This window comes from Allobosea sp. LjRoot9 (assembly GCF_964252745.1).
In the GTDB taxonomy this organism is placed as follows: Bacteria; Pseudomonadota; Alphaproteobacteria; order Rhizobiales; family Beijerinckiaceae; genus Allobosea.
Genome location: NZ_CAXUPC020000009.1, coordinates 1 through 56,762, shown reverse-complemented (window position 1 = coordinate 56,762; position 56,762 = coordinate 1). Strand labels below are relative to the sequence as shown.

At 65.8% G+C, this 56,762-nt stretch carries 49 protein-coding genes (1 of these 49 running past the window's edge); 27 read left to right on the top strand and 22 right to left on the bottom strand.

What is annotated here, in order from left to right:
• The 9 genes from ACSQ3P_RS25820 to ACSQ3P_RS25780 all read right to left on the bottom strand — a co-directional run.
• A protein-coding gene (locus ACSQ3P_RS25820; RefSeq protein ID WP_436168326.1) for a bifunctional sugar phosphate isomerase/epimerase/4-hydroxyphenylpyruvate dioxygenase family protein crosses the window boundary here: on the bottom strand, positions 1–1,002 show its 5' portion. It extends 876 nt beyond the left edge of the window; only the first 1,002 of its 1,878 coding nucleotides appear in the window; its start codon is at positions 1,000–1,002; its stop codon lies beyond the left edge, outside the window.
• On the bottom strand, positions 999–2,060 hold the full coding sequence (locus ACSQ3P_RS25815; protein WP_436168325.1) for a Gfo/Idh/MocA family protein: 1,062 nt from the start codon (positions 2,058–2,060) through the stop codon (positions 999–1,001). The genes ACSQ3P_RS25820 and ACSQ3P_RS25815 overlap by 4 nt, the downstream gene beginning before the upstream one ends.
• Positions 2,057–2,794, bottom strand: a complete 738-nt coding sequence (locus tag ACSQ3P_RS25810; RefSeq protein WP_436168324.1) for an ABC transporter ATP-binding protein — start codon at positions 2,792–2,794, stop codon at positions 2,057–2,059. The genes ACSQ3P_RS25815 and ACSQ3P_RS25810 overlap by 4 nt, the downstream gene beginning before the upstream one ends.
• A gap of 10 nt (positions 2,795–2,804) precedes the next feature.
• Positions 2,805–3,566, bottom strand: coding sequence for an ABC transporter ATP-binding protein (locus tag ACSQ3P_RS25805; protein WP_311909641.1), 762 nt, complete (start codon positions 3,564–3,566; stop codon positions 2,805–2,807).
• Positions 3,566–4,591 (bottom strand): branched-chain amino acid ABC transporter permease, encoded by a 1,026-nt coding sequence (locus tag ACSQ3P_RS25800; RefSeq protein WP_436168323.1) that lies wholly within the window; start codon positions 4,589–4,591, stop codon positions 3,566–3,568. The genes ACSQ3P_RS25805 and ACSQ3P_RS25800 overlap by 1 nt, the downstream gene beginning before the upstream one ends.
• Positions 4,588–5,466 (bottom strand): branched-chain amino acid ABC transporter permease, encoded by an 879-nt coding sequence (locus ACSQ3P_RS25795; protein ID WP_436168322.1) that lies wholly within the window; start codon positions 5,464–5,466, stop codon positions 4,588–4,590. Before ACSQ3P_RS25795 ends, ACSQ3P_RS25800 begins: the two co-directional genes overlap by 4 nt.
• A 162-nt stretch (positions 5,467–5,628) precedes the next feature.
• Positions 5,629–6,765, bottom strand: a complete 1,137-nt coding sequence (locus ACSQ3P_RS25790) for an ABC transporter substrate-binding protein (RefSeq protein WP_436168321.1) — start codon at positions 6,763–6,765, stop codon at positions 5,629–5,631.
• A gap of 146 nt (positions 6,766–6,911) precedes the next feature.
• Positions 6,912–7,826, bottom strand: coding sequence for a shikimate dehydrogenase (locus ACSQ3P_RS25785; protein ID WP_436168320.1), 915 nt, complete (start codon positions 7,824–7,826; stop codon positions 6,912–6,914).
• 100 nt (positions 7,827–7,926) lie between these two features.
• Entirely contained in the window at positions 7,927–8,871 is a 945-nt protein-coding gene (locus ACSQ3P_RS25780; protein ID WP_436168319.1) for a LysR family transcriptional regulator, read from the bottom strand.
• A gap of 301 nt (positions 8,872–9,172) precedes the next feature.
• Between ACSQ3P_RS25780 and ACSQ3P_RS25775 the strand changes: the two genes are divergently transcribed.
• The 13 genes from ACSQ3P_RS25775 to dhaK all read left to right on the top strand — a co-directional run bounded on the left by ACSQ3P_RS25775 (position 9,173) and on the right by dhaK (position 21,004).
• Entirely contained in the window at positions 9,173–10,525 is a 1,353-nt protein-coding gene (locus ACSQ3P_RS25775) for a hypothetical protein (RefSeq protein WP_436168318.1), read from the top strand.
• A gap of 414 nt (positions 10,526–10,939) precedes the next feature.
• Positions 10,940–12,247, top strand: a complete 1,308-nt coding sequence (locus ACSQ3P_RS25770; RefSeq protein ID WP_436168458.1) for an ABC transporter substrate-binding protein — start codon at positions 10,940–10,942, stop codon at positions 12,245–12,247.
• Between the two features lie 133 nt (positions 12,248–12,380).
• Positions 12,381–13,301 (top strand): carbohydrate ABC transporter permease, encoded by a 921-nt coding sequence (locus ACSQ3P_RS25765; RefSeq protein WP_436168457.1) that lies wholly within the window; start codon positions 12,381–12,383, stop codon positions 13,299–13,301.
• Positions 13,298–14,266 carry a carbohydrate ABC transporter permease gene (locus ACSQ3P_RS25760; protein ID WP_436168317.1) on the top strand — a complete coding sequence of 323 codons (969 nt, stop codon included), beginning with the start codon at positions 13,298–13,300 and terminating at the stop codon, positions 14,264–14,266. Before ACSQ3P_RS25765 ends, ACSQ3P_RS25760 begins: the two co-directional genes overlap by 4 nt.
• A complete protein-coding gene (locus tag ACSQ3P_RS25755; protein ID WP_069690680.1) occupies positions 14,263–14,487 on the top strand; it encodes a hypothetical protein in 225 nt (74 codons plus the stop codon). The genes ACSQ3P_RS25760 and ACSQ3P_RS25755 overlap by 4 nt, the downstream gene beginning before the upstream one ends.
• A 3-nt stretch (positions 14,488–14,490) precedes the next feature.
• The gene (locus ACSQ3P_RS25750; protein WP_436168316.1) at positions 14,491–15,612 is read left to right on the top strand and encodes an ABC transporter ATP-binding protein; all 1,122 of its coding nucleotides are present in this window, start codon (positions 14,491–14,493) and stop codon (positions 15,610–15,612) included.
• Positions 15,605–16,618, top strand: coding sequence for an ABC transporter ATP-binding protein (locus tag ACSQ3P_RS25745; protein WP_436168315.1), 1,014 nt, complete (start codon positions 15,605–15,607; stop codon positions 16,616–16,618). The genes ACSQ3P_RS25750 and ACSQ3P_RS25745 overlap by 8 nt, the downstream gene beginning before the upstream one ends.
• A 3-nt stretch (positions 16,619–16,621) precedes the next feature.
• On the top strand, positions 16,622–17,224 hold the full coding sequence (gene dhaL / locus ACSQ3P_RS25740; RefSeq protein ID WP_436168314.1) for a dihydroxyacetone kinase subunit DhaL: 603 nt from the start codon (positions 16,622–16,624) through the stop codon (positions 17,222–17,224).
• Positions 17,225–17,228: 4 nt separating this feature from the next.
• On the top strand, positions 17,229–17,627 hold the full coding sequence (gene dhaM / locus ACSQ3P_RS25735) for a dihydroxyacetone kinase phosphoryl donor subunit DhaM (RefSeq protein WP_436168313.1): 399 nt from the start codon (positions 17,229–17,231) through the stop codon (positions 17,625–17,627).
• A 52-nt stretch (positions 17,628–17,679) separates the two neighbouring features.
• Positions 17,680–17,958 (top strand): HPr family phosphocarrier protein, encoded by a 279-nt coding sequence (locus ACSQ3P_RS25730; RefSeq protein ID WP_092164442.1) that lies wholly within the window; start codon positions 17,680–17,682, stop codon positions 17,956–17,958.
• 6 nt (positions 17,959–17,964) lie between these two features.
• Entirely contained in the window at positions 17,965–19,569 is a 1,605-nt protein-coding gene (gene ptsP, locus ACSQ3P_RS25725) for a phosphoenolpyruvate--protein phosphotransferase (RefSeq protein ID WP_436168312.1), read from the top strand.
• On the top strand, positions 19,566–20,000 hold the full coding sequence (locus ACSQ3P_RS25720; protein WP_436168311.1) for a hypothetical protein: 435 nt from the start codon (positions 19,566–19,568) through the stop codon (positions 19,998–20,000). Before ptsP ends, ACSQ3P_RS25720 begins: the two co-directional genes overlap by 4 nt.
• Positions 20,001–20,017: 17 nt before the next feature.
• Complete coding sequence (gene dhaK, locus ACSQ3P_RS25715; protein WP_436168310.1) at positions 20,018–21,004, top strand: dihydroxyacetone kinase subunit DhaK; 987 nt, start codon at positions 20,018–20,020, stop codon at positions 21,002–21,004.
• Positions 21,005–21,205: 201 nt separating this feature from the next.
• Here the strand turns inward: dhaK and ACSQ3P_RS25710 are convergent, their stop codons facing one another.
• From ACSQ3P_RS25710 to ACSQ3P_RS25670, 9 genes are all read right to left on the bottom strand, one after another.
• Positions 21,206–22,183 carry a Csu type fimbrial protein gene (locus ACSQ3P_RS25710; protein ID WP_436168309.1) on the bottom strand — a complete coding sequence of 326 codons (978 nt, stop codon included), beginning with the start codon at positions 22,181–22,183 and terminating at the stop codon, positions 21,206–21,208.
• On the bottom strand, positions 22,174–24,603 hold the full coding sequence (locus ACSQ3P_RS25705) for a fimbria/pilus outer membrane usher protein (protein ID WP_436168456.1): 2,430 nt from the start codon (positions 24,601–24,603) through the stop codon (positions 22,174–22,176). Before ACSQ3P_RS25705 ends, ACSQ3P_RS25710 begins: the two co-directional genes overlap by 10 nt.
• A gap of 10 nt (positions 24,604–24,613) precedes the next feature.
• On the bottom strand, positions 24,614–25,333 hold the full coding sequence (locus ACSQ3P_RS25700; protein WP_436168308.1) for a fimbrial biogenesis chaperone: 720 nt from the start codon (positions 25,331–25,333) through the stop codon (positions 24,614–24,616).
• 132 nt (positions 25,334–25,465) lie between these two features.
• Entirely contained in the window at positions 25,466–25,951 is a 486-nt protein-coding gene (locus tag ACSQ3P_RS25695; RefSeq protein ID WP_436168307.1) for a Csu type fimbrial protein, read from the bottom strand.
• A 264-nt stretch (positions 25,952–26,215) separates the two neighbouring features.
• Positions 26,216–26,656 (bottom strand): hypothetical protein, encoded by a 441-nt coding sequence (locus ACSQ3P_RS25690; protein ID WP_436168306.1) that lies wholly within the window; start codon positions 26,654–26,656, stop codon positions 26,216–26,218.
• A 202-nt stretch (positions 26,657–26,858) separates the two neighbouring features.
• On the bottom strand, positions 26,859–28,298 hold the full coding sequence (locus ACSQ3P_RS25685; protein WP_436168305.1) for a protein kinase domain-containing protein: 1,440 nt from the start codon (positions 28,296–28,298) through the stop codon (positions 26,859–26,861).
• Positions 28,299–28,312: 14 nt separating this feature from the next.
• A complete protein-coding gene (locus tag ACSQ3P_RS25680) occupies positions 28,313–29,053 on the bottom strand; it encodes a metallophosphoesterase family protein (protein WP_436168304.1) in 741 nt (246 codons plus the stop codon).
• A gap of 119 nt (positions 29,054–29,172) precedes the next feature.
• Positions 29,173–29,838 (bottom strand): GntR family transcriptional regulator, encoded by a 666-nt coding sequence (locus tag ACSQ3P_RS25675; RefSeq protein WP_310151468.1) that lies wholly within the window; start codon positions 29,836–29,838, stop codon positions 29,173–29,175.
• Positions 29,835–31,319 (bottom strand): flagellar biosynthesis protein FlgA, encoded by a 1,485-nt coding sequence (locus ACSQ3P_RS25670; RefSeq protein ID WP_436168303.1) that lies wholly within the window; start codon positions 31,317–31,319, stop codon positions 29,835–29,837. The genes ACSQ3P_RS25675 and ACSQ3P_RS25670 overlap by 4 nt, the downstream gene beginning before the upstream one ends.
• Before the next feature lie 158 nt (positions 31,320–31,477).
• Here ACSQ3P_RS25670 and ACSQ3P_RS25665 point away from each other — a divergent pair, with 158 nt between their 5' ends.
• The 5 genes from ACSQ3P_RS25665 to ACSQ3P_RS25645 all read left to right on the top strand — a co-directional run bounded on the left by ACSQ3P_RS25665 (position 31,478) and on the right by ACSQ3P_RS25645 (position 36,381).
• Complete coding sequence (locus tag ACSQ3P_RS25665; protein ID WP_436168302.1) at positions 31,478–32,515, top strand: 4-hydroxythreonine-4-phosphate dehydrogenase PdxA; 1,038 nt, start codon at positions 31,478–31,480, stop codon at positions 32,513–32,515.
• 105 nt (positions 32,516–32,620) lie between these two features.
• Complete coding sequence (locus ACSQ3P_RS25660) at positions 32,621–33,616, top strand: Bug family tripartite tricarboxylate transporter substrate binding protein (protein WP_436168301.1); 996 nt, start codon at positions 32,621–32,623, stop codon at positions 33,614–33,616.
• Positions 33,617–33,776: 160 nt separating this feature from the next.
• A complete protein-coding gene (locus ACSQ3P_RS25655) occupies positions 33,777–34,265 on the top strand; it encodes a tripartite tricarboxylate transporter TctB family protein (RefSeq protein WP_436168300.1) in 489 nt (162 codons plus the stop codon).
• A gap of 32 nt (positions 34,266–34,297) precedes the next feature.
• Entirely contained in the window at positions 34,298–35,809 is a 1,512-nt protein-coding gene (locus ACSQ3P_RS25650; RefSeq protein WP_436168299.1) for a tripartite tricarboxylate transporter permease, read from the top strand.
• 35 nt (positions 35,810–35,844) lie between these two features.
• Positions 35,845–36,381: an O-acetyl-ADP-ribose deacetylase gene (locus ACSQ3P_RS25645; RefSeq protein WP_436168298.1), complete on the top strand. Its 537-nt coding sequence runs from the start codon at positions 35,845–35,847 to the stop codon at positions 36,379–36,381.
• A 140-nt stretch (positions 36,382–36,521) separates the two neighbouring features.
• Here the strand turns inward: ACSQ3P_RS25645 and ACSQ3P_RS25640 are convergent, their stop codons facing one another.
• The gene (locus tag ACSQ3P_RS25640) at positions 36,522–36,656 is read right to left on the bottom strand and encodes a hypothetical protein (RefSeq protein WP_280141698.1); all 135 of its coding nucleotides are present in this window, start codon (positions 36,654–36,656) and stop codon (positions 36,522–36,524) included.
• Between the two features lie 261 nt (positions 36,657–36,917).
• A complete protein-coding gene (locus tag ACSQ3P_RS25635) occupies positions 36,918–37,271 on the bottom strand; it encodes a VOC family protein (protein ID WP_436168297.1) in 354 nt (117 codons plus the stop codon).
• A gap of 208 nt (positions 37,272–37,479) precedes the next feature.
• On the opposite strand from ACSQ3P_RS25635, the gene ACSQ3P_RS25630 reads away from it, so the two are divergent.
• The 6 genes from ACSQ3P_RS25630 (at position 37,480) to ACSQ3P_RS25605 (ending at position 50,677) form a co-directional block, all read left to right on the top strand.
• On the top strand, positions 37,480–38,232 hold the full coding sequence (locus tag ACSQ3P_RS25630) for a fumarylacetoacetate hydrolase family protein (protein WP_436168296.1): 753 nt from the start codon (positions 37,480–37,482) through the stop codon (positions 38,230–38,232).
• Between the two features lie 134 nt (positions 38,233–38,366).
• On the top strand, positions 38,367–40,376 hold the full coding sequence (locus tag ACSQ3P_RS25625; RefSeq protein WP_436168295.1) for an autotransporter assembly complex protein TamA: 2,010 nt from the start codon (positions 38,367–38,369) through the stop codon (positions 40,374–40,376).
• Positions 40,376–44,692, top strand: a complete 4,317-nt coding sequence (locus ACSQ3P_RS25620; protein ID WP_436168294.1) for a translocation/assembly module TamB domain-containing protein — start codon at positions 40,376–40,378, stop codon at positions 44,690–44,692. Before ACSQ3P_RS25625 ends, ACSQ3P_RS25620 begins: the two co-directional genes overlap by 1 nt.
• Before the next feature lie 592 nt (positions 44,693–45,284).
• Complete coding sequence (locus ACSQ3P_RS25615) at positions 45,285–46,685, top strand: porin (protein ID WP_436168293.1); 1,401 nt, start codon at positions 45,285–45,287, stop codon at positions 46,683–46,685.
• A 461-nt stretch (positions 46,686–47,146) separates the two neighbouring features.
• Positions 47,147–49,489, top strand: a complete 2,343-nt coding sequence (locus tag ACSQ3P_RS25610; RefSeq protein ID WP_436168292.1) for an OmpA family protein — start codon at positions 47,147–47,149, stop codon at positions 49,487–49,489.
• A 15-nt stretch (positions 49,490–49,504) separates the two neighbouring features.
• The gene (locus ACSQ3P_RS25605) at positions 49,505–50,677 is read left to right on the top strand and encodes a hypothetical protein (protein ID WP_436168291.1); all 1,173 of its coding nucleotides are present in this window, start codon (positions 49,505–49,507) and stop codon (positions 50,675–50,677) included.
• Positions 50,678–50,684: 7 nt separating this feature from the next.
• On the opposite strand, the gene ACSQ3P_RS25600 is transcribed toward ACSQ3P_RS25605, so the two are convergent.
• Positions 50,685–51,578 carry an alpha/beta fold hydrolase gene (locus tag ACSQ3P_RS25600; RefSeq protein ID WP_436168290.1) on the bottom strand — a complete coding sequence of 298 codons (894 nt, stop codon included), beginning with the start codon at positions 51,576–51,578 and terminating at the stop codon, positions 50,685–50,687.
• 146 nt (positions 51,579–51,724) lie between these two features.
• On the opposite strand from ACSQ3P_RS25600, the gene ACSQ3P_RS25595 reads away from it, so the two are divergent.
• Complete coding sequence (locus ACSQ3P_RS25595) at positions 51,725–52,441, top strand: class I SAM-dependent methyltransferase (protein ID WP_436168289.1); 717 nt, start codon at positions 51,725–51,727, stop codon at positions 52,439–52,441.
• 375 nt (positions 52,442–52,816) lie between these two features.
• On the opposite strand, the gene ACSQ3P_RS25590 is transcribed toward ACSQ3P_RS25595, so the two are convergent.
• On the bottom strand, positions 52,817–54,928 hold the full coding sequence (locus ACSQ3P_RS25590; RefSeq protein ID WP_436168288.1) for a lytic transglycosylase domain-containing protein: 2,112 nt from the start codon (positions 54,926–54,928) through the stop codon (positions 52,817–52,819).
• Between the two features lie 170 nt (positions 54,929–55,098).
• Here ACSQ3P_RS25590 and dapA point away from each other — a divergent pair, with 170 nt between their 5' ends.
• Both dapA and smpB read left to right on the top strand, forming a co-directional pair.
• Positions 55,099–55,992, top strand: coding sequence for a 4-hydroxy-tetrahydrodipicolinate synthase (gene dapA, locus ACSQ3P_RS25585; RefSeq protein ID WP_436168287.1), 894 nt, complete (start codon positions 55,099–55,101; stop codon positions 55,990–55,992).
• Positions 55,993–56,163: 171 nt separating this feature from the next.
• A complete protein-coding gene (gene smpB, locus ACSQ3P_RS25580; protein ID WP_092164489.1) occupies positions 56,164–56,637 on the top strand; it encodes an SsrA-binding protein SmpB in 474 nt (157 codons plus the stop codon).
• The last annotated feature ends 125 nt before the right edge of the window (positions 56,638–56,762 follow it).

Below are 56,762 nucleotides of genomic sequence, written 5' to 3'. Positions count from 1 at the left end.
GTCCTTCTCGGTGTTGAGCACGAGGTTGATGCCGCCCTGGCTCCAGCGCGTCACCATCTTGCTGCGATGCGTGCCGGTCTGCTGGAAGCCGAGCGCCTTGAACAAAGCCGCGAGATCGGCGGCCGTATCCTCGTCCAGCGCGAATTCGAGGAACTCGACGCCCTCGACATGCGCGCGCGGCGGCAAATGCGGCGCGGTCTGGTCGGCCAGCGCGATCAGCGAGCGCATGCCGTCGGTCGCGAGCCGGCGGGCCGAGCCCGCTCGGAACTGGTCGTTGAAGATCTCATGCGAGAGCGGCCCGGAATAGCCCGTCGCCTCGACCGCTTTGACGAAATCGGCGACGGCAAGGTCGCCCTGGCCGGGGAAGCAGCGAAAATGCCGGCTCCAGCTCAGCACATCCATGTCGAGCTTGGGCGCATCGGCGAGCTGGACGAGGAAGATGCGGTCGCCGGGGATCGAGGCGATCGGCTCCACCGGCGATTTGCGCGCCAGCGTGTGGAAGGAATCGAGAATCAGCCCGATGCGCGCGTGATCGGCCCGGCGTACGATCTCCCAGGCGTCGCGATAGTCGTTGACGTGGCGGCCCCAGGCCAGCGCCTCGAAGCCGACGCGCACGCCGAATTTCGCCGCGAGCTCGCCGAGTTCACGCAGATCGGTCGCCGCCCGGTCGATGCCGCCGAGCGATTGCGGCGAGACATTCGAGCAGATCAGCATCAGCTCGGCGCCGAGCTCGTTCATGATCGCGAATTTGCGCTCGGCTCGGGCGAAGGTCCGCGCCCGCAGCGGCTCGGGCATGCCCTCGAAATCGCGGAAGGGCTGGAAGGCCGAGATCGTCAGGCCGAGATCGGCGATCATCTTGCCGACATCGCGCGGGCTGCCGTCGAAGGTCAGGAAATCGTTCTCGAAGACCTCGACCGCGTCGAACCCGGCCGCGGCGATGGCCTGTAGTTTCTCCGTGAGATCGCCGCTGAGCGAGACGGTCGCGATCGAGGTCGGGTTCATGCCGCTTGCGCCCTTGCCTGGTGGTCGATGGTGACGAGACGTCCACGCCGCGCAGCCTCACTGATGGCCTCGACGACCGCAAGCGTGCGGGCGGCGTCAGCGGCGCTGGTGATGGGCTGCTCCGTGCGCCGGATCACGGCGCAGAAATGGCGGAGCTGCTCGGCCAGGGGCTCGACGGGCGCGACCGCGCGGCTTTCCCTAAGCAGCGGCTCCCACCAGCCCTGCTTGCCCTCATAGCGCCAGAGCTCGAGCTTCGGTAGCGACAACGAGCCCTCGCTGCCGGCGATCAGGTAGCAATGCCCGTCGCGCTGAGGATAGGCCTTGTTCTCGCCAGATGAGAGCTCCCAGCTCCAGGGTGCGGGCGTGGCGTCGGAGACTGTCGCCGTGCCGAGCGCGCCATTGGTGAAGCGGAAGGTGAGGACGGCGGTGTCCTCGACTGCAAAGCCGCGCGTAGCGTTCGAATTCATGGCCTGCACCGCGTCGATCTCGCCGCAGATGAAGCGCAGATTGTCGATGTCGTGGATCAGGTTGATCAGCACCGGGCCGCCCCCGGCTTCGCGCCGCCAGGCGACGTCGAAATAATCGTCGGGCTTGCGGATCAGGAACAGCGAGTTGATCGCCACCAGCCGGCCGATGCCGCCGTCCTGCACGATCCTGCGCGCCGCCTTGACGATCGGGTTATGGCGGCGGTGATGGCCGGCGAGGACCGGTATGCCGGTGCGGGCCTGCGCCTCGACCAGCTTCTGCGCTGAAGCCACGCTCTCGGCCAGCGGCTTTTCGACCAGAACCGGAACGCCGGCTTCCAGGCAGGCGAGCGCGCCCGGCACATGCAAGGCGTTGGGCGTGGCGATGATCGCGCCATCGGGCGTCATCGCCGCCAGCATCGCTTCGGGCGAGGCAAACCAGGGCATGCCGCGCTCGGCCGCGAGCGCCCGGGCCTCGTCTGTCGGATCGCAGATCGCGGCGCAGGCGCAGTCCGGGGATGTGTCGAGTCGATGCAGATGCGCCCGGCCGATGAGACCGGCGCCGATGAGCGCGATGTTCAGCTTGACGTTCACGCCGCCTCCGTCATCACGCCGCCGAGGAAGAGCTGGCCGACGCGCGGATCGGCCAGGATTTCGGCCGCCGGTCCCTGCATGCGGGTCTGCCCGAGTTCGAGCACCAGCCCCTCATCGGAGATCTCCAGCGCCGAGCGGGCGTTCTGCTCGACCATCAGGATCGTCACGCCCTTGGCGCGCAGGTCCTTCAGAATGCCGAAAGTCTCCTGCACCAGCATCGGCGAGAGGCCGATCGAGGGTTCGTCGATCAGCACCAGCTTGGGGTCGAGCAGGAGGCCGCGCACGATCTCGAGCTGCTTCTGCTCGCCGCCCGAGAGTGTCGAGGCCTGGTTGTCGGCCTTGCGCCGCAAGGCCGGAAAGCGGTCGAGTGCGGCCTCCAGGCGCTTGGGCATGTCGGTGATATCGGAGCCGGCGGCGACGGCGCCGAGCTCGATATTGTGGCGCACCGAGAGCTCGGGGAAGATGTTGCGTCCCTGCGGCACATAGCAGATGCCGGCTTCCAGCAGCTTGCGCTGGTTCCAGTTGGTGATGTCGGCCCCCTCCAGCCGGATCTGGCCTTCGCGCACCTTGAGCAGGCCGAAGATCGCCTTGAACACGGTCGATTTGCCGGCTCCGTTGGGGCCGATCACGGTGGTGATCGCGGCGCGCGGGATCTTGAAGGTCGTGCCGTTCAGGATGGTCATGGCGCCATAGCCGCCGACCACGCCGTCGAGTTCGAGGATGGGTGTGCTCATGACGCTCTCCTCAATGCCCCAGATAGGCTTCGATGACCGCCGGATTGGCTCTGACCTGCGCCGGCGTGCCCTCGGCCAGCACCTTGCCTTCGGCCAGCACGATCACCCGCGAGCACAGCGACATCACGAAATCCATGTTGTGCTCGATCACCACGAAGGTTGCGCCCTGTTCGGCGTTGATGGCGCGCAGCCGCTCCTTGAGATCTCCCAGCATGGTCAGGTTGACGCCGCCGGCCGGCTCGTCGAGCAGCACGAGGCGCGGGCCGGCCATGAAGGCCATTGCCGCGTCGAGCAGCTTCTGCTGGCCGTAGGACAGCCCGCCTGCCTTCTCGTCGATGAGATGGCCGAGCTTGAAGAAGCTGATCATCTGGTCGGCCTTCTTGGACAGCCCCGCATCGCGCGCCCCGAAGAAGCGCGACAGCATCGAGCCCTCATGCTCCTGGCCGGCGAGGATCAGGTTCTCGCGCACCGAGAGCTCGGGGAAGACCTGCAGCAGCTGGAAGGTGCGGCTGACGCCGCGCCGGTTGAGCTCGGAGGGACGCAGATTGGTGACGTCCCGGCCGTCGAGCTTGACCGAGCCTTCGCTCGGCTCGAGCTGGCCGAGGATGCAGTTGAACAGGGTCGACTTGCCGCAGCCATTGGGGCCGATGATGCCGAGGATCTCGCCCTCATTCACAGAGAAGGAGACCCCGTTGACGGCCTTGATGCCGCCGAAGGCCTTGTGCAGGTTGGTGACTTCCAGAACCTTGTTGGCTTCGAGAACCTGGGCCATCAGCGCGCTCCCGCCTTGCCGCTAAGCTTCGCCCAGCCGCGCTCCAGCAGCCCGCTCACCCCTTGCGGGCAGGCGATCAGCAGCAGCATGACGATGGCCGCGAAGATGATGAGATAGAGCGAGCCGGCGAAGCGCAGCCATTCCGGCAGCACGACGCCGAGCAGCGCGCCGATGAAGGGCCCGAGCAGGTAGCCGGCGCCGCCCGCGACCACCATCAGCAGCAGGAAGAAGCTCTGCGACAGCGAGAAGGGCGAGGGGTCGATGAACTCGACCAGCGGCGCGTAGAGCGCACCGGCAAAGCCCGCATAGGCCGAGCCGATGGCGAAGGCGAGCAGCGTGTACATACGCGTGTCGACGCCAAGGCTTGCCGCCCGGATCGGGTTCTCGCGCAGGGCGGTGAAGGCGCGGCCCCAGGGGCTGCGGATCATCCACCACAGCACGACCGCGAGGATGAAGGTGACGACGACGACGAAGCGGTGGAATTCGAGCGCGCCGAACAGCTTGATGCCGAAGAACTCCGGCCGGTTGATGTTGGAGATGCCGAAGACGCCGCCGGTGAGCCATTGCTCGTTGCGCATGATCAGCCAGATCAGCGTTGAGAAGGCGAGCGTGACGAAGGCGAGGTAATGCGCCTTGACCCTCAATGCGGGAAAGCCGAGCACGAGGCCGACAGCGAAGGTCAGCAGCCCCGACAGCGCGAAGGCGGCATACCAGGAGACGCCGTATTTCGTGGTCAGGATCGCCGTCGTGTAGGCCCCTAACCCCATGAAGGCGGCCTGTGCCAGCGATTTGAGGCCGGCATAGCCCAAAGTCAGGTTCAGGCCCATCACCGCGACGCTCATCACCAGCCAGAGCGAGAGCACATAGGTGCCGTAGCGGCCCATGCCGACCGGGGCGAACCAGAGGATCACGGCGCCCGCTATCAGCGTAAGCAGCGAGCCGTCGACGAAGGCGGGCAGGGAGAGGCGGCTGCGCTGCGGCAGGCTCTCATGCTGCAGGCTCTCATGGGTTGCGGGCGCGGTCATACGCGGCGCTCCTCTTTGCGGCCCATCAGGCCTTCCGGCTTGAGCAGGATGACGACGACGAGCAGGACGAGCGGCACGGCGAGCCGGTACTGCGTCGAGATGTAGGCGGCGGCCATGCTGTCGACGATGCCGACGATCAAACCGCCGACGAGCGCGCCGCGGACCTGGTTGAAGCCGCCGACGATCGCCGCGATGAAGGCGAACAGGCCGATGACCTCGCCATTGGAGAACTTCGCCAGATAGATCGGCGAGATCAGCACCGAGGCGACGACGGCAAGCGCGGCGTTGATGACGAAGGTCAGGAGCACCATGCGCTCCACGGGGATGCCGAGAATGCGCGCGACCGTCGGGTTCTGCGCCGTCGCCTGCATCTGGCGGCCGAGGCGGGTTCCGCCGACGAACCATTGCAGCGCCCAGATCACCGCGAAGGCGACCGCGATGATCGCCAGATGCTGCAGCGAGATCGAGGCGCCGAAGACCGAGATGGTTTGCGAGGGCACGAAGGAGGGGAAGTTCTGCGCCTCGGCCGAAAAGCCGTCCTTGGCGCCTTCCTTCATGATGATCGACAGCGCCATGGTGGCGATCGCGAGCGGCAGCACGCCATGCTTGATCATCGGATCGACCACGGTGAGCTTGAAGCCGACGCCGAAGACCAGAAGGAAGGCGGCGATGCCGATCAGCGCACCAAGCCAGATCGGCGCGCCCAGCAGCTTGATTGCGAGCAGGACAAGCACGGCCGGCAGCATGACGAATTCGCCCTGGGCGAAGTTGATCGTCTGCGAGGTCTGCCAGACCAGCGTGAAGCCGATGGCAGCGAGCGCATAGATCGCGCCCGTTGCGATGCCGGCGATGAGATAGGCGATGAATTCGGCCATGGCGGTCTCGCTCTTCCGATGAGCGTTGCGTGTACTAGAGGGTGCGCGTCATCCCGGACGTAGCGAAGCGGAGATCCGGGATCCATGCAGCCGTGACGCCCTTCGATGGATCCCGGGTCGAGCGCTGCTCGCCCGGGATGACGTCGAGGGTGGAATAGCCGCTTACGGCTTAAGCTTCGGCAAGGTGGCGGTGATCACCTGCTTGCCGTTGATCACCTCGGCGAGGAAGCTTTCGCGGTCGAGGTCGCCATTCTGCTCGATCGTGGTCTCCATCAGGATCCCGGGCTCCTCGGAGGGCTTGATCGTCGCGCCGCGCAGCGTGTCGGCGACGCCCTTCTTGTCGAACTTCTTCTGCTTCTCGGTCGCCCATTTGACCATGTAGACGGCCATATAGCCCTTCAGGCCGTTATGGTCGGGGGTGTAGTTGAATTTGGCGATGAACTTCTTGCCGAACTCCTGGAAGGCCGGGATCGGCGCCTCGATCGAGAGCCCGACATGGCCCTTGACGCCGTTGGCGGCATCACCCGCGAGCTCGATCACCTTGGCGCCGAGCAAGGTGGTCTCGCCGATCAGCGGCTTGGTGATGCCCTGCTGCTCGGCAGCGCGCAGGAAGCGGGCGCTCTCCTCTTCGTTGAGATAGACGAAGACGGCGTCGGCATTGGCGTTCTTGATCTTGATCGCGTCGGCGGCGAAATCGGCCTGGCCCTGCTCGGTGGCGACATCGGCGGCGACCTTGATGCCGGCCTTTTCAAGCTCGGGGATGATCGCGTCGCGCCCGCCCTTGCCGAAATCGTTATTGACCCAGACGACGGCGACGGAGCCTGCCTTGACGGTGTTCTTCAGGTAATTGGCGATCTTGGGCATCGCGGCCGTCTGGCTGAGCGAGGTTCGGAACAGGTACTGGTTGCCCTGCTTGGTCAGGCCGGCCGCTTCGCCGCCGACGATCTGGGCGATTTCGGCGCGCTGGGCGATCTGCATGGAGGCGCCGATCGGGCCGGAGAAGACCGGGCCGAGCACCGCATAAGTGCCTTCGTCGATGGCGCGCTGCACGGCGGCCCGGGTGTTCCCAGGATTGCTCTGCGTGTCGTAATGCACGATCTCGATCTGCTTGCCGAGAATGCCGCCCTTGGCGTTGATCTCGGCGACGGCAAGGTCGATGCCGCTCTTCCAGTTGGTGCCCGAGGTCGCGCCCGGGCCCGAGAGCTCGACGACGTCGACGAGCTTGACCTTGTCCTGCGCCAGGGCCGGGACCGAAAGGCCCGCCGTCAGCGCTGCTGCGATGATCCAATGCGATATCATGGGTATTTCCTCCACGTTCTTAGCTTCGTTTCTTGGCTTCGTTTCTTGTCTCGCCCGGTTCCTCCGGGTCGTCTTCAGGCTGCGCGGTGGGTGGCCTCCTGCGCCGCTAGAGCCGGATGATTCCATCTGAAATCTGAATCCGTCTCTCATCCAAGAGTGAGAGCAGGATCAATGCGAAAAACCGGTTCCCACTTTTTCGCATCCTGCTCTACGGCTTCGTCGAAGGCCTGGGCGATCGCGCTATGCGATGGCGCCTGGCCCGTAAACAGCGCGAAGGCGTCGATGGCCTGGTTGATGCTGAGCTCGCGCCCCGTCATCACCGTCGCGCCGGCGCTTTGAGCGGCTTTCAGCAGCGGTGTCCAGAGCGGATGATAGACCGCGTCCGCAACCCATTGAGATCTGTCGATGAGCCCGGCGGGGACGGGCGTGTCGCGGTTCGGCAGCATGCCGATCGGCGTGCCGTTGACGATGCCCGCCGCACCGCTGACGGCGGCCTCCACGCTGGTTGCGATCTCGACGGCTGCGCGCCGGCCAAGCTGCGTCGCCAGAGCCTCGGACTTGGCCGGGTCGAGATCGAACAGGCGCAATGTCTTGACGCCGCAGGAGGCGAGCGCGAAGCCGATGGCCTTGCCGACACCGCCGGTTCCGATGATCGCGACGGGCGCGTCGCCATCCCTGCGCTCAAGCGCGCGATAGGCCGTGGCGAAGCCGCTGGCGTCGGTGTTGTAGCCCGTGAGCAGGCCGTCCCGCACGACCACCGTGTTGACTGCGCCCATGGCGGCGGCCTCGGGCGCAAGCGCGTCGAGCAGCGGGATGACCGCTTCCTTATAGGGGAAAGTGATGTTGAGGCCGGAAAAGCCGAGCCGGCGTACGCCGTCCAGGATCACCGCGAGATCGGCCGCTTTGGCGCCTGCGATGTCGATGAGGTGGTAATGCAGCTCGAAGCCGGCGGCACCAGCCGCAGCCTCGTGCATCGCGGGCGCGGCGGAATGCGCGATCGGCGAGCCGATCAGCCCGAGCAGCACGCGCTTCGTGCGGTTGGCTATGGGAAAAGCCGGCATATCCGTCCCTCGCGGCTCGCTCGTCATCTCAGCGGGCGTTGCCAAGCGTCACATAGCCCGATTTGACGGGATAACGCGATAACCAATCCATCGCCATTACCTAACCTGATGTTATTTTCGGCAGGGGCGATTGGGCGGCCGATTGCGCGCGCGGCGTCACCACCGCGTTCATCTCCTCGCGCAGCAGCGCCACGAAAGTTTCGGCATAGAGCGAGGGCGCCTTGTCGTTCTTCACAGCGACATAGGTCTGGAACCGCGTCGGCTCGGCGATCGGGATCGTGGTGATGCCCTGCATCGAGCCATGCGCCACGGTGAACTGGTCGATCACCGCGATGCCGAGGCCGGCGCGCACCAGCGAGCACACCGTCGTGCCGAAGCGCGCCTTGATGACCATGTCATAGGCCAGCCCCTGCTGCTTGAAGATCTCGGCCATGACCCGGCCATAGGGGTCGTTTGGGTCGATGCCGATCAAGGGGTGCTGCACGATCTCGGCGGCGGAGATCGACGTCCGGCCGGCGAGTGCATGTCCGTTTGGCACGATGCAGAGCAATTCGCCCTGGCTCAATGGCACGAAATCGATGCCGGGATGGTCGAGCTTGTAGCTCATCGCCGCGATCTCGCCCTTGCCGAGCAGGAGATAGTCGAGCGCCTCCTCGATCTTCAGGATGTTGATGTCGAGCCTGAGATCGGGATGCTTGCGCCGCAGCCGCTCGATCGCGCGCGGCACCATGACATGGCAGATGCTCGGCACCGAGCCGATCCGGAGCTCGATGCCGCCGCCGCGCTCGATCCGCGCAAGCGTGTAATGCAGGTCGTCGACCTTCTTATAGACGCCGTTGATCTGCTCGAAGATGTCGTTGGCCTCGGGCGTCGGCACATAGCGCCCATGCCGGCGCTCGAACAGCTTGAGCCTGAGCGTGCGCTCGGTGTGCTTCATCAAGCGGCTGATGCCGGGCGCCGAGACATTGAGGAGTTTTGCCGCGCCCGAGATCGTGCCGGTGATCATGATGGCGCGGATCACCTCGATCTGGCGCAAGGTCAGCATGGCGTGGCGTTTCCCTCGGGGCGTTGTTTTGTCGCAGCGGAGGCGAGGTCGGCTACACTGTCAAGCGGGCGGCGAAGGCCGTCTGCGCCGGTGCGAGGTGACGATGGCTTCGAGCACTCGGGCGGACACGGCGTTTGATGCGCTGCGAGATCAAGCTGGCGGACGATCGCGTTGCGCTTCAATTGTAGGCGTCGTGGTAACGAGGCGTCGTTGTTATCGATGACACCTGTCATTACGATGCGGCAGGCTGCTCGGGATGGGGTTATCCTATTGGTCAGCTCGCTCTGCGAAGGAGGTTTTCATGCCACTTCGAGGTCGCGTCGGACGGCATGTCAGCACCGGCGCCAACTGCCAGAACTGGAAGAGCGACCAGGAGGTCGTGATCGCCCTGCTGAACCGTATCCCGATCGCCGATGGCGGAACCTGGGGAGCCTTGGGCGGACGTATCATCGGCGGGTTCGCTAGCGACGCGCTGTACCAGGCTATCCTGAGCTTCGAGAAACGATATCCCCAGGTCAGGCAGACGGGCTTTGTCGAACCGAACGGGCCGGTGTTGACGCAATTGGAGGGGTTGGCATCGCGTCCGCCACCCGCACCGCCCAAAAAGCCCGGACAATGGGACGCGATCACGACCAGATCCGTGTCGAAATCGTTGAATGCCGGTTTGGACGGCGACATGACGCTCAGCCATTCCGATGTCGTCAACATCATTCGCAGCACGCTCAGCGATGGCGTTATCACGCCCGATGAGATCAACGACCTTGCGACGATCCTGGCCGTCGCGAAGAGCCTGCAGCAGCGTTCCAAGACAATGCTGACGACGCTCGTCAATGCGATCCGCAAGACGGCGGCCGGCAAGGGACCCTACAGGCTGGACACGGATCGGCAACTCTTTGCGGCCGGCATGGTCTGCGATTTTCTCGAACGCCCGGGATCGAGCCGCTTTCCCTCTCTGGATCGATACGAGGTCGGCGTCGGCCTGCTGATGCGGATCGCCAATCCGGGCTTGATCAAGCAGGACCAGGCCAGCCTGTGCGGACCGGCCGCGCTGCTGTTCAGCGAAGCGGCCGACAACCCCGGCGCTTATGCCCGTTTCGCCATCGACCTCTACGAGAAGGGGCGGGCAAAGCTCAACCGGCTGGAGATCGCACCGGACGCGGACGTGCGGAACTATCGGCCGCCGTCGACGATGGATCACGTCGACTGGATGACCATGGCCAGCATCCGCGATTCCGAGAACTGGTTCTTGGACTATGACAACGCCGACAAGGAATTCGCCGGCATCACCTTGCCCGGCGAACTGGCGGATTGGTTCCGGCGCGCCGGCTATTCCAAGGTCGAGCAGGACGCCAACATCGTCGCCAGCATGGGCCTCAGCGAAATCGACGATGCCAATCGGCTGTATGCGGACGGCTACCGCATTTGCCTCTTCATCGGCGCGAACATCCTGAGCGAGAAGGACCAGTCGAAAAGCTCGACCACCGCCGAGCATTGGGCCGTTCAGCGGTCGCTGATCGATCGGTCGAACGGCACGGTCAAGCTCAAGGTCTTCACCTGGGGCGATGGCGAGTATCAGATCCCGCACGGCAGCAAGACGCTGCCGGTCGGCGATTTCCTTGGCAATTTCTACGGTTACGTCGCGGGAAAACCATAGCGCGACATCGTCCGTTCGCTGTTTGCGAGCATCCGCCTCTCAAAGCTCGTCGGCGGCGCGCAGCCTGGTCGATTCCATATGCCGACCGCGGACGATCTCGGCTTGGTCACGCGGCTCTAGCCTGATCATATTCAAGCAGTCGCTAAACTTGTGCGGCGCGGCATAAGTTGCTGCGTTGCGGTGTTTTATCCGCGTTCTGCGGCGCTTGACATGTTTAGTGAACTGGTATTCGCTAAACAAATCGCTGAACTTGGACGGCTCGTTCCGAGGCGGCGTGAGGAAACGTCCCGCGTCGGCCGTGCCCCTTCATTTGGCTGTGCCCTTCGCGGTCGCGCAGGTTCACCCGTCACCCCAATGACGGCTGGTGACGGCATGCCAAGGGAGGCCAAAAACATGAACATGATCAGAACATGGATGCTTGCCGCGACCATAGCCGGGAGCACGGCACTGGCTGCGACTGCAGCGCAGGCGCAAGGCAAATCATTGACTTTGTGCTGGGCGGCCTGGGACCCGGCGAATGCGCTGGTGGAACTCTCCAAGGACTTCACCGCCAAGACCAATATCGCCATGAAGTTCGAGTTCGTGCCCTGGCCGAACTTCGCCGACCGCATGCTCAACGAGCTCAATTCGAAGGGCAAGCTCTGCGATCTGATCATCGGCGACTCGCAATGGATCGGCGGCTCGGCCGAGAACAAGCATTATGTGAAGCTGAACGACTTCTTCGCCAAGGAAGGCATCAAGATCGACGACTTCATGCCGGCGACCGTCGCCGGCTACGCCGAATGGCCCAAGGGCACGCCGAACTACTGGGCGCTGCCGGCGATGGGAGACGCGCTCGGCTGGACCTATCGCAAGGACTGGTTCGCCAAGCCGGCGCTGCAGGCCGAATTCAAGGCCAAGTACAATCGCGATCTCGCCGCGCCCAAGACGCAGACCGAGCTGAAGCAGATCGCCGAGTTCTTCCAGGGCCGCGACGTCGACGGCAAGAAGGTCTATGGCGCGGCGATCTTCACCGAGCGCGGCTCGGAAGGCATCACCATGGGCGTCGCCAACGCGCTCTATCCCTTCGGCTTCAAATATCAGGACCCGAAGAAGCCCTACGCCATGGCCGGCTTCGTCAACTCCGACGACGCGGTGAAGGGCCTGGAGTTCTACAAGTCTCTGTACAAGTGCTGCACCCCGCCGGGTTACTCCAACGCCTATATGCAGGAGGGGCTCGACGCCTTCAAATCCGGGCAGGCGGCCCTGCAGATGAACTGGTTCGCGTTCTTCCCCGGCCTGTTCAAGGATCCCAATGTCGGCGGCGACAAGATCGGCTTCTTCGTCAATCCGGCCGAGAAGGAGACGGGTTCGCAACTCGGCGGGCAGGGCCTTTCGGTGGTGTCGTACTCGGCCAACCAGGCCGAGGCGCTCGCCTATATCAAATGGTTCGCCTCGCTCGACGTGCAGAAGAAATGGTGGGAGCTCGGCGGCTATACCTGCCACAAGGGCGTGCTGAACGATCCCGGCTTCGCCAAGTCCGCGCCCTTCGCCGCCGACTTCCTCGTCGCCATGGGGCAGGTCGTCGATTTCTGGGCTGAACCCTCCTACGCGCAGCTGATGCAGGCGGAGCAGGCGCGCATCCACGACTACGTGGTCGCCGACAAGGGCACGGCCAAGCAGGCGCTCGACCTGCTGATCCAGGACTGGACGAAGGTCTTCAAGGAAGACGGCAAGTTCTGAGGCGGGACTGCCCACGACACAAGCCAAGGGCTGCGCCTTCTCCTGAAGGCGCAGCCAGCCCCCGGTTTTGCCTGCAAACGGTGCTTGAGCCATGAATGCGAGCGACATCAGCGGTATCAGGAGCGCCAAGGCGATGCGCGCGCCCTCTGTCCCGATAGCCCATCAGGTCCGCGGTCTCTCGGACAGGACCATCGCCTGGTTGTTCATCGCGCCGACGATGATCCTGCTGCTCGCGATCAATCTGTTTCCGCTGATCTGGACGATCCAGCTCTCCTTCACCAATTACCGCGCCAACCGCCCGTTCGCGCCGCTGCGCAATGTCGGGATCGAGCATTACCAGACCATCCTGTCCGACCCTGAAATCTGGCAGCGCATGCAGGCCACCGCGCATTTCGTCTTCTGGACGATCCTGCTGCAGACCGTCATCGGCTTCGCGCTGGCTTATCTGATCGATCGCAAGTTCCGGGGCCACGGCTTCTGGACCACGCTGATCCTGATCCCGATGATGCTGTCGCCGGCCGTGGTCGGCAATTTCTGGACCTTCCTGTACCAGCCGCAGATCGGCCTGTTCAATTACGTCGTCTCGTTCTTCTCCGGGCTTGCGCCGTCCTCCTTCCAGATGCTCGGCGATGTCACCTTGAGCCCCTGGGCGATCATCATCGTCGATACCTGGATGTGGACGCCTTATGTGATGCTGATCTGCCTTGCCGGCCTGCGTTCGATCCCGGACTACATCTACGAGGCGGCCGAGGTCGACCGGGCCAGCAACTGGCGGCAGTTCATCTCGATCACGCTGCCGATGTGCCTGCCCTTCATCATGCTGGCGGTGCTGTTCCGCGGCATCGAGAACTTCAAGATGTTCGACATGGTCAACCTCCTGACCTCGGGAGGGCCGGGCTCGACCACCGAACTCGCCTCCATCACGCTCAAGCGCGCCGCCTTCGAGGCCTGGCGCACCGGCTATTCCTCGGCCTTTGCGATCATTCTGTTCGTCACTGTGTTCGGGCTGGCGAACATCTATGTGAAGGCACTGAACAAGGTGAAGGCACGATGAGCGGCGCCCTTTCCACCGCCCATTCCGTCGTCGCGCCCAGCGGCCGGGTCAAGCTGCTCGCCGGCGCGATCGTGGTCCTCTACGCGCTGGTGGCGCTCGTGCCGCTGATCTGGATCGGCCTGACCAGCATCAAGACGCCGCCGGACTCGATCTCCTACCCGCCGAAGGTCGTGCCCTTCCTGCACTTCGAGCCTTCGATCGAAGGCTATTGCAATCTGTTCAACTCCCGCTCGCGCCAGACGGCGGATTATCTCGCCTCGCTCCCGCCGGCGAATTCTGCCTGCGAAGCGATCACGCGCTCGCGCAGCATGGTGGTGGTCGGCCCGTCCAATTATGTGCCGCGCTTCGTCAATTCGCTGATCATCGCCTTCGGCTCGACCCTGCTCTCGGTGGGCCTGGGCACCTGCGCGGCCTATGCCTTCTCGCGCTTCAAGGTGCCTTTGAAGGACGATCTGCTGTTCTTCATCCTGTCGACGCGGATGATGCCGCCCATCGCGGTCGCGATCCCGATCTTCCTGATGTACCGCGAGCTCGGCCTCTCCGACACGCGGCTCGGGATGATCCTGCTCTACACCTCGGTCAACGTCTCCCTGGCGGTCTGGCTGCTCAAGGGCTTCATCGACGAGATCCCGCGCGAATACGAGGAGGCGGCGATGATCGACGGCTATACCCGGCTGCAGGCCTTCCGCAAGGTCGTGCTGCCTCAGGCCACGACCGGCATCGTCGCGACCGCGATCTTCTGTCTGATCTTCGCCTGGAATGAATATGCCTTCGCGGTGCTGCTGACCTCCGGCACGGCCCAGACCGCGCCGCCCTTCATCCCGATCATCATCGGCGAGGGCGGGCAGGACTGGCCGGCAGTCGCGGCCGGGACGACGCTGTTCCTGATCCCGATCCTGGTTTTCACGGTGCTGCTGCGCAAGCACCTGCTGCGCGGCATCACTTTTGGGGCGGTGCGCAAATGAATCTGCACGCAACTCATCCCCGGGAGCCTGAACCTGCGCCGGCATCGCGCTGGCCCAAGCCGCTGCGGCGCGGGCCGATGGAGACGCTGGCGACAGTACTGATCGCGGCCGGCGTGCTGATGCTGCTGCAACCCTTCTCGCTGACGCTCTACGGCTATTCCTTCGTCACCACGCTCATCGGCGTGGTGATGTTCACCTTCGTCACCAAGTTCCCGGAGTAAGCCATGGCCGAAATCCGGGTCGACAATCTGGTGAAACGGTTCGGCGCTTTCACGGCGGTGCGGGATACGAGCTTCACGGTCGAGAATGGCGATTTCTTCTGCCTGCTCGGGCCGTCGGGCTGCGGCAAGACGACGACGCTGCGCATGGTCGCCGGGCTCGAACTGCCCTCGTCGGGCAGCATCAGGCTCGACGGCGAGGAGGTCACGTTCAAGCGGGCGCGCGAACGCGACATCGCCATGGTGTTCCAGCTCTTCGCGCTCTACCCGCATATGAACGTGCGCAAGAACATCTCCTTCCCGCTGGTCTCGATGGGCGTGCCGAAGGCCGAGACGAGGCGACGGGTGGAGGAGGCCGCGCGAACCTTGCGCATCGAGCATCTCTTGGACAAGCCGGTCTCGGGGCTCTCCGGCGGTGACCGGCAGCGGGTTGCTCTCGGGCGCGCCATCGTACGCGAGCCGAAGGCCTTCATGATGGACGAGCCGCTCGGCGCGCTCGATGCCGAGTTCCGCCATTTGATGTGTGGCGAGCTGCGCGCGCTGCACGACCGGCTGAAGGCGACGACCGTCTATGTCACCCACGATCAGCTCGAGGCCATGTCGATGGCCGATAAGATCGCGGTCATGAATGACGGCGTGATCGAGCAGCTCGGCTCGCCACAGGAGATATACGACCGGCCGAACTCGATGTTCGTCGGGGATTTCATCGGCTCGCCCGCAATGAACTTCATCCATTTTGAGGGAACGGCAACGGCAGGTTCGACTGCGGTCACGATCGACGCCGCCGCGATCGCTCTGCCCGAGCTGCGCGAGAGCCGTGCATCCGGGCCGCTGGCGCTGGGCGTTCGGCCCGAACAGGTCGTCATCGGCGATCCGGATCGTCCGGGCGGCGCCATTCCCGCCGAAATCTTCGGCGCCGAATATCTCGGCACGACCCAGATCGTCACGCTCGCCACGCCCCGCGGCATGCTCAAGGCGCGTCTGCCTGCCCATGTTCGGGCGGCGGCCGGCGACCGGGTCAGCCTTTCGTTCAGGCCGGAGCGGCTCTCGCTGTTCGATGCCGCGACGGGCAAGGCGATCCGCTCCGTGCTGCATGACGCGGTCACGACGAGGCGCGCCCATGGCTGAGATCACGCTGGCGCAGGTCTCCAAGAGGTTCGGCCCGGTGACGGCCGTGGCCGATCTGTCGCTCACCATCGCCGATGGCGAGTTCATCGTGCTGCTGGGACCGACGGGCGCGGGCAAGACGACGACCTTGCGCCTCGTGGCCGGGCTGGAGACCCCGGATGCGGGCCGGGTCTTCATCGGCGGCGTCGATGTCACGGGCCTGCCGCCCGCGGCCCGCGACGTCACCTTCGTGTTCCAGCAATATTCGCTCTATCCGCATCTCAGCGTCTTCGACAATCTCGCCTTCCCCCTGCGCTCGCCGACGCGGCGCACTCCGGAAGACGAGGTCCGGCGCGCTGTGCGCGAGGTGGCGCGGCTGCTCAGGATCGAGGACAAGCTGGGCAGCCGCGCGACGCAGTTGTCCGGCGGCCAGATGCAGCGCGTCGCGATCGGTCGTGCGCTGGTGCGCCGCCCGGCCGTCTACCTGATGGATGAACCGCTCTCCTCGCTCGACGCCAAGCTGCGCTCGGAACTCCGCATCGAGCTGAAGCGCATCCAGCAGGATCTCGGCGCGACCATGCTCTACGTCACGCATGATCAGACCGAGGCGATGACGCTGGCCTCGCGCATCGGCGTGATCAACCAGGGCCGGCTCGTGCAGATCGGCACGCCGCGCAGCATTTACGAAGATCCGGCCGACATCTATGTCGCCACCCGCCTCGGCAGTCCCGGCATCAACCTGCTGCCACGCGCGCTCTTCCCCGCACTGGAGGCGCCGACCGCCACGGCCACCATCGGCGTGCGTACGGAACATCTCGCCATTGCCAAGGCGAACAACGGCGCGGTGACAGGCAAGGTAAACTGGATCGAGCGGCTCGGCGACCAGAACCATCTGCATATCGACGTGAACCAGCAGCAGATCGTCAGCCTGGTCGATCCGGATGAAGGGCTCGATGTCGGCGACGAGGTGGCCGTGACCCTGCGCAAGCCCCTGTTCTTCGCCGCCGACGGCCAGCGGGTGAGGTGAACCATGGATGAGGCGCTGAAGAAAAAGCTGATCGAGGCGATGGCCGGGACGGTCGTGGCGCATGCCGACGAATTGACGGCGCTCGATCAGGCGATCGGCGACGGCGATCACGGCCTGAACATGAAGCGCGGTTTCGAGGCCGTGCTGGCGGAAGCCGACGCGATCGCAGCCAAGCCACTGCCCGACGCCCTGAAGACGATCGGCACGACGCTGGTCATGAAGGTCGGCGGCGCATCGGGGCCGCTCTACGGCACGCTGTTCATGGCGCTCGGCAAGGAGTTGCCGCCGGAGCCGACGATCGCGGATCTGGCGCGGGCGCTGGCTGCCGCAATCGAGGCGGTGAAGGCGCGGGGCAAGTCCGAACTCGGCCAGAAAACCATGCTCGATGTGCTCGGCCCTCTGCAGGCTGCGCTTGCCGAGGGCGGCGCCGATCTCGCCTCGCGCCTGCCGGCGGTCGCAAGCGGAGCGGCCGAGGCGACTGTGCCGCTCAAGGCCATTCGCGGACGCGCCTCGTTTCTGGGCGATCGCTCGATCGGCCACATGGACCCGGGCGCGCGCTCGTCAGCGCTCCTGGCTACGGCAATCTGCAACGCCATCGGAGCCTGAAAGCATGCCAGCCAGCAAAAATGTCGGCATCGTCATCGTGTCGCACTCGGCCAAGGTGGCAGAAGGCGCGGCCGATATGGTTCGCCAGATGGTCGGCGACAATGTTCCGCTCGCCTCGGTGGGAGGCAATGCCGAGGGCGGGCTCGGCACGGATGTCGCCGCCATCATGGCGGCGATCGACAAGGCGTGGTCGGAAGCCGGCGTCGCCATCCTGGTCGATCTCGGCGGAGCCGAGACCAATAGCGAGATGGCGGTGGAAATGATGCCGGAAGAGCGGCGCGAACGCATCGTCATCTGTAATGCACCGATCGTCGAAGGCGCGGTGATGGCTGCCACTGAAGCCTCGGGCGGCTCGCCGCTGGCGGTGGTGCAGGCGACTGCCGAGGAACTGATGTCGGCATGAACCATGTCGGTATGAACGCTGCGTCGGCCAAAGCAACGAAGGGAATCTCGGCATGCAGGAGGTGACGGCCAGTGTCCTGCTCACCAACAAGGTCGGGCTCCATGCCCGGCCCTCGGTGAAGCTGACCCAGACCGCCAAGCGCTTCGGCTCACGCATCGAGGTGGCCACCAGCGCGGCTGGTCCATGGACCGACGCCAAGAGCCCGGTGAAAATCATGCGGGTCAAGGCGTCACAGGGCGAGATGCTGCATTTCAAGGCCAGCGGCGAGGATGCACCGGCCGCGCTGGCCGCGTTGGTCGAGATCGTCGCCCGCAAGTTCGACGAGGAGTGAGCGGTGATGGAACGGCGTCTACCTGGCCTTGCCGCCTCCAGCGGGCTCGCCTTCGGGCCGGCCGTGACGTTTCGGGCGGTCGGAGAGATGCGGCGCGCGAAGGGGACCGTCGCGAGTGAAAAGCAGGCGCTGGCGGACGCAGTCGCCGCCTCCCTGCAGGCTGTCACGGCTCTGGCCGGGAGCCTCGAAGGCGAGGCCGCCGACATCGTCGGCTTTCAGGTGGCGCTGCTCGAGGATGACGCCCTGACCGAGAGCGCCTATGCCGCGATCGACCGCGGCATGCCCGCGGACATGGCGTGGCGACAGGCCATGGCGGAGGAGATCGCCGGATATGAAATCTCCGACGATTTGTATTTCCGGGCCCGTTCGGCCGATCTCGCCGACATCTGCGACCGCGTGCTGCGCCATCTCTTCGGCCTGCCGGAACTGACGCAGGCGCCTGCCGGCGCCGTCATCGTGGGAGAGGACCTGCCGCCATCGGCCTTCCTCGGTATCGACTGGTCGCAGGGCGGCGGGATCGTGCTCGGCTCGGGGAGCCCGTCCAGCCATGTCGCCATGCTGGCGCGCGGGCGCGGCGTGCCGATGGTGGTCGGCATCGGCACGGAATGGCAGGCTGTCTCCGGCACCGTGATCGTCGACGGGCTGGAAGGGCTCGTGCTGACCGGCCCGTCCAACGAGAGTATCGAGCGGGCGAGACGGCAGGCAGACGAGCTCGAACGCTTGCGGAGCGAAGCGGAGGCCCGCAGGGACGAGCCGGCGCTGACCCGCGACGGAACCCGCATCGCCGTGATGATCAATGTCGCCGGCATGGCCGATCTCGCCGGTCTGGCTGCCGAGGCCTGCGATGGCATCGGCCTGACGCGCACCGAATTCCTCGTCGAACACGCGCTGTGTGACGAGGCGCGTCAGTTCGAGACTTATGCCGGGTTGCTGCGCTGGGCCGCCGGCCGGCCGGTCACGATCCGCACCCTCGATGCCGGCGGCGACAAGCCGATTTCCGGCTACACCATCGCTGGCGAGGCCAATCCCTTCCTGGGCCTGCGCGGCATCAGGCTGTCGCTGCGCCATCCCGAGATCTTCCGCGTGCAGCTACGGGCGCTGGCTCGCGCGGCGGTCCTGGGTCCGCTCAAGATCATGCTGCCCATGGTGACGATGGCGCAGGAACTGGAGCAGGCGCAGGCTCTGCTCGACGCCGTCCTGGCCGAACTCGCGGCCGAAGGCGTGGCTCATTCCCGCCCTGCGCTCGGCATCATGGTCGAGGTGCCAGCCGCTGCCATGGCGATTGCAGGCTTCGACGCCGCCTTCTTCTCAATCGGCTCCAACGACCTGACGCAATACGCCACGGCGGCCGCTCGCGACGGCTCGGAGGTCGCGACCTATGCCGATGTCCTGCATCCCGGCGTGCTCGCCATGATCGCCCATGTCGCCAGGCATGGTGCCGAGGTCGGTCGCGAGGTCAGTCTCTGCGGCGATGCCGGTGGCGATCCGCGCGCCATCGCGCCGTTGCTGCGGGCAGGCGTCCGGGCCGTGTCGGTCTCTCCCGGTTTGCTGGCGCAGGCAAAGGAGGCGATCCGCGACGTCGACCTGTCCGGGCGGGAGCCGAGTGCATGACCAGCCCTGAGACGATCCCGGCCGACACATCGCCGCTGGCCACCTACAAGGCGATCCTGCGCGCGGTCATCGAAAACCGCCCCTCCGGCACCAGGCAGCGCCTTGCTGAAGCCATCGGCAAGAACCGCAGCTTCATTTCGCAGATCATCAACCCCGCCTATGCCACGCCCGTGCCGGTCCAGCATCTGGAGACGATCTTCCATGTCTGCCATTTCGCGCCGCCGGAACGGCAGGCCTTCCTGAGCGCCTATCAGGCCGCGCATCCGGGGCGCCTGGAAGTGGTCGATGCCGAACGGCCCATGCGCCGGCTGGTGATTGAATTGCCGGATTTCGGCAGCCCTGACCTGAATGCGCGCGCCGACCACATCGTGCTGGGGGTCGCGCGCGGCCTGATCTCGCTCATTGCGACCAATGACGATGAAGAAGCCTAAACACTGGGGGGAAGCCCATGAAGAAGCTGATCAATGCCGTCGACAGCATCCTGTCGGAGAGCCTTCAGGGACTGGAAGCCATTCATGGTGATATCCTCGTCCTCGGTGAAGACGAGAAATTCGTCCGACGCAAGGCGCTGACGGACGGCAAGGTGGCGCTGATCTCCGGTGGTGGTTCCGGCCATGAGCCACTTCACGCCGGCTTTGTCGGGCTCGGCATGCTCGATGCCGCCTGCCCGGGGCAGGTCTTCACCTCGCCGACGCCTGACCAGATGCTGGCCGCGTTGACGGCCGTCGAGACCGGCGCCGGCTCGCTCTTCATCGTCAAGAACTACGAAGGCGATGTCATGAACTTCGAGATGGCGGCCGAGATGGCCGAGGGGAAAATCGCGACGGTCGTCACCGATGACGACGTGGCCGTGCCAAAATCGACCTGGTCGACCGGCCGACGCGGCGTCGCCGGCACGATGATTGTCGAGAAGATGGTGGGCGCGGCAGCCGAGCAGCGCCGCGACCTGAATGCGTTGAAGGCACTCGGCGACGAGGTCAATCGGCGCACCCGCTCGATGGGCGTGGCGCTGAGTTCCTGCACCGTGCCTGCGGCCGGCAAGCCGACCTTCACGCTGGGCGAGGACGAGATGGAGATCGGCGTCGGTATCCATGGCGAGCCGGGCCGGCGGCGCGTGAAGCTCGCCTCCGCCGACGCCATAGCCGACGAGATGATGGGCGCGATCCTCGACGACCTTGCGCCGGCGCGTGGCACGCCCTGCCTGCTCCTGGTCAATGGCTTTGGCGGTACGCCGAGCATGGAGCTCTACCTGATGGCCAATGCCGCAAGGCGCATCATGACGGGGCGTGGTTTCGCCATCGCTCGCGGGCTGGTCGGCTCCTATGTCACCTCTCTGGACATGGCCGGCTGTTCCCTGACCGTGACTGCGCTGGACGACAGCCTGATCCAGCTCTGGGACGCGCCGGTCCACACGGCTGCGCTGCGCTGGGGCTAGAGTATTCTCGAGCGAAATGGACACTGGTTCGCGTGAAGGACGTGCTCTAGAAGCGCCTGCAATCGTCGCATGTCAGCTACCGGCGCGGGGGGCAACGCCCGCTTTTGGCACTCCCCGGACCTGTGAGTCGGCTTGAAGATGTCGTTGGCGTTTGCATCGTGGCGGATTTCGAAATTTCGGCGCCATGAGGCTTCTTCGAGTTCAATAGGTCACCGACACGACAATCGTATCGCTGTAGAGCCCGGGCGACGGGGTTGCTTGTACGGGCACGCGCCCATAGACCGTGGCAGTCTGTGCCACCCCGTTTCCTGTTGCCGAAAGCGTATCGCTACCCAGCGTCTGGCCAAAGGCCTGTGTTCGGGCCGCATTCCGATAGAGGCCGTATGTTACGGTCTCGGCTCCCTTGGTCATGCGCCGCAAGGTCGGGTTGGTCGCCCCCGAGAGGCCGCCATCGAGGCCGATCTGGTACGACGTCCCATTGGTGCAAGTCGGAGCCAGCGTCGTGCTCGCATCATGCTGGGCGCTGAGGACGCCAAATGAGCCGAAGCTCAGATTGTTGGTGGTGACGCGGCAGGTCGCGGGCACATTGGCCGTGACCGCGAAGCTCGTCGTCTGCGAGTTCGTCAGCAGGTTGCACCCGAGCAGGAAGGACAGAAGCCCATAGCGGATCCGCGCATCGGTTCCGGTGAAGCTGCTGGAATAGGAGAGCGGGGCGACGGTCGCCTGGCTGCTGTAGACGCGGCCAAAGATCGTCTGGCTGCGGCTGCCGCTGCCGCCTGCCGACAGGACGATATTGAAGCCCACCGGCGAGGCGCTTCCCCCCGGCCAGGCATCGGAGCCCCATGGCGATCCGGCAGAAGCATCGCTGAAGAGCCCATAGCGAAGCTGGTTGGCGCCATTCAGCATGAAGCGATTGGCGGCGCTGGTACCTCCACCCGAACCCGGCCCGAGGTCGAGACAGACCCCGACCGTCGAGAACGCAAGCCCAGTACACGATACCGTCGCCGTCGCGCTGGCATCGACCTGCGCATTGGCGGTCACGTCGATATCGCCGAAGGCCAGCGGCGTGATGCTCAACGAGCAGGACTGCGCCACAGCCGGAGCCTCGATCGACAGCAGGGCCAGCACGGCGACTGCCGGCAGGGCCAGACAACGCCGGAAGAAGCGTCTTACCGACATGACACGGGCCCCAGCGTGACCTGCGTGGCTTGACGCGGTTCGAAGGAAAAACGGGCCCGGCATTCGCCCTTGTCGAGCTGGACCACGATGTCGTTGCCGGGCCCTAGATTCTCGACGAAGGCGCGACCGTCATAGCCAACGACGAATTCGGGTGCCGCCGCCGTCCCGCGCAGCCCGGGCTGAAGCGTGCCGCTCAGGCCTGCCCGGAGCGGCTTGCCGTCAGCGCCATGCAGGATGACGATCGCCGCGTTCGAGGCTGATCTGACACCGAAATCGACCACGACCCCGGCGCGGTCTGTCGGGGCCAAGACCTCCAGCGTCGTCTCGGCGAGCGCGGTTACGGGGAGCCCGCGAGGATCGATCGAAACCTTGTTGGACTGGTAGGATCGCAAGGTCGGAATCAGCGCGTTGCCGCTGGCGTTGGTGCGCGCGACGACGCGGTTCTCGTAAAGGACATCAACGTCGGGAGCTCCCGCCTTGGCAACCGCGAAGGCATCGTCGATGCGATTGCCCAGGAACAGATCGCCGCCGGCCAGCACGATGGAACCGTCGAGCTGGGCCGTTCCCGAGAGCCGATCGCTGGCCTGCGTCACGCCGGCTTCGATCTGGCCATAATTGCCGCGATAGGCGAGCGATGCCGAGCGTCGCTGCTGGCCGCCCTGACCCTCGACATCGCGCACGCGCCAGCCGACGCTGCCGACCTCCTGCCGGAGCGGCTTGCTGACATCGGCCGCGAGCGCCCAGTTCGAGCCGGAGCGGCTCGTGCCTGTCGACGAGGTGATGTCGGCGCCGAAGGGGAAGGACAAGCCGGCGAAAATGCCGGCCGAGCGGCGATCGTCCAGATCGGTGAAAACCGTCGCGTAGAACGACCCGCCGCTCGGCAGCGCACGGGTATAGCTCGCATTGACGACGCGGTTCGAGCGTCCGACGGCCGGCTTCACATGCGCGAAGCCGAAGCTGATGCCGCCGCCCAGCATGGGCACGGGCAAGCCGACCGAGAGCCGGTCGAGCGCGCGCGGCGGCAGCAGGAGGCGCCCCCATGTGACGGCGTCCGCTGCCGAGGTTCCAGCCATCGCGACATAGCCCGCCAGGCCGTTCGCGCCGGGAAGGGCGGCGACCGGCGGCACCGTGACCGAGGCGAGGTCGCGATATGCGCCGAGGCTCCGCTGCGATGAGGCCAGGAATGAGACACCCCAGAGCTGCGTCTCAAAGGAAAGATACGCCTGGCCACCCGTGGCACCACCCTGCCAACTGCCCGCTCCGGCCGCGCTGAAAAGGCCGAACCGGCCGAGACCGAACACGCCGCCGAGGCTCGCCGTGCCCAGCCCGTGCGTCGCCTCGGCATGCGCCAGCACCGTGACATTGTCGCTGACCCCGTAGCGGGCGCTACCGGAGCCGGCGATGTCGCCGCCATAAATGCTCGACCGCAGCCCGTATTGCAGCCGGGGGGCGCCGATCTCGGCGGAGAAGTCGAACAGGCCTGGGCGCAGCAGCTTGCTCGAGACGATGAAGGGCAGGTTCGCCTCGGTCTGCTGGCCCGACGCATCCCGCACGACGACATTCGCATTGCCGTTTCCCGACAAGATCGGGATGTTGGTGATGCGGAACGGACCGCTGCCGACATCCTGGGAGACCGTCTTGGTGCCGTTGACGAAGACATCGACGGTCGAGGGAACAGCCGCGCTGCCGGTGACGCTGGGTAGGGGCAAGGTGATCAGGTCCGGCCGCAACCCGAAATTGCGCTGGACTTGCAGCCCGCCCATGCGGATCGGCCGGGTCCAGGCCAGGCCGCCCGAGATCATGTCGCCGGCACGGTAAGTCAGCATGGTGCCGGGATCGGAATAGCTCCAGCTCGTTTCCAGCCGCAGCGCCTCTGTGCGCCCGCCGTCCAGCGACCGGTCGCTGACGATGCCCGTCTGTGACAGCACGCCGAACGGGCTGAAGACACGCGCATCGAGGTTCGCCGAAAGACTAGGATAGCGCCAGAAACTGCCGAATTGCTTGCCCTCGGAACTGCCGAACAGTGTGTAGTTCAGCACGGCGCCGGTCCCGGCAGAACCGACCGTCGGCGAAGGGACGTCCCTGGCTGCCGCGTCATAGGTCTTGGGCAGCCGGCCCGCCTGCGGCAGTCGGATATCGATCCTCTGGGCCGCCTCATCATAGCGATAGGTCAAAGCGGGGATCGCGGAGAGGGGCACATCCTCATCCCGCTGGAATGCCTGGGGCACCCTGATGCCAAGTTCCTCGAGTTCCTTGCGGCGGGCGGAGATCTCGCCGTTCCCGCCCTGGTGAAAGGCTCCGATCAGCCCGATCGCCTGCCCGTCGAGGAGAACGTCGAGATGCAAGCCGCGTTCGGGGCGGCCATCGCCGGCTCGCCCCTCCGCAGCCCAGCAGGCATGACCGAACATCGGCAGAAGCACCGCCAACGCCCTACCGTGCCGTTTGCACGGGGAATGTCGCATTGAACGGACCAGTTTCGGTCATGCCGGAGATGGTGACGCTTGCACCGGATTTCGTCGGGCGCGCCGGCGCGGCGACATCCCACCGCATCGAAGACCTGCCGAGGGAATACCCGAGCAGCCCCTTGCCCGCCGACAGCACCTGTCCCGACGCATCGCGCAGGGTTACGGCGGCCAGGCGAACGCGGGTGTCACCGCTGTTGACGGCAGTCAGCGTCATGCCCCGCCCGTGCTGGCCGGCGCTCCAGCTTATGGCGGGAAGCGAGGCCGACTTTCCCGTGAAGAAGACGGGCACGAGATGGCGCATGACCAGCGCAACGGTACCCGAGGCGCGCTTGGGTTTGGGCAACTCGTCGATGACGAGCCGGTAGGCCTCCTCCTTGCCCGGCGGCCGGCTGGCGACACGGATCACGCGCACCGTGTAGTCCTGGCGTGAACGCAGATCGACCAAGGGCGGGCTGGCGACGACATCGTTGGTCGGCTCGAGCCGCTCTACACCGTTCTCCTGTGTCCAACGGAAGATTCGGAGTTGCGCGGTGATCGGCTCGACATCGGTGTTTCGCAGCGTGATCGTGGCCGTGGTCGCTGGCGCCGGCAGATCGAGCAGCACTGGCGCGACCTGCAGCGAGGCGGCGCTTGCCTGCCCCGCGAGGCTGGCCGCCAGGACGACGAGGGCGGATATGGTCTTCATCGCGTGTTTCCTTTCGAACTGGGCGCAAGAATTGGCCGGGCGACCCGCTTGGCGGCCTCCATCATTGCGAAGCGATCGGTTGGGTTGGGCTCTGCTGCGATGCCGCGGCTCATGCGGCGGCGCGGTAGCGTCTCAATAGGTGACCGTCACCGTGATCGTGTCGGAATAGAGTGCGGGGCCCGGCGTGGTCTGGACAGGCACCCGGCCATAGACTGTGAAGCTCTGTCCGGAGCCGTTTCCGGTTCCCGCGACCGTATCGGTTCCGATCGCCTCGCCCCAGTTCAGGGTCCGGCTGGCGTCGCGAAACAACGAGTAGTTCACCAGCCCCCCGGTGCCGCTCATCTGACGTGTCGTGACGCTCGCGCCGTTCACGCCCTGGTTGAGGCCGATCGTATAGGGCGTCGTGTTCGTGCACTGGACGGAGATTGTGCTCGTCGTGTCGATATTGGCAGCGAGGACGCCGACATTGCCGAAGTTAAGGTCCGTCGCGCTCGCAACGATGCATGCGGCCTGTATATTGATCTGTACCTGAAAGTTCCCGACTGCCGTTGCGGCTCTAGAATGAGACGAACACACCACGCAAAAAAACGCAGCGATGGCGATTTTTGGCAAGCTCATGGTGAAATCTCTTTCGATACCTACGATCATAGACTCCTGCTGATGAAGGCTAGAGCGGGATGGTTAATGCATCGTGAAAAATGCAACCAAAAGTTGATTATTACAATCTTAGGGGGTATTCCCCGACTCCGCGCAGGTCGATGGCTTCACGCTCGGACCTCGGCGTTTGCGCAAGCGGAGGCGGGGCGGAGGGGGTGAAGCGGGAGGGCGAGTTTGAATTTCTCGCCCGGACCGTAGGCGGAAGATTGGGAACACCAGGCCGGCCTAGCCAAACACAGTCGAAATGATGCGCGCGCAGATCGTCATTAGCTCCGAATTTAGTACTCCGACGACCATGACGTTGAGCAGAACAAAGAAAAGACATCCAATTCTGGCGGCAAATTCATCTGTGCTGTAGCCAATAATTCCGATGATGACCCCAATATATGCCGTAAATAGATACGCTGCTGATAATTTCAATCTGTAAAGGGATTGGCTTTCGCCGGCAGGATATGAATTCCAGTTCGCTATTGCGAGTTCGATGCTATCGATCAAGAGCAAGGTGACGAATATCAGAAATAGCGCGCTGATGACTTTATTCGCTGTGCTGAACGATGTTGATGTCACTCGAAATTTCCGATGCCGCCTGATTGGAGCATAGGCACATATTGGAGAAACGCCGCAAGCCACTCTTTCCAGAATGCTGATCGGATGGGGTTCGCGCATCGCTTCTCAAGGACCGTTTGAAAACTCCAGTCCTTAGCGCCGCCATCATCTCCTCATGCTCGGCGACGGCGCCGGCCGATTTCTGCGGGCCTTCATCGTCGATGAAACGCAAGCGCTTGATCCGCGCCTGAAGCGTCTCTCGTGCATGTCCATCAGCACGGGTTGCCCGAGGCCTGCGTCACGCGCGCTGGGTCGACCGAGCCTAGCCCTGTTCGCCGGCAGCGCCCTTGATCCGCACGACCGAGACCGAGCAATGCGCCTCCGCGACGACCTTGGTCGAAACACTGCCGAGATGGCGGCGCAGCGCCGAAGAGGAGCGGGCGCCGATGACGATGTGGTCGATCTGGTTGTGCTCGGCATAGCGCAGGACCGCATCGGCGGCGCTCACCGCCTCGATGACGTGATAGCTGACACGCTCCTCGCTCAGATGCAGCGGCCGCGCCCAGTCCTTCAGTGCGACCAGCCGCTTCACGTAGATCGAGTTGCCTTTGGAGTCGGCGTATTGGGTTTCCTTGACCAGATCCGTCTTGATCACGGTCAGGCAGGCGAGCCAGGAATCCGGCCGCGCCGCGAGAAGCCGCTGCGTCTCGGCCAATATCGCCGCCGCCAGCGGGGTGGCCCCGTCCGACAGATCGACGGCGGTGAGCACGATCGAAGGCCCGGTTCGGCGGCTGCCTTCCGCCGCCGTCCCAACCAGCGCCGCCTCGTTGGGACGGTCGAACAGCCGCTTCAGCCAGCCGAGCATTCCGCCTGGTCTGGCGCGGCTTGAGCTCGGCAGCACTACCTGGTCGGGATGGCGCAGATCGAAGATGAGCTTGGCGGCGTCGGCGTAACGCCGGCTGCGATCGACCTCGAGGCAGCGCGCCACGATCGCTTCGAGCCAGGCCGGGATGTCGGGCCTGATCGCGCGCATGGGGCGCGGCGCATGATAGAGGCGCCGCTTCATGCCGGCGGTGGTCGAGGGCCTTCCGAAGGGTTCTTCGCCTGTCGCAAGCTGATAAAGGATGCAGCCGAGCGCGAAGAGATCACTGGCGGGGTCGGTTCGGTCGCCCAGCACCTGTTCGGGGGCGATATAGGCGGGCGTGCCCATCGGCACCGTGCTTTCTTCGCCGAGCAGGTCCGGCAGATCGGCATGTCGCGCCAGGCCGAAATCCAGCAGCACCGCGCCGCGTTCCGCCAGGATGACGTTCTGCGGCTTGAGATCGAGATGGACGACGCCCTGGCGATGCAGGTCCGTGAGCGCCGTGCCGATCGCGATGCCGATCCGCGCCACCTCCTCAGTGGGAAGCGGTGCGGTCTCGGTGTGTTTCGCCAGGCTCACGCCCGCGACGAACTCCATGGCGAGATAGGGCAGCTCGGCGAGATCGCCGGAGGCGATGAAGCGTGGCACATGCGGGCCCGAGAGCCGCTTCAGGATCATCTCCTCGACCTCGTAGCCGATGATCACCGAAACGTCCTGGCCTGGATCGAGGAACGGGATCTTGAGGACGAGGGGGAGGTCGAAATCCGCGTGCCGCGCCCGCCACAGCGAGGCCATGCCGCCGGAGGGAAGCTGCTCGATCAGTTCGAAGCCGTCGATCTCGGCACCGGTCTTGATCTCGGAGCCGGTCTTGGTTTCGGAGACAGTCTTGGGTCGTTCCACGGCGTCCTCCCTCCTCATCGACCGATCAGCAGGCGCAGACCCAACCAGCTGGAGAGGCCGAGCATCTTGATCTTGGCCGCTGTCGCCTCGTTGTCATAGGGCACGCGCCGCATCGTCACGCTGGCCTCCTCCAGATCCAGCAGCGCGAAGCACGCCGCTGGATTGCCGTCGCGCGGTTGGCCGACGGCCCCTGTGACGATGACGTGCCGGTGCCGGGCCAATAGCGGCGCGGCGACTTCGTCACGAGGAACGAACATCGTCGGTCGCCGGTTTGGATGGCTGTAGAACACGGTTGGTCGGTGCGTATGTCCGCAGCAGATCAGCGCCTCCGTGCTCGCCGCCAGGCAGCGCATCGCCGCTTCGGGATCGGCGACATAGTTCCAGCTCTCGGGCCGGTGAGCGCTGGCATGAACCCATTGGCAGCCGAAGCGCGTGATCGACAGCGGCAGCGCCGCGAGGAAGGCGCGGTGGTCGTTGTTCAGCCGCGTGCGGGTCCAGCGTATCGCTTCGCGCGCATTCGGCGTCAGCTTGTCTCTGTCGGAGCGCGCGGCCTCGTCATGGTTGCCGAGCAGGCAGAGCGCGCCATCGGAGACAAGCCGCGCCACTGTCTCGATCGCAAATTCGGGATCGGGCCCGTAACCGACCAGATCTCCAAGGACAACGATCTGGTCCGGCGCCAGCTCCTCGACAACCTCGAGCACTGCCTCCAGAGCTTCGCGATTGGCATGGATGTCGGAGAGCACCGCGATGCGCATGGTCGGATGGTGTTAGCATCGATGCGGGCGGGGCGTCGAATGGGCTTAAGTCGGTCTTGATTCGGACGCGAAGACGGTCCGTGCCCCGCCGCTGTCGGGGCGAGCTGGATTCCGCCCCCTCAAAACACGTCGGCGACGCGCAGCCTGGTCGATTCCATGTGCCTGCCGATGACGTCGAGAAGCGCGTCTGCGTCGCGCTTCAGCAGCGCCGCCATCATCTCTTCATGCTCGGCGACGGCGCCGGCCCATTTCTGCGGGCCCTCATTGCCGATGAAGCGCAAGCGCTTGATCCGGGCCTGAAGCGTCTCGTGCATTTCCATCAGCACTGGGTTGCCCGAGGCGGCGACGATGGCGCTGTGGATCGCCTGGTTGAGCTTGAAATATTCGAGCCGGTTGTTGGATTTGTAGAGCGCCAGCATCCGCTCGTGCAGCCCGTTGATCGCTTGAATCGTCGCGTCAGAGGCCAGCTCGCAGGCCATGCGGCCGCCAAGCTGTTCCAGCGTCTTCAGAACCTGCAGGATCTGCGCGAGATCCTTGGCGGTGAATTTGCGCACGATCGCGCCCTTGGCCGGCAGGATCTCGACGAGCCCTTCGCTGGCGAGCGTCTTGATCGCCTCGCGCAACGGCGTGCGCGAAACTCCGAGCTGAGCGCCGACCTGGCCCTCATTGATGCGCTGGCCGGGTTCGAGCCTGCCCTCGATGATCATGTCGCGAAGGCGCTCCAGCACCTCCTCATGCAAGGTGCGGCGCGTGATCCTCGGATACTCGGCCACCGCTTCGCTCATCGTGCTGCCATTGCTCCTGTGCTCGCGTCGTTTACGGCATGGCCTCCCTGCGCTGTCAAACCGGCATCTCCTGCCTTGTCCGCGAAACCTGCCTTGTCCGCGAACAGGGCATCCTGCCGCCGGCGCATCGCGAGCAAGCCTGAATCCGCGGCAATGTCGACATCGCCCAGCGCGATCGCCTGGCCGGCCCGGACGGGGGCCACGAGCTTGCGGTCGGCGGCCAGATAGAACGGGGCAGGGCGGTCCTCGGCGAGGGCGGCCGCAGGACGGACCTCTGCGCCCACGCCGTCGATGCTGTGATGGTGTCCGCCCATGCTCAGCACCGTGCCGGCTGCGAGATCGCGCTGCGCCACGGCGACGAGGTCCTGGCGCGGGCGGTAGTCGTCGCCATAGCCGGAGCGGCCGAGGCCCGCGGCGTCGAGGATGGAGGTGGCGACTTCCACCCCCAGCAGATGGCGCGGCAGATACAGCATCGCGGTCTCAGCTGTGCGGCTGACGACATGCCCTTTTCCGGCGAGCATCTCCCAGGTCTCGGCGTTCTCGCAGGCGACGACGACGAAGACGCCGCCGGCGAAGCTCGCCTCCTCGGCCAGGCGCAGATGGTGGAACACGTCGATTCGCCGCGTACCCGAAAGCAGGCCGCCCTGCGTCGCTTGCGAAAACAGATCGGCGATCTCCGGGATGCGCGCCGGCGGGGCATGGAAAGCGGCGGTGTCGGCGACGAGATCGGTCGCATTGGCGACGAGCGTCATCTCGCAGAGATCCGGCACTGCCCGCAGCGGGAAGGCCTGGCCGAGGATGCGTGCGCGTTCCGCGGCGGTGGCGACGATCGAGCGCTTCCCCGGCAGCCAGTGCTCGCGCAATTCCGGCAGCAGTCTGGTCACGCCATTGCAGGCGACGGACCCGGTCGCCGCATCGAAGACGAAGTCGTATTCGCTCGATTTGCCCGCCGCGATCAGCTCCAGCCCCAGAACCTCTGCCCAGCTCACCAGCGCAATCAAAAGGCTGGGCTGGTCGCCGTCGACGGGGGTGACGACCACGCCCTTGTCGCGACCGAGGCGGGCAAGGCCGGGTCCGACGACGCTGTCGGCCTCCTTGGAGACGAGCGCGACATGCCGGCCGGCCTCGATCGCCATCAGGCTGTGGCGGGTCGCGGCCTCGGGGCCGCCGGTTGCCTCGACCAGCATCGAGAAGGGCAGGTCGATGACGCTCTCCAGCCGTCCCGCCGCGATATGGCGGCCAGCCGCCCAGGCTGCGCGCGCTTCGGCCGCAGTCTCGCAGAGCGCGATCTCGCTTGCCGCGATCCCGGCCGCGGCAAAGGCGCGCCCGGCCGCTTCCGCCGTCATGTCGACGGCGATGCGCGCATTGACCAGCGCGATGCGGCGCGCCTGGGCAAGGTAACTGCGGCCAAAGCCGCCGCTGCCGACCAGGCAGGTCTCGATCGGCTGTGTGATGCCGGCGTAATGCGCGTGGAAATTCATCGTCGTCTCTTCCCAACATGGCGCCGTCATCCGGCCGGGCCGGTTCGCGCCTTTCGATGTCTGTCTACAGCAAGGAGAATATGCTGCATACAGCATACTTGCTGCGAAAGAGGGGCCGTGCTAGCCAGAGCCAACAAGACGAAGCTGGAGACTATCTCATGGAAAGCCGTGCGAATGGCGCGCTGCCGGTGATCGCGGTCGCGATGGGCGACCCCTCCGGCATCAGCCCCGAACTCACCGCCCGTATCCTGGTCGAGCCCGATCTGCGTCATGCCGCCCGCTATGTCGTGTTCGGCGACAAGCGCCTGCTCGACCTCGGGGCGCAGGATGGCAAGGTTGATCCGGCCGTCCAGCTGATCCGCGACGGCGACGCCATACCCGTGGGCTCGGATGCCCCGGTCTTCATCGATCTCGCCAATCACGATCCCGCCGATCTGGAGCGCGGCAAGGCGACGCTTGCCGGCGGCAAGGCCGCAACCGAGAATTTCCGCCGCGCGCTGAAATTCGCGGCCTCGGGGCAGGCCGATGCGGTCTTCTTCACGCCCTTCAACAAGGCCGCGATGCGCTTCGCCTATCCCGGCTATGACGACGAGATCCGCTTCGTGCGCGATGCGATCGCTTTCGAGGGCGCGGCGAGCGAGTTCAACATCCTGGACAAGCTCTGGAACGCCCGCGTCACCTCGCATATTCCGCTCTCCGAGGTTGCGCAGAACATCACCCAGGAGCGCATCCTGCGGGCCTTGACGCTGGCCGACGCCAATCTGCGCGCCGCCGGATTCAACCCGCCGCGCATCGCGGTCGCGGGCATCAATCCCCATGCCGGCGATGGCGGCAATTTCGGCCGCGACGAGATCGAGACGATCGAGCCGGCGGTCAAGGCGGCCAAGGCGCAAGGCTTCACCGTCGAGGGACCGTTCCCCTCCGACACCGTGTTCCTGCGCGCGAAGAACGGCGATTTCGACGCCGTTTTGACGATGTATCATGACCAGGGTCAGATCGCGATGAAGCTGATCGGCTTCGACCGTGGCGTCACCCTGATCGGCGGCTTTCCCTTCCCGATCTGCACGCCGGCCCATGGCACGGCCTATGAGATCGCGGGCAAGGGCATCGCCAATCTCGGCGCCACCCGCGCCGCGCTCTCGCTCGCCATCAAGATGGCGCAGGACGGAAAGGCGCGGGCCAAGGCCGCGGCCTGATAGAACTGCGGCCTGACGAGGCCACGGCTTTTAGGCAACAGCATTCCATCGAGGGCGGCCGCCTCAAGAGCCGCCCCGAAACAACCAGACATCAGGGAGAAGCATATGAAATCGTTCAGCATCACGGCCGCGCTCGCGGGCGCCTTCGCACTTGGCGGGATCGGCGCGGCGCAGGCCTGGCAGCCGACCAAGCCCATCGAATTCGTCGTGACCTCGGGCGCCGGCGGCGGAACCGATAATTTTGCCCGCGTCATCCAGTCGATCATCACCAAGCACAAGCTGATCGACCAGCCGATCGTGGTTGTGAACAAGGGCGGCGGCTCCGGCGCGGAAGGCTATGTCTACGGCAAGGGCGCCAAGGGCGATCCCAACCGCGTCATCTTCGGCACCAATAACGCCTATCTGCTGCCTTACGTCGCCAAGCTCGGCTACAAATTCAGCGACCTGACGCCGGTTGCGGCGCTGGCGCTCGACGAGTTCCTGCTCTGGGTCAACGGCAGCGCGCCCTATGCCGACGCCAAGAGCTATCTCGATGCGGTCAAGGCCAAGCCCCTGGGCTTCAAGATGGGCGGCAGCCAGTCCAAGGATACCGACCAGACGCTGACCTCGATGATCCAGGAAGCGGCGGGCGTGAAATGGATCTATGTGCCGTTCCAGGGCGGCAGCGCCGCGGCGGTGCAGCTCGCCGGTGGCCATATCGATTCCAACGTCAACAATCCCAATGAGAATATCGGCCAGTGGAAGGCCGGTCAGGTGAAGCCGCTTTGCGTCTTCTCGCCGGTGCGGCTCGCCAAGAGCGACCCGGTCTTCGAGGGCAAGGGCTGGGGCGACATCCCCACCTGCAAGGAATCCGGGCTGCCGCTGGAGACCTTCCAGATGCCGCGCACCGTCTGGCTGCCGGCCGAGGTTCCTGCTGATGCGGTCGCCTTCTATGCCGATCTCCTGGAGAAAGTCAGCAAGACGCCGGAATGGCAGGAATTCGTCACCCGCACGGCGCAGACCAGCCGCTTCATGAAGGGCAAGGAGCTCACCGATTTCGTCGCCAAGGACGACACCGCCAGCCGCAAGGTCTTCGAGAGCGAAGGCTGGGTGGTGAAGTAGGCGAGACAACCTCGCCGTCATCCCGGACAAGCCGCGCAGCGGCGCAGATCCGGGATCCATCGTAAAGCGCAGCGCTCTATGATGGATCCCGGCGCTCCGCTTCGCTCCGGCCGGGATGACGACAGTGGTTCCAGGGCCATTCACATCAAGGAGCCCGCCAATGATCACCCGCTTCTGGGCCGAGACCTTCACCGCTTTGGCGACCATGGCGTTCGGTCTCGTCATCGTCAAAGGCGCGCTCGAATTCGGCATCGGCTGGGATTCCTCGGGTCCGCAGCCGGGTGCGTTTCCCTTCTATGTCGGCGGGCTCGTCGCGTTGGCGAGCCTCGGCACGCTCGGGCTGACGGTTGGCAAGCAATTCGCCGGCGACCCGGCCCTGCGCAAGAGCGTCCTCGATCATGAGCAGGCCCGGCGCGTCGCTTCGTTCCTGCTGCCGATGGCGGGCTTCGTCATCCTCAGCGTCACGCTCGGCATGTATGCGGCGACGATCCTCTATCTCGTCTTCACCATGCGTTTCCAGGGCCGCTATGGCTGGCCGGCGACGCTGGTGACGGCGCTGGGAACAGCCGCCTTCTTCTATTTCGCGCTCGAGAAATTCTTCCAGATCGGCCTGCTCAAGGGCCCGCTCGAGCCCCTCATCGGCCTGTGATCGGCTCGCAACGAAAAACGGTGCCGTAAGCCATGGATAACATCGCCAACCTGATGCACGGCTTTTCGGTCGCGCTCACGACCCACCACATCCTGCTGATGTTCGCGGGCGTGCTGCTGGGCGTGCTCGTCGGCGTCCTGCCGGGGCTGGGCGCACCCAATGGCGTGTCGCTGCTCCTGCCGCTGACCTTCTCCATGGACCCGGTCTCGGCCATCATCCTTTTGACCTCGCTCTATTGGGGCGCGCTGTTTGGCGGCTCGACCACCTCGATCCTGTTCAATATTCCAGGCGAGCCGTCCTCCGTGGCGACGACCTTCGACGGCCACCCCATGGCCAAGCAGGGCAAGGCGACCGAGGCGCTGGCCTTCGCCTTCCTCTCGGCTGGCTTCGGGGCGCTTGCCGGCGTCATCCTGATCACGCTGCTCTCGGGCTGGGTTGCGAAATTCGCGCTGCGCTTTTCCTCCCCGGAGTATTTCGCGGTCTATTTCATGACCTTCGCCAGCTTCATCGGGCTTGGCGGCGCCTCGCCGCTGAAGACCATTGTCTCGATGGGCATCGGCTTTACGCTCGCGGCCGTCGGCATGGATTCAGTCTCCGGCAATGTCCGGCTGACCTATGATTTCGACGTCCTGCTTGCCGGCGTCAGCTTCCTGATCGCGGTGATCGGCCTGTTCGGCATCGGAGAATTGCTGCTGACGATGGAGGAGGGCCTGAAATTCGACGGCGTCGCCGCCAAGGTGCGCATCGGTGATGTGCTGACGACCGCCGCCAAGCTGCCGCGCTACTGGGTGGCGCTGCTGCGTTCGAGCCTGATCGGCATCTGGATGGGCATCACGCCGGGCGGACCGACGGCCGCCTCCTTCATGAGCTACGCCATGGCCAAGCGTTCTTCGCGCCATCCCGAGACCTTCGGCAAGGGCGATCCCGAGGGCGTGATCGCGCCCGAGACGGCCGACCACGCGGCGGGCTCGGCGGCGATGCTGCCGATGCTGGCGCTCGGCATCCCAGGCTCCGCGACGGCCGCCGTGATGATGGGCGGTCTGATGATCTGGGGGCTCAACCCCGGCCCGACGCTGTTCACCGACCGCCCGGATTTCGTCTGGGGCCTGATCGCCTCGATGTATCTCGGCAATGTCGTCGCGGTCGTCGTGGTGCTGGCGACCGTGCCGCTCTTCGCCTCGATCCTGCGCATCCCGTTCTCGATCATCGGGCCGGTGATCGTGGTGATCTGCTTCATCGGCGCCTACACCGCCGCGAGCAAGGAGTTCGACATCTGGCTGGCGCTGGTCTTCGGCCTCGTCGGCTATGTCTTCAAGAAGCTCGACTATCCGATCGCGCCGCTCGTGCTCGCCATGGTCATCGGCGACAAGGCAGAGGACGCCTTCCGCCAGTCGATGATCTTTTCGCAGGGCTCGCTCAGGATCTTCTGGGCGAACCCGCTGGTAGCGACGCTGATGACGATCGGTCTGGCGCTGTTGTTCATGCCGCTGATCGGCGGTCTCGTCCGCCGCTTGCGCGGGAAGGGTACTCCGCGCACCGTCTGAAGGGGGCAATCTCCGTCGGAAGGACAACGGGCATCATGACTGAATCGGAAAGCTCCGAAAGTCCTGTCGTGCTCCGCGCCGTTCGCGCAGACATAACCACACTCCACGTCGACGCGATCGTGAATGCAGCCAACTCATCATTGCTTGGCGGTGGCGGCGTGGACGGAGCCATTCACAGGGCTGCCGGCCCCGACCTTGTCCACGAATGCCGGTTGCTTGGGGGCTGCAAGACCGGGGATGCCAAGCTGACCAGAGGCTACCGTCTACCGGCAAAATTCATCATTCATACCGTTGGGCCGGTCTGGCGCGGCGGCGAGCATGGCGAATCGGATCTTCTCGCGTCCTGCTATCGTCGTTCGCTTGCGATCGCGGCGATGAACGACATTCGGACGATCGCATTCCCGAGTATCAGCACAGGCATCTACGGTTATCCGATAGAACTCGCCGCGCAGCTGGCAATCGAGGTCGTCGGCTCAGAGCTTCGCGGGAGAACCCAGCTGCGGGAGGTCACCTTCTGCTGCTTCTCGCAGGAGGATTTGCAAGTCTACGAACGTCTTTTGGCGGTGCCGTGACCGCGCATCCGGTGACGATGCTGCCGCTCGTCCCGCAAGGCCTGATGGAACTGGCGCTGCGATGGGGAAGTAGCGGCGCCACTCCTCCCGTCATTGCTTCGCTATGCTCGCGATGACGACAAGGCCTCGCCGAGGCAAATTCAAAACGCCCCGATACCGCCGGAGGGCGGTGGCAGGTTGCCTCGCCGGTCTTTCGTGATGAGATCCGGCGTCACCAGAAGCTCCTTGCTGAGCCAGGCGACATAGGCTGAAAGCAACTGCACGATAATGCGCATCGACCGCCTCCCTTGTTCACGGAAGCGATCTTATCGAAAAAATGGGCCTATGCCCTTGAAATTTCGACAGGTCTGCATTGCGTAACGCATGGGAACAGCTGGCGCCTCAGAGACAGTTTGAGATGCCCCACGGCCCTCATCCTGAGGAGCCATTCCCCGGGGCATGGCGTCTCGAAGGATGCTCGCTGAGGCTCTCCCGGAGCATCCTTCGAGACGCCGCTTCGCGGCTCCTCAGGATGAGGGCTCAAGTCTCAAGCAGCCTCAGGCCTTCGACCACACCGCCAACTCGTACCCGTCAGGATCGGCGAAGTGGAAACGCCGGCCGCCAGGGAAATCGAAGACCGGCTTGACGATGCGCCCGCCCGCCGCCTCGATCTTCGCCTGCGTCGCGGCGAGATCGTCGGCATAGAGGATGACCAGCGGCCCGCCCGGATTCGGCGTCCCTTGCGTGGTGAAGCCGCCTTCGAGCCGACCGTCAGCGAAGGCGCAATAGTCCGGCCCGTAATCGGTCATTCTCCAGCCGAAGGCGTTTTCGTAGAAGGCGCGCGCCCGCGCGAGGTCGGCGACGTTGAATTCGACATAGTCGATGCGTCGGTCGTTCCCGGAATCTGTCATGGCGGTTTCCTCGTTCCTTTTGGCAGGGCGGAGATCAGCACCGCCATGGCGGTCCGTCAGCTCATGGCAGCAGGTTGCGTCGCGATGCGGGTTGTCCGGAGGGCTCCTGCTACTGTAGCTGTTTGGCAAGCGCGAGGCCGTCCATGCTGCATGGGCGGGAGATGATCGTCACCAAGCCGACAGACAAGCCGACAGGGAAGAGACGAAAATGCCGACCACGACCGAAACCTTGCGCGATGCGCTGGTCGCCGCCCGCCGCGGCAAGAGCCTGATCGAGATGGCGAGCCAGCCCGTGCCGGCTTCCTTCAGCGAGGGGCTGGGCGTGCAGGCCGAGATCGCCAAGGTGCTGAAGCAGCCGGAAGCCGGCTGGAAGGTCGCGATCGCCGAGGATGGGTTGCCGGTCGCGGGCATCATGCCCGGCCCCTATCTCAAGCCCGGCGACGTCTATGAGGGCGCGATCGGCGCCGAATTGCGCGTCGAGATCGAGATCGCCCTGCGGCTTGCCAGCGACGTGCCGTTCCGCCCGAACCAGCCCTATTCGCGCGCCGAACTGCTCGGCCATTGCGACAAGGCCTATCTCGGCATCGAGATCGTCGAGAGCCGCCTCGCCAACTGGACGGGCGTTCCCTTCGCGCTCTGGCTGGCCGATGCGCTCGGTCATGGCGGCTACCTGCTCGGCCCCGAGCTCGACATCAAGACGCTCGACGATCCGACCGCGCTCGGCTGCTTCATCTCGCTCAACGGCGTCACGATCTATGACAAGCCGGCGGTGCATGCGAATGGCGACCCGATGGCGCCCTTCCTCGCCTGGGCGAACCGCAAGCAGGATTTCATGGGCGGTTTGCGCGCCGGCCAGATCGTCACCACCGGCAGCCTCTGCGGCGGCGTGCTCTCGCCCGGAAAGGGCGAGATCGTGACGAAGTTGAGCCCGCTGGCGACAGTATCTCTGACGCTGCGTTAGGCTTTAAACTCGGGACCAGCCTTTAAACTCAGGACGTTGTCGATGAGCGCCAGATCATCGACAATGTTTCCATCATTTTCAGAACACAGTTCGACCTTATTCGTTGTGTGCTGGTGGCGTCGTCGGGAGGGCGGATGCGGTTGTGGCGGAGGGTGTCCCGCAATGTCGCGGGTGGAGGCGTCTGCGCTTTCGCCGCGATGCTTGGTGGACAGCCCACGCCGGCCGAGGCCTTCGATTTCTCGTCGCTGGACGTCTTTGGCCTGTTCGGCTCCAAGGACCAGCCTCCCGCGGTCAGCACGAGCACGCTGCCCTATCAGCTCAGCTTCGATCTCGGGGATGCCGCTGACGCCAAGGCGCTGACGCGCACCCTGCAGGACGCCTCGCTGCTTTATCGCCTGCGCCAGGACGCGCCGCCTGATGGCGAGACCCTGGCGCGGCGCATGGCGGCCGACCTCAACCCGCTGGTCGATGCGCTCTGGTCGCAGGGCTATTTCAATGCCGAGGTCGCGGTCACCGTCGACGGTGTCGCGCTGAAGCCGGGCTTGGAGCCCGGCGCAGCCCTGGTGCGCGCCGCCGAGGCGCATCGCAATCGCGAGCCGGTCCCGATCACAGTCCGGGTTCAGCCCGGCCCGGTCTTCGGCTTGCGCAATGTCGCAGTCGTCGAGCGCGGGGAGGGCACGCCGATCATCGCCGACCCGGCCAGGGTCTCCAAGCTCAAGCCCGGCGACGCCGCGACCTCGGGCTCGCTGCGCGCGGCGCAAGCTGCGCTTGTCGACCATCTGCGCAACCAGTCGCGCCCGCTCGCCAAGGTGGTCGAGATGCGGCCCGTGGTCGACCATGCCGCACGGATCATGGATGTGACCTATGTCGTCGAGCCCGGCCCGCTCGCGGGCTTCGGTGCCGTCACGATCGGCGAGACCGGGGATATCCCGCCCGCTGTGGTGCGCTCCTTCATCTATCTCGAACCGGGCGATCCCTATTCGCCCAAGGCGCTGGCGGATACGCGCAAATCGGTCGCGACGATTCCCGCGATCGGTTCGGTGCGCATTCGCGAGGCGGACAAGCTCGATGCTGCCGGCAATCTGCCTGTGTTCGTCGATGTCACCGAGCGGCCCAAGCGCCTGATCGGCTTCTCCGCCCGCTACTCCACCATCGATGGCCCGGCGGTGAAGACCTATTGGGAGCATCGCAACCTGTTCGGTGGGGCCGAGAAGCTGCGCCTCGAGGGCGACATCTTCCTGGCGCCGCGCATCAATGGCACCAAGATCAGCAGCTTCGACGATTTCGAGCGCTCCGATCTTGGCGGGCGCTTCGCGGTCAGCTTCATGAAGCCGGCTCTCTGGGGCACGCGCTATGACTGGCTCGTCGACGGCACGGGCGCGCGTGAGCGCGTCGGCACCAACCGCTATGGCGGCTACACCGCACGCTACGCCAATGTGACGACCGCGATCCGCCGGCGCTTCAGCGACACCTTCTCGGTTCAGGCCGGGCTGGAGGTCGAGCGCGGCCAGACCAGCGATGTGCTTGGGCAGGTCGACTACACCCTGGTCGGCATTCCGCTCTCGGTGAAATATGATTCGACCGATAGCCTGCTCGATGCGACGCGCGGCATCCGCGCCACCGCCTCGGTCACGCCCTATCCGAGTTTCCTCGGCTCCACCGTCAACGTCGTGCAGTCGAAGGCCGCGGTCTCCGGCTATTACGCGCTCGACGAGGACGCCCGTTATGTGCTCGCCGGCCGCGTCGGGCTGGGCTCGATCGCCGGCGAGAAGCTCGCGGATATCCCGGCAACGCGGCGCTTCTATGCCGGCGGCGGCGGCTCGGTACGCGGCTATGCCTATCGCACGCTCTCGCCGCTTGGACCGCTCGGGCAATTGACCGGCGGGCGCAGCCTGTTCGAGGCCTCGGTCGAAGCCCGCATCAAGGTCACCGACACGATCGGGCTGGTGCCGTTCTTCGATGCCGGCATGGCCTTCGAATCCAGCATCCCGAACTTCAAGCAGGAGCTGCAATACTCGGCCGGCCTCGGCCTGCGCTATTACACGCCGATCGGCCCGATCAGGCTCGATGTCGCAGCCCCCCTCAACCCGCGCAAGGGCGACAAGCCGGTCGCGGTCTATATCAGCATCGGGCAGGCCTTCTGATGGCGGGCCTCCTGACCCTTCCGCGCCTGGCGCTCTCGGCCCTTGTCCTCGGCGCGGTCCTGCTCGTCTCGGCCCATTTCGGCGGCTTCGCCCAGAACGCCCAGAGCGATCGCGGCGTCGTCGCCGATCTGATCTCGCGGGCGCTGTCGAGCGACACCAGCCAGGTCTCGATCGGTGCGGTCGACGGCGCGCTCTCCTCCGACGTCACGATCCGCGACATCGTGCTGTCCGATCGCGACGGCCCCTGGCTTCGGCTCGACCGCGCCCGGTTGATCTGGACCCGCACGGCGCTGCTGCTGCGACGGCTGGAGGTGAACCGACTCGAGATCGGCAGGCTCGAGATCCTGCGCAAGCCCGTGTCGCAGCCGGGAGCAGCGCCCGCCAACGACCAGCCGATTCTGCCGGAACTGCCGCTCAAGGTCATCGTCACCGCATTCCAGCTCGGCGAACTCTCGCTCAGCGAGCCGGTCCTCGGCACGGCGGCGCGGCTTGGCGCGACCGGCTCGGCGACGCTGGGCGCGCCGGCGGAGGGGCTCGATCTCAGGCTCGAGGCGCGCCGGCTCGACCGGGCTGGCGTGTTCACCGTGCGGCTCGGCTTCATCCCGCAATCGACCCGGCTTCAGCTCGCGGCGAAGATCGACGAGCCCGAGGGCGGGCTGATCGCCCATGTCGCCGGTTTGCCGGGCCAGCCGCCGGTCAAGCTCGATCTCAATGGCGATGGTCCGCTCGACGCCTTCAGGTCCAACCTGGTTTTCACCGCCGGCGAGACCATCGGCGCGCAAGGCTCGGCCAATCTCTCCCGCGTCGGCGTGGGGCGCGACCTCACGCTGGCGCTCGACGCGCGCATCGAAGGGCTGATGCCGGCTCCGGCCGCGCCGGTCTTCGCCGGCTCGACGCGGCTTGATGGTGCCGTCGGCTTCAGCGACGATGGCGGCGTCGATATCCGCAATCTGGCGCTGGTCTCGGCGCTGGCCCGGCTCGATGTGCTCGGGCGCTATGCTCCTGACCGGACGGTCGATCTGCGCCTCACCGCCGCCGCGCGCCCCAATGCCGGCAGCCGCACGGTGTCCTCCGGCACGGAGATCGGCAAGCTCGCCTTCGTGGCGACGGTCAACGGCCCGGTCGCGGGCCCGCGCATCATCGCGACATTGGATGCTGAGGACGCCAAGCTGCCGACGGGGACGCTCGGCAAGCTCGCCGCCCGCTTCACCGCGACGCCGACCGGCACGATCGGCGAGGCGGGGACCAGGATAGCGCTGGTCTCCGATGGCGAGGCCACGGGCGTTGTGCTGAGCGATCCGAAGCTGGCGCGCATCGTCGGCGAGCGCGTCGTTTTCAGCTTGCGCGGCACCGGCAATGACGATGCGACCGCCGATTTCGAGACATTGCGGCTGGCCATGTCGGGCGTCGAAGTCGATTACAAGGGCAAGCTCGGCCAGGCCCGCATGCTCGGCCAGGCGAAGCTGCTCCTGCCCGATTTGTCGCGCCTGAGCGGGTTTGCTGGGCGGGCATTGGCGGGCCGCGCCGATGTCACGGCCGATCTCGACGCGACGCCGCGCACACATGCTTATGGCGTGGTGCTGAACGGGCGTGCCGCTGAGCTCGCCACCGGCGATGCCGTGCTCGACCGCCTGCTGGCCGGCAATCTGGCCTTGGCCGGCCAGGTCAGGGCGCTCGCCACCGATGTTACGGTTACGGGCCTGCGCGTCACCGGGCAACATGCGGCCCTGACCGCCGATGGCGGGGTCGGGCGCGAGCGCTCGGATCTGCGCATCGCCCTGGCGCTGCCCGATCTGAAGCGCGCCGATCCACGCTTGTCCGGGCGCGGCGAGGCGACCGCGCAACTGACCGGCCCGCTCGACAAGCTCGACGCCACGGCCCGCATCGCCGTCGCCAATGCCACGGCGCTCGCCCGGCCGATTCCGCGCCTCGTGATCGATGCCACGATCCGTGATCTGCAAGGCGCGCTCGACACGAGTTTGTCGCTCGATGGCGAGGTCGACGCCAAGCCCGCCACCGGTCGCGTCCGGCTCGCGCGCGGCCCCGACGATGGCTGGAACCTCTCGAGCCTCGATCTCGGCATCGGCTCGGTCAGGCTGAATGGCGCGATGACGCTCGATCCCGCCAGCCGAGCCGCTGGCCGGCTGACGCTTGCCGCACGCAATCTCGACGATCTCTCGGCGCTGGCGCTGACCAAGCTCGGCGGCCAGCTCGACGCCGATATCACGCTGGCGGTGGTCGAGGGTCGGCAGAATCTCGATCTGACCGCGCGGGCTGCGAAACTCGCTGGCCCTTCGCTCGCGATCGACAAGTTGGATGCCACAGCTGCCGCCCGCGACGTGTTCGGAAAACCGCAGCTCGATGCCGCGCTTGCGATCGACAGGGCGGTTCTGGCGGGCGAGCCGGTGAGCTCGATCCGCTTCGATTCGAAGGGCGCGCCCGAGGCCAGCGCCTTCACCCTGAGCGCGGCTGCACGCGGCTTTGCCTTGAATGGAGCGGGCCGGCTCGTCCCGGCCGAGCCGCTGCGATTGGAACTGGCCTCCTTCGAGGCGCGCCGCGACGGGCGGCGCATCGCGCTCAGCCAGCCGGCCAGGCTGAGCTTCCCGGCAGGGGGCATCGAGATCGCCGACCTGGCGCTGGCGATCGATCGCGGCCGCCTGACGCTGGATGGGCGCGCCGGCGAGACGCTCGATCTGCGCCTCACCGCCCGTGACGTGCCGCTTTCGGCCGCCCGCATCGCCGCTCCCAACCTGGATATGGCGGGAACGCTCAATGCCGAGGCGCAGGTGAAGGGCCGGCCGGGCGCGCTGGCCGGCCCCTGGCTGCTGCGCATCGCCGGACTGGCGACGCCGGAAACCCGCAGCGCCGGCCTGCCGCCGATCGCGATCGACGGCAATGGCCAGCTCGATGGCAATCGCACCAGCGTCAATGCGACGCTGAACGCCGGGAAGCTTGCGAATCTGAGCCTGCGCGGCTCCGCGCCGCTTGGCGCCGCTGGTGCACTCGATCTCACGGCGCAGGGTACGATCGACGCCGCGCTCGCCAATCCAATGATTGCGGCGCAGGGCCAGAGGCTGACCGGGGCGATGGCGCTCGATATGCGGGCAGTGGGGACGGCCGCCGCCCCGCGCCTCAGCGGCACGGCGACCTTTGCCAAGGGCAGTTTCACCGACGCCTTGCAGGGCATGCGCCTGACCGGGATCGAGGCGCGTATCGCGGCGACCGGCGAGAACCTGACGATCGAGCGCGCCGTCGCCGGCACCGCCAATGGCGGCACGCTTTCGGCCAGCGGGCAGGTCAGGCTTGATCCGGCGGCCGGCTTTCCGGGCCAGCTGCGCATCCAGGGTCAGCGCGCCCAGCTCGTCGCCAACGGCATCGTCACAGCCGTTGCCGATCTCGGACTCGATATCGCCGGGCCGCTGGCGCAACGCCCGCGCATCGGTGGGCGGGTCGATGTCGTCTCGCTCGATGTCGCGGTGCCGGATCGTTTGCCGGCCTCGCTGCGGCCGGTGGACGGCATCAAGCATATCAAGGCGACGGGCACCGCGGCCGCGCGTCTCGCCGCAGCTCGCAAGGCCAAACCGGTCGGGAAGGGCAGGGGCCGGCCGGCGCCCGCTTTTGACGCTGCGCTGGCGCTGGTGGTCTCCGCGCCGAATCGCGTCTTCATCCGGGGGCGCGGCATCGACGCCGAACTCGGCGGAGAGATTCGGGTCGGCGGCTCGCTGGCCGCTCCCGCGCTCGATGGCGGCTTCGATCTCAGGCGCGGCCGCCTCAGTGTGCTGAGCCAGCGCCTCGATTTCAGCCGTGGCCGCTTGAGCTTCACTGGCGGCACGATGCCCGAGCTCGACTTCGTCGCCGAGACGCGCGCATCGGATGTCACCGCCAAGATCCTGATCACGGGGCCGGCCGACCAGCCGGCCTTCGCCTTCACCTCGCAGCCCGAATTGCCGCAGGACGAGGTGCTGTCGCGCATCTTGTTCGCCCGCGCCTCGGGCTCGCTCTCGGCCTTCCAGGCGCTGCAACTCGCGCAGACGGCCGCCCAGTTCGCCGGAGGCGGCGGCGACGATTCCTTCGAGCGGCTGCGCAAATCGCTCGGCGTCGACAATCTCGACATCCAGGTCGGGGCGGGCGGGCCGACGATCGGCGCCTCCCGCTATATCGGCAATAACGTCTCGATCGGCGTGAAGGCCGGGGCCAAGCCCGAGGACAGCGGCGTCTCGATCGGGATTGACGTCACCCGCCGCCTGAAGGTCCAGGCCGAGACCGGGGCCGACGGCTCTGCTGCGGTCGGCGTCGGGGCGGAATGGGAATATTGAGGCGCGCCCGAGAATGACGGGCGCGCTTCCCTTCTCCCCTGGCGGGAGAAGGTGGATCGGCGCAGCCGAGACGGATGAGGGGGCGCTGTGAGCTCTCCGTCTGGCTGCACACGACGCTAACCGGATAGGGCACGGCGCCCCCTCATCCGACCCTTCGGGCCACCTTCTCCCGCCAGGGGAGAAGGGAAGAGGGCGACCGGGAATCACCGCCGGCCCTCCCCGAATGGCCCTGTGGTTGCCGGGAATGCGATTCTACCCGCGAAGACCCCTCGAAGGGCCCGTCCGGGCGAGTGCGGTTAAGAGCTGGTAAATTTCGGCCCTCAAAGCGTGGCGCTCCTGCAACACCGGGTTCCAAAGCACCCCCCTGGACCTCTCGGCGGCGTGATCGAGGTTGATCGGCAATCCGGCATTCGTATGGTGAACCTGCGTCGGGACATTCCCGGTCGCTGTTTTTCGTCTTCGCCTCTGAATGGTTCAGGGACGCGGGCGAAAGGCCGGGAATAGGTAAGCTGGCGGTTTGGTCTCCTGGGGCCTGCTGCCGAGAAAGCGAACCGAAGCCCGAGGGTCTCGAAACTCATTTTGGAGGTTACCAATGAAGCTCGTTAAGAGCCTCCTCCTCGGTTCTGCCGCCGGTATCGCCGCGGTTGCCGGGGCTCAGGCCGCCGATCTTCCCTCGCGGAAGGCCGCTCCGGTCGAATACGTTCGTGTCTGCTCCACCTATGGCGCGGGCTTCTTCTACATCCCGGGCACGGAAACCTGCCTGCGCGTCGGTGGTCGTGTTCGCGCTGAATACGGCACTGCCGAGCGTTGGACCCGCGCTCAGGACGGCTACGGCTTCCGTGCTCGTGGTCGTCTGAACATCGACGCCCGCACCGCGACTGCCTATGGCACGCTGCGCACCTTCGTCCGCTTCGAGATGACCAACTCGAACGGCGTCTACGGCCAGTCCTTCAACGGCGCTGGCGTGTCCGCCGGTGCTGCTCGCGGCGGCTCCTCCGCCACGTATAACACGGGCGCTGGTCCGTTCTCCTCGAGCCAGAACGGCCAGGCGAACTTCAGCCTCGACAAGGCCTTCATCCAGTTCGGCCCGATCACCGCTGGTCGCGCTCAGTCGTTCTTCGACTTCTACGCTGACGACCTGAACTACGGCGTCATCCGTGGTTCGGACCAGGCTCTGAACCTGATCGCCTACACCGCGACCTTCGGTTCGGGCATCTCGGCGACGGTGTCGTTGGAAGATCGCTCGGAGCGTGAGCAGGTCGGTGGCATCACCACCAACGTTGCTGGCGTTTCCACTGCGACCCTCGGTGGCCAGACCATCCCGGACGTTGTTGGTAACATCAACATCACCCAGGGCTGGGGCTCCGCTCAGCTGTCGGGCGCGCTCCTTCAGCGCGGCACGACTGGCCCGATCGGCACCACCGGCTTCGGCACCGGCACCAACCTGTCGAACGACGACCAGTACGGCTTCGCCGTTCAGGGCGGCGTCAAGATCAACCTGCCGATGCTCGCCGCTGGCGACTATCTCTGGTTGCAGGCTGCTTACTCTGAGGGTGGTCTCTCCTACCTCGGCTACGGCGGCGTGGGCACCGGTTCGACCTGGAGCTCGACCAGCCGCGCAGGCCGCATCTCGATCTCCAACTCCGACGTTGCTCTCGACGTGCTCGGCAAGGCTCACCTGACCAAGGGCTACGCCCTGACCGCGGGTCTGCTGCACTACTGGACCCCCACGATCCGCCAGGGCATCTATGGTTCGTACTCCAAGCTGGACTACAGCGCGGCTGTTTCGACCCTCGACCCGCGCGAAATCCGCGTCGGCACCAACCTGATCTGGTCGCCGGTCGCCGGCCTCGACATCGGTGTGGAAGTTCTCTACGCCCGCGTCGAAGCTGCCAAGCGTGTCACCGCCTTCACGGGCGACCAGGCTCTGGCTCGCACGATCAAGTCCGACGACACCTTCCAGGGTCGTCTGCGCATCCAGCGCGACTTCTGATCGGTTTTCCGATTGGATCGAGAAGCCCCGGGGAAACCCGGGGCTTTTTTTGTTTGCCAGAGCAGGATGCGAAAAAGTGGGAACCGGTTTTTCGCGTCGATCCTGCTCTAACTCTTAGTTGAGAGACGGATTCAGATTTCAGATGGGATCACTCCGTGATTCCATCTGAAATCATCCGGCTCTCGAGCAGGATGCGAAAAAGGGCGCCGGTTTTTCGCATGCGGGCGATTCCGTCCGAATGCGACGTGTTCGAGCGAAGCAGACACCGGGCCGCGTGAATAAAATACATTAAAACAAAGAGTTAGAGCGTTTTTCGATCCAATTGGATCAAAGCTGCCCTAACGTGGGTTACGGCAAGGAGACGCTTGACAGAACTCCATGATCCAGCCTGACTCGAGGGCGGGATCGATCGTGCGCAATCGAAGCGTGCAGGTCCGGGCTGGCTGCGGGGATTTCGGGAGATGGGGCAACCGCTGCGTTGGCTTTGGGGTTTGGCGCCGCTCGCCTTGCTCTGGGGCATGGGCAACCTCGCTCTCGACGATGCCATTCAGAGCGATGTCGGCAACCGCGCGATTCTGGCCGCAAGTTCAGCGGCGGGGCAGGCGCCCGGGGCGCGGCCGATCGTGGCGCAAGTCGTCGGCCGCGATGTCTCGATCGGCGGCGAGGCGCTCTCTGCTGATGGCGCGGCCAAGGCCATGGCGCAGCTTCGTTCGGAATTCGGCGTGCGCCGCGCGCTCGGCGGCTTGTCGCAGGCGGTGGCGCAGCGACCCTATAGCTGGTCTGCGACGCGCCAGGCCGGCGTGGTCACGCTCAGCGGCTCCGTGCCCGATGAAGCCACGGCCACGGCCAATGTCGCGGCGGCCGGCGCTGCTCTGCCCGGTATGCGGATCGAGGATCGCCAGAGCCTCGCCTTTGGCGCCCCGGTGGGCTTTGCCGAGATGACCAGGACCGTGCTCGCGGAGCTGCCGAAGCTGTCTTCCGGCAAGGTCGCGCTGGATGACGGCCGCTTCTGCATCGAGGGCAGCGCGGATACGCCTGACGCCTTCCTGGCCCTGAAGAGCGCCATGCCCAATCTGGCGAAAGGCGGCTTCCAGCCGGTCGATTGCGCGCTCGAGCCGCCGCTGGTCGCGCCCTATCGCTGGAGCGCGGAGCGCGCGGCCGATGGTTCTGTAACGGTCACCGGTTCTTATCCGTCCGAGGATGTCCGGCGCCAGCTCCAGGCGCTGCTGCGCCGCAGCTTTCCCGAGCCGACGCCGCTCAATGATCTGACCAAGCCGGCGCTCGGCGCGCCCGCTGCCTTTCTCGCCAAGGCGACGCGCGCGATCGGCGATCTCGCTCGCCTGCGCAACGGAAGGGCCGAACTCATTGGAAACGCTTATGAATTGACCGGAACGGGGCCCGACAGTTTCGACGCCTGCCAGGCCTTGCGGCTGCTCGTCGCCCAGCTCGACGGGCCGGATTCCGTCGCCAAGGCGACGATCGCGTGCCCACCCGCACCACCGCCTGCGCCGCTTCCGGTCCCGGCGCTTCCCGTTCCGGCCGAGCCCACACTGACGCCCGGGGCGACAAGCTCGCCGCCGGGCTCGGCCGCCGACGCAACCCAAGGGACGGCACAAGGGACGGCACAAGGATCAGCTCAGCCTGCGACCGCTGCGCCTCCCGTGGTGGCCCCGGCTCCCGTCATATTGCGCTGGCAGGCTGAGAAGAGCGAGCAAGGCTTGGTCGTCACCGGCCTGGTGCGCGATGAGGCCGCCCGCGCGGCCTTGCGTGCCGGTTCCGGTCTGGCGAATGCGGCCCCGCTCGATGATCGCACGACTGTGGAACCCAATCTCGTGGCGACGCCGGACTACGCGTCCGCGACGCGCTTCGCCTTCGAGCTTCTGGGCAGCATGACGCGCGGCACGGCCTCGCTCGACCGTTCGGAGCTCGCTTTGTCCGGCGAGGTCGCGGATGAGGCGGGCTTGCGCGCCCTGGAGGCGGCGCTGGCCCGGCGACCAATGCCTGCCGGCCTCAGCCTCAAGACCGGGACCGCTGGCGGCGCGTTCGCGGTCCGGCCCTATGGGCTGCGGCTCACCGTCGACAAATCCGGCGTTTCGCTGACGGGATATCTGCCTGACGCGCGCTCCCGCGAGGATCTGCTGGCGCTGGTCGAGGCCTCGTCGCTGCGCGGCAAGGTCAGCGACTCGACCACGCTCCTGCCGGGCGCGCCCGCGGGTTTCACCGCGGCAGCGTATGTCGCGCTGGTCAACCTGCTGCGGCTCGATCTCGGCTCGGCCAGCCTCAGCGAAGACGGCGCCGTGATCCAGGGCTTGACCTGCCGTGATCTGATCAAGAGCGAGGTCGAGACCAGCGCGGCCACTGCGCCGGGACCTCTCAAGGTTTCCGCCTCCGTCGGCTTGCGCCAGACGGGCTGCGTCATCGACCCGCCCAACACCTGCCAGAACGATTTGGACGCCTTGACCAAGCGCAACACCGTGCTGTTCGGCCAAGGCACCGCCGTGGTCCCGCTCGACCCCACGACCGAACGGGTCGTCAATGAGGCCTTCGCCATCCTGAAACAGTGCCCGGCCTCGCGCATCATCATAGAGGGGCATGCCAATCGCGACGGCGAGTGGCGCGGCTTCAACAATCTCGACCTGTCCGAGCGCCGGGCCTTGCGCGTGCGCGACGAGCTCGTCCGGCGGGGCATCGACCCGGCTCAACTGACTGTCGCCGGCTTCGGCACGGACAGACCGCTGGTGCCTCACGGTGCCCCCGATGCGCGGGTGATGAACCGGCGCGTTCAGTTCACGGTCGCGAAATAGAGGCTGTCAGGGGCAATGCTGTATCTCGCTACGCAATTCGCCTGGTTCCTGCTCGCGGCCTTCGCGCTCGGCCTCGTCATGGGCAGGATCAGCTATGACGGTGGCAAGCTCTGGAACCGCAAGCTGACCTACCTCCTCGGCGTCTGGCTCGTGGTCGCCGCCTTGACCTGGTCGCAGACGCTGAACGGCGTGCCGGCGTTGTGGCTCGAGAGCGCGCTGCTCTTCGTCGCGATCTATGTCGCGGGTTGCTCGCTCGCCAGTGTCCTGCGCTCGGCGCGGGAGCCGCGGGCGATGGGGGAGGCAGCCCCGCGCGATTTTGGCGAGATGCCCAAGCTCGATATGCCCAAGCTCGGCGGCGCGAATATCGTGCCTGTGCCGACGCCTGACGACGCCACGCTTGTCTTGCCCGCGAAACCGGTCGTCGATGATGGCAAGACGGATGAGAGCAAGACGGGTGACGGTAAGACGGTCCTGAAGGGCATCAAATCGATCGGCGAGGCCAATAAGGTCGTGCCGAAGGTCGAGGGTGAAGACGCCATTCCCGGAGAGCGCCCCGTCGGACTGGCCGCCGCGCGCGCCGGGAGCCCCGACGACCTCAAACTGATCAAGGGCATCGGCCGGCAGAACGAGGGCCGGTTGCACGGCCTCGGCATCTGGCATTTCGACCAAATCGCCGCCTGGAGCGCGCAAAACATCGAATGGGTCGGCAGCTATCTCGCCTTTCCCGGCCGGATCGAGCGCGAGGATTGGGTCGCGCAGGCCAAGGCGCTGGCGCGGGGCGCCGAGACAGCGTTCGCCAAGCGCGCCAAGGCGGGCGAAGTCTCCTCCTCCCGCGACGACGGCTCGCTGGGTCAGGGCAATGTCGCGCCGCTATCCGATGACGGGTTCGAAGGCGAGCGGCCGAAGAACCTCCTGACGCAAGCCCGCGACGGCAAGGCCGATGATCTGACGCTGATCAAGGGGGTCGGCCCTGCTATCGCGGCTGATCTCAACCGTCTCGGCATCTGGCATTTCGACCAGATCGCCGGGCTACGCGATCCGGAGATGCGCTATATCTCGGCCTTCGCCGGTGTCCCGGGCAAGGGGCTCGCGGAGAACTGGCGCGAGGATGCCGATATCCTCAGCCATGGCGGCGAGACCGCGCATTCGCGGGCGGTGAAGGCCGGGCGGACGTCGCCGGGAAGCTGATCCGCGCTCAAGCCGCCAGCCGCTCGGCCCGGTTGATCAGTTTTCCGATCCGTCGAACCATGTCCTTGGCGCCGAGCAGCGGGGCGTGACCCTGTCCCGGCGCGACGAAGATCTCGCAGTCGGGATGGCGCTCGCCCATTTCCTTGAGGGTCTTCTCGGCCAGAAGATCCGAATTTTCTCCACGGATCGCGAGCAGTGGCACGCCGTTCAGCCCGGCGAAATAGGTCCACAGCACCGGCAGCGGCGCTTCGAGGTCGAGTTCCTCCAGAACTTTCATCAGATTGGGGTCGTAGTCCGGGACGAGCCGGCCATCGCGCTCGGTCCAGGTGCGGCGCGCCATCATCTCCCATTCCGCCTCGCCGAAGAGCGGAAACTGCTGGTCCGAGAGGCGCTTGAGGATTTCCGCTCCCTCGCTGAAGCTGCGCGGCAGCGGCAGCTTTCCGACATAACCCCGGATCCTGAGCAGGCCGCGCGCGTCGATCACCGGGCCGACATCGTTGAGCACGGCCCCCTTGATCAGAGTTGGCCGCGCCGCCGCCAGCGCCATGGTCAGGAGCCCGCCGCGCGAGGTGCCGACGAAGACGGCGCTCTCGATGCCTGCGGCCGTCAGCACTTGCATCAGGTCGTCGAGTTCGACGCGGATATCGTAGTTCTTCCAGTCCTTGTCGTAGGCGGACAGGCCGCGCCCGCGATAATCGAGCGCCAGCACGCGCCGAGGCTTCTCCGCATCCTGCGACAGCGCGAGCGCAAGCTCGTGGAAATCGGCGGCGGTGCGAGCGAAGCCCGGCAGGCAGACGATGGGTAAGGCCCGCGAGGCGAGGGGGCCGTAATCGCGCGCATGCAGCTTGAGCCCGTCGCGGGCGCTGATGAACAGCGATGAGAAATCGGCTTGAGTGGTCATATCGTCTCTCAGTAGGCCTAGTCGCGGGTTCAGCTAACCATGATTTCCCTCACGTTCAAACGCTCGGGAGACATGCGCCGCCCAGCCTTGCGCAGGGTTGGCAAGCGCGCGATGCCGAATGCCGCATCCTAACGCCGGACGAGACGATGACGACGCCGCTACCCGAATCGACGCAGAAATTCGATCCCGGCCGGGCCGCCGAATACCAGGTCCAGAGCCGCATCGCTCTGGCCGGCTACGATGCCTGCCATGAACTCTCCGCCTGTATGCTCGCGGCGACGCTGGGACCGGGGAAGCCGGCGCAAGTGCTGGTCGTGGGCGCGGGCGGCGGCGCGCAGGAGATCGTTTCCGCCGGCGCACTGGAGCCGCAATGGCGCTTCACCGCCGTCGATCCGTCGCAGCCCATGCTGGATCTGGCGCTGGCGAGGCTGCGCGAGCACGAACTGCTGGATCGGACCGAGATGCGTCTCGGCTATGTCGAGGATCTGCCCTTGGAGCCGCGCTTCGACGCCGCCACGCTGATCGGCGTGCTGCACCATCTGCCGGGCGATGCCGCCAAGCGTGATATCCTCAATGCTGTCGCCGCGCGGCTGAAGCCGGGGGCGCCCCTGATCCTTGCTGGAAATCGCTATGCCTATGCGAGCGAGCCGCTTTTGCTCGCGGCCTGGGGCGAGCGTTGGCGCATGTTTGGCGCAGCCCCCGAAGAGATCCGGGCGAAGCTCGGCAAAATCCTGCACGGCGCCGATCCGCCCCGCTCGGAGGCCGAAGTCGCTGCTCTGCTCGGCGAGGCGGGGTTCGACGCGCCGAACTGGTTCTTCTCCAGCCTGTTCTGGGGCGCCTGCATCGCGCGCAAGCGGGTATAGGCGGCGCTGCCAGAGCGTTTTCGAGCGAAGTGGACGCCGGTTCGCGTGAAGAAAACGCGTTAAAACAAAGAGCTAGAGCTATTGAACGATCCAATCGGATCGGAAACGGCTCTAGAGGCTGTTATGGACTCTGGGGCTGATTTGATGAGGTCAAAACGCCGGAGATGGGAGGAGCATTGCGCCGGCGATACCATCGGTATCGGCAAGCGATGCGACGCTGCAGCTCCGCCGTTTTCACCTCACCCGCAGGGCACGGCGCTTTTGCGCGACTGCGGCGTCGTTCTTCGTAGCAAGCCGGAAGGCTTGCGTCCTCGAACTCCTGGCATTCGCGCAAAATCGCCAGCGTCAAATCAGCCCCAGAGTCCATAACAGCCTCTAGTCATTCCGTTTGCCGCCACGCTTCAGGTCGTAATCGATCAGATAGGCGGTGCGCTGGTCGAGCCGCTGGCGGTAGACCTGCAGGTTCTCCATCACCCGCTGCACATAGTTGCGCGTCTCATAGAAGGGGATGCGCTCGACCCAGTCGACGGCGTCGACCTGCGGATCGCGCGGATCGCCATAGGCGGCGATCCATTTCTTCACATTGCCCGAACCAGCATTATAGGCCGCGAAGGTCAGGATGTAGGAGCCGCGCCAGTCCCTCAGCAGGTCGTTGAGATGGGCCGCACCCATCTGGGCCGAATAGAGCGCATCGCGCCCCAATCGCGGCCAGTCGAAGGGCAGGTTGGCTCGCCTTGCCGTTTCGCGCGCGGTCGCGGGCATCATCTGCATCAATCCGCGCGCGCCGGCATGCGATTCCGCCGCGGGATCGAAGGCGCTCTCCTGGCGGGCGATGGCGTGGACGATGGCGCGCTCCATCGGATCGCCCAACACCGGAAAATCCGGCACGCCGAAGGTCGGAAACGCCGCGCTGTCGAGCGGAAAGCCGCGTTGCAGGGCCTGTTTGCCGATCGCGAGCAGCGACCGCGCATCGCCCTCGCGCCTGGCGAGCGCCGCCACGGCCTCCAGCGCCGGCGTGGTGTAGAGCCGTTGCGCGAGGTCGCCAAGCATGATCGTGGCAAGGTCGCGCGCACCGATCCGATAGAGCAATTGCACGCCCTGATGCCCTGGCAGGAGGCCGAGCGCCGCTGAAGCCGAGCGACGCAGCGGCAGGTCGGGCAAGCCGAGCCGAGCGCGGGCGAGCTGGCCGTAATAGGCGATGGGGTGTTCGGCGGCGCGCTCATAGGCAAGGCGCGATACATCCTCCTTGCCCAGCGCCTCGGCGGCGCGGCCCTCCCAATAAGCGGCGCGCGAAACCGAAATCGGCGTCTCCGCCAGCTTGCCGGCCTCGACGAAATGCTTCAGCGCGGTCGCGGCATCGTTGCGGAAGCGCAGGGCGATGAAGCCGGCATGCCATTCGGCGTCGATGCGCGCGACTGGGCCCTCGGCGCCATGTCCGGCGACAACCTCGTAAGCCTTCGCGGCATCGCCGGCGTCGAGCAGTTTGCGCGCGATCAAGCGGCGCTCCGTCCACCATTCGTCGCCATCGCCGAGCAGGTTGGGGTCGCGTGGAACATGGCTGAGCGCCTTGGCGGCCTCGGCCGGCTTGTCCGCTCGTCTCGCTTGCTGCGCCTGCAGGAAGGCAAACGAGATGTCGCCCTTCAATGAGGCAGGCACGGAGGCGATCTGGGATGCCGGGAGCGGGCGTCTTTCCCGGGCGCTGGCGAGCCTGACCCGGGCAAGAGCGACATAATCCGCCGATACGCGGGCGGCGTTGCGCATCGCCGCCGTCGCGTTCTCGCGGAAGAGATAGCGCTCGGTGCGCAGCCTGTGGTCGTCGCGGGTCAGGATGTCGCCGAATTCGGCGAGCACCATGGTCTCCAGCGGCTGGCCGAGATGGTCCTGCCGCCAGAGCTGGCGGATCAGCGCGGCCGCGTCGTCGCTCTGCCCTTGTGCCTTGAGCGCGAGCGCCAGCGCCACGCGTCCGGCCGGGCCGACCGGCCGCTGCGCGTAGAAGAAGGCACGGACCGTGGCCGCGTCCTTTTTCTCCGCGATCAACGCCTCCTCGGCGCGGCGGCGGAACTGCGTCGTGGCGGGATAATTGGGGTAGGCCTGGAGAAAGGCGTTGAGCCGCGAGAACGCAATCGCGTTGGAACCTGAACGGATCGCGACCCATTCGAGCAGGGCCTTCGCCGTGCGATCGTCGATTGCGGCTGCGATCGCGTCGCCCTCGGCCAGCGCGCCACGCCGATAGGCGGCGACAGCCGCCTTCACGGCATCCAGGCCGGCGCTGGCCTCGAACCGCAATTGCACGTCGGGGTAGGGCGGCAGCGCGGCCGTGGTCTCGACATCGAGAGCAAGCAGGCGCGGCTGTTGCACGCGCTGCTCGCCATCGTCGCCGGCCAGCGCCACTGTCGCGGGGAACAGAGCCGGAAAGATCAGCCAGGCCAGGCGCTTTCGAACAGAGCGCTTGCGGATAGAGCGCCGGCAGGCGAGAGGCGAGGCCATCGCAGGCTCCTTGAAGGGGCGCTTGACCCGCGATGGTGGGCGATGGCGGTTTATGAAACCTTAACCATGAGGACCACGCTTTTTGATGGGTTGCCGGCTTTGCCTGCGGCGGCTGAGGGTTTATGTCTGTCGGCCCTTCGATTGGACTTCCGCGTCAGGACGCCGCGCTCATGACCAAGCACACTGCCTTTACCGGTTCGCTGCCCGCGCTGGTGACGCCGTTCAAAGCCGGGAAGATCGACGAGGAGGCGCTGCGCGCGCTGGTCGAATGGCAAATCGAGAGCGGCAGCTCGGGCCTCGTGCCCGTTGGCACGACCGGCGAGAGCCCGACGCTCTCCCATGACGAGCACAAGCGCGTCGTCGAGGTCGTCGTCGCGCAGGCCAAGGGCCGTGTGCCGGTGATCGCGGGCGCGGGCTCCAACAACACGCATGAGGCGATCGACCTCGCGGTCCATGCCGAGAAGGCCGGCGCCGACGCCGTGCTGGTGGTGACGCCCTATTACAACAAGCCGACCCAGGAGGGCATGTATCAGCACTTCAAGGCGGTGAACGACGCCATCGGTATTCCGATCATCATCTACAACATCCCGCCGCGCTCGGTGGTCGACATGTCGGTCGAGACCATGGCGCGGCTCTACGAGTTGAAGCATATCGCCGGCGTCAAGGACGCGACCGCCAATCTCGCCCGCGTCTCGCAGCAGCGCCACGCCATGGGTGCCGACTTCATCCAGCTCTCCGGCGAGGACATGACGGCGCTGGCCTATATGGCGGCCGGCGGCCATGGCTGCATCTCGGTCGTCGCCAATGTCGCGCCCAAGCTCTGCGCCGATCTGATGGTGGCGGCGCTCAAGGGCGATTATGCCGGCGCGCTGAAGCTTCAGGACCGGCTCGTGCCGCTGCATGACGCCGTCTTCAAGGAGCCGGGTCTGGCCGGCGCCAAGCATGGCTTGAAGCTGCTCGGCCGCATCGAGGAAGAGGTCCGCCTGCCGTTGCTGCCGGTGACGGCGCCAACAGGCAAGGTCATTCGCGACGCCATGGTTTTCGCCGGGCTGCTGAATGCTTAAGTAGGGCAATCGGCAGTGGGCAGTCGGCAGTCGAGGGGCGCGGCCCTACTGCCTATTGCCCGCTGCCTACTGCCGAAGTTTCCTAGTTGGGGCAATCGGTATTAGGCAGTCGGCAGTCGAGGGGGCGCGGCCCTACTGCCCATTGCCTACTGCCGATTGCCGGAGTTCCCCATGAACAAGCCCGATCCCGATCGCTACAAGCTCGCCGCCGACAACCGCAAGGCGCGCTATAATTACGAGATCATCGAGACGCTCGAGGCTGGCATCGCCCTGCAGGGTACCGAGATCAAGTCGCTGCGCGGCGGCAGGGCGACGATCGGCGAGAGCTATGCCGGGCCGATGGGCACGGAGCTCTTCCTGTTCAACGCCCATATCCCGGAATATCTCGAAGCCAATCGCTTCAACCATAATGTCCGCCGGCCGCGCAAGCTCCTGCTACACCGCCGCCAGATCAACAAGCTGATGGGCGCGATCCAGCGCGACGGCTACACGGTCATTCCGCTCAAGGTCTATTTCAACGAGAAGGGCCGGGCGAAGGTCGAGCTCGGCCTAGGGCGCGGCAAGAAGCTGCACGACAAGCGCGAGACCGAGAAGAACCGCGACTGGAACCGCGACAAGGCCCGGATCATGAAGACGGGTGGGTGAGGCTATTTGGCCGTCATGCTCGGGCTTGACCCACGGGTGTCCGGTTTAAACTAGTAGACGTTGTGCATGGCGTTGATTCTACTTGTTTCCAAGCACTTGCCGGTGTTTTGGACACGAGACAGGAT

Bases quoted from the DNA above. Each gene is read 5' to 3' on its own strand.
- ACSQ3P_RS25810 (WP_436168324.1), bottom strand. From the start codon at position 2,794: ATGAGCACACCCATCCTCGAACTCGACGGCGTGGTCGGCGGCTATGGC.
- ACSQ3P_RS25805 (WP_311909641.1), bottom strand. From the start codon at position 3,566: ATGGCCCAGGTTCTCGAAGCCAACAAGGTTCTGGAAGTCACCAACCTG.
- ACSQ3P_RS25800 (WP_436168323.1), bottom strand. From the start codon at position 4,591: ATGACCGCGCCCGCAACCCATGAGAGCCTGCAGCATGAGAGCCTGCCG.
- ACSQ3P_RS25795 (WP_436168322.1), bottom strand. From the start codon at position 5,466: ATGGCCGAATTCATCGCCTATCTCATCGCCGGCATCGCAACGGGCGCG.
- ACSQ3P_RS25790 (WP_436168321.1), bottom strand. From the start codon at position 6,765: ATGATATCGCATTGGATCATCGCAGCAGCGCTGACGGCGGGCCTTTCG.
- ACSQ3P_RS25785 (WP_436168320.1), bottom strand. From the start codon at position 7,826: ATGCCGGCTTTTCCCATAGCCAACCGCACGAAGCGCGTGCTGCTCGGG.
- ACSQ3P_RS25780 (WP_436168319.1), bottom strand. From the start codon at position 8,871: ATGCTGACCTTGCGCCAGATCGAGGTGATCCGCGCCATCATGATCACC.
- ACSQ3P_RS25775 (WP_436168318.1), top strand. From the start codon at position 9,173: ATGCCACTTCGAGGTCGCGTCGGACGGCATGTCAGCACCGGCGCCAAC.
- ACSQ3P_RS25770 (WP_436168458.1), top strand. From the start codon at position 10,940: ATGCTTGCCGCGACCATAGCCGGGAGCACGGCACTGGCTGCGACTGCA.
- ACSQ3P_RS25765 (WP_436168457.1), top strand. From the start codon at position 12,381: ATGCGCGCGCCCTCTGTCCCGATAGCCCATCAGGTCCGCGGTCTCTCG.
- ACSQ3P_RS25760 (WP_436168317.1), top strand. From the start codon at position 13,298: ATGAGCGGCGCCCTTTCCACCGCCCATTCCGTCGTCGCGCCCAGCGGC.
- ACSQ3P_RS25755 (WP_069690680.1), top strand. From the start codon at position 14,263: ATGAATCTGCACGCAACTCATCCCCGGGAGCCTGAACCTGCGCCGGCA.
- ACSQ3P_RS25750 (WP_436168316.1), top strand. From the start codon at position 14,491: ATGGCCGAAATCCGGGTCGACAATCTGGTGAAACGGTTCGGCGCTTTC.
- ACSQ3P_RS25745 (WP_436168315.1), top strand. From the start codon at position 15,605: ATGGCTGAGATCACGCTGGCGCAGGTCTCCAAGAGGTTCGGCCCGGTG.
- dhaL (WP_436168314.1), top strand. From the start codon at position 16,622: ATGGATGAGGCGCTGAAGAAAAAGCTGATCGAGGCGATGGCCGGGACG.
- dhaM (WP_436168313.1), top strand. From the start codon at position 17,229: ATGCCAGCCAGCAAAAATGTCGGCATCGTCATCGTGTCGCACTCGGCC.
- ACSQ3P_RS25730 (WP_092164442.1), top strand. From the start codon at position 17,680: ATGCAGGAGGTGACGGCCAGTGTCCTGCTCACCAACAAGGTCGGGCTC.
- ptsP (WP_436168312.1), top strand. From the start codon at position 17,965: ATGGAACGGCGTCTACCTGGCCTTGCCGCCTCCAGCGGGCTCGCCTTC.
- ACSQ3P_RS25720 (WP_436168311.1), top strand. From the start codon at position 19,566: ATGACCAGCCCTGAGACGATCCCGGCCGACACATCGCCGCTGGCCACC.
- dhaK (WP_436168310.1), top strand. From the start codon at position 20,018: ATGAAGAAGCTGATCAATGCCGTCGACAGCATCCTGTCGGAGAGCCTT.
- ACSQ3P_RS25710 (WP_436168309.1), bottom strand. From the start codon at position 22,183: ATGTCGGTAAGACGCTTCTTCCGGCGTTGTCTGGCCCTGCCGGCAGTC.
- ACSQ3P_RS25700 (WP_436168308.1), bottom strand. From the start codon at position 25,333: ATGAAGACCATATCCGCCCTCGTCGTCCTGGCGGCCAGCCTCGCGGGG.
- ACSQ3P_RS25695 (WP_436168307.1), bottom strand. From the start codon at position 25,951: ATGAGCTTGCCAAAAATCGCCATCGCTGCGTTTTTTTGCGTGGTGTGT.
- ACSQ3P_RS25690 (WP_436168306.1), bottom strand. From the start codon at position 26,656: ATGCGCGAACCCCATCCGATCAGCATTCTGGAAAGAGTGGCTTGCGGC.
- ACSQ3P_RS25680 (WP_436168304.1), bottom strand. From the start codon at position 29,053: ATGCGCATCGCGGTGCTCTCCGACATCCATGCCAATCGCGAAGCTCTG.
- ACSQ3P_RS25675 (WP_310151468.1), bottom strand. From the start codon at position 29,838: ATGAGCGAAGCGGTGGCCGAGTATCCGAGGATCACGCGCCGCACCTTG.
- ACSQ3P_RS25670 (WP_436168303.1), bottom strand. From the start codon at position 31,319: ATGAATTTCCACGCGCATTACGCCGGCATCACACAGCCGATCGAGACC.
- ACSQ3P_RS25665 (WP_436168302.1), top strand. From the start codon at position 31,478: ATGGAAAGCCGTGCGAATGGCGCGCTGCCGGTGATCGCGGTCGCGATG.
- ACSQ3P_RS25660 (WP_436168301.1), top strand. From the start codon at position 32,621: ATGAAATCGTTCAGCATCACGGCCGCGCTCGCGGGCGCCTTCGCACTT.
- ACSQ3P_RS25655 (WP_436168300.1), top strand. From the start codon at position 33,777: ATGATCACCCGCTTCTGGGCCGAGACCTTCACCGCTTTGGCGACCATG.
- ACSQ3P_RS25650 (WP_436168299.1), top strand. From the start codon at position 34,298: ATGGATAACATCGCCAACCTGATGCACGGCTTTTCGGTCGCGCTCACG.
- ACSQ3P_RS25645 (WP_436168298.1), top strand. From the start codon at position 35,845: ATGACTGAATCGGAAAGCTCCGAAAGTCCTGTCGTGCTCCGCGCCGTT.
- ACSQ3P_RS25640 (WP_280141698.1), bottom strand. From the start codon at position 36,656: ATGCGCATTATCGTGCAGTTGCTTTCAGCCTATGTCGCCTGGCTCAGC.
- ACSQ3P_RS25635 (WP_436168297.1), bottom strand. From the start codon at position 37,271: ATGACAGATTCCGGGAACGACCGACGCATCGACTATGTCGAATTCAAC.
- ACSQ3P_RS25630 (WP_436168296.1), top strand. From the start codon at position 37,480: ATGCCGACCACGACCGAAACCTTGCGCGATGCGCTGGTCGCCGCCCGC.
- ACSQ3P_RS25625 (WP_436168295.1), top strand. From the start codon at position 38,367: ATGCGGTTGTGGCGGAGGGTGTCCCGCAATGTCGCGGGTGGAGGCGTC.
- ACSQ3P_RS25620 (WP_436168294.1), top strand. From the start codon at position 40,376: ATGGCGGGCCTCCTGACCCTTCCGCGCCTGGCGCTCTCGGCCCTTGTC.
- ACSQ3P_RS25615 (WP_436168293.1), top strand. From the start codon at position 45,285: ATGAAGCTCGTTAAGAGCCTCCTCCTCGGTTCTGCCGCCGGTATCGCC.
- ACSQ3P_RS25610 (WP_436168292.1), top strand. From the start codon at position 47,147: ATGGGGCAACCGCTGCGTTGGCTTTGGGGTTTGGCGCCGCTCGCCTTG.
- ACSQ3P_RS25605 (WP_436168291.1), top strand. From the start codon at position 49,505: ATGCTGTATCTCGCTACGCAATTCGCCTGGTTCCTGCTCGCGGCCTTC.
- ACSQ3P_RS25600 (WP_436168290.1), bottom strand. From the start codon at position 51,578: ATGACCACTCAAGCCGATTTCTCATCGCTGTTCATCAGCGCCCGCGAC.
- ACSQ3P_RS25595 (WP_436168289.1), top strand. From the start codon at position 51,725: ATGACGACGCCGCTACCCGAATCGACGCAGAAATTCGATCCCGGCCGG.
- ACSQ3P_RS25590 (WP_436168288.1), bottom strand. From the start codon at position 54,928: ATGGCCTCGCCTCTCGCCTGCCGGCGCTCTATCCGCAAGCGCTCTGTT.
- dapA (WP_436168287.1), top strand. From the start codon at position 55,099: ATGACCAAGCACACTGCCTTTACCGGTTCGCTGCCCGCGCTGGTGACG.
- smpB (WP_092164489.1), top strand. From the start codon at position 56,164: ATGAACAAGCCCGATCCCGATCGCTACAAGCTCGCCGCCGACAACCGC.